This window comes from Pseudomonas sp. SWRI77, from assembly GCF_014269105.1.
GTDB lineage: Bacteria > Pseudomonadota > Gammaproteobacteria > Pseudomonadales > Pseudomonadaceae > Aquipseudomonas > Aquipseudomonas capeferrum.
The window spans coordinates 1-57,671 of the sequence record NZ_JABWRV010000022.1 but is presented as its reverse complement, the minus strand read 5'-3'; the positions used below and the strand labels follow the sequence as shown (position 1 = coordinate 57,671).

Below are 57,671 nucleotides of genomic sequence, written 5' to 3'. Positions count from 1 at the left end.
AAGATGATCACCTTGTTGACGCTGTCCTGAAACATCGGCGCCTGCGCGGATGCCTGCTCCTGCTGCTCCTTGATGTGCGCGGCATCCACCATCACCTTGCGCCCATCGGGCTTTTGCGTGTACGCCTCGATCACATCCAGGGTTTCCAGCGACCGGTTGTAACTCACCGGGCGCTGGGCACTGGCCTTGATCGCGCGCTCCTCGTTGATCAACAGCACACTGTCGACGTCCAGACGATTACTGCCATCCATCTGCACCACGAAGGTCTGCTCGACCTTTTCCAGGGTCGCGGAGTGGTCGGTGCCGTCGGTGAAGGCGTGCGCCAGGGCGCACCAATTCATGGCAACCGGCAGCAGCACAGCCACAAGGTAAGACTTTTTCAGCATGGAGATCCTTCTCGATCCAGGTGTATCAAAGTTGCCATCAATCGACAATGATACTCATTGACGAATGACGATGGCAAAATGATTGCACCGCTAGCGCCTTTTGCCCTCACCCGTGCAGCGAGGCCAGCACTTCAGCAGCGGTCGTCACTTGGCCAAAGTGATGCTTCCACAGGTCGATGCCCAACTGGCCGGACCTGTCCAGCGATGACCCTACCGTCATGTCGGTCACCAGCGTAGGCGCCAGCCCTGCATCGAACAGGGCGAAGCCAGCGGCAAGCACGCAGGTTTCGGTTTGCATGCCACACACCAGTACCCGCTCCACGCCCAGCTGCTTGATGTACTCGAGGGTTTCGACGGTCTGCCCGTAGCCATGCTTGACGAACACCTGGTCCGCCTCGATCAGGCTCTCGTCCTCGGCCGCCGGGTGCCAGCCAAGCTGGCGCTGAAACGGCGTGACCTGCTCATCGTGCAGTTCGACCGAGGCGACGGTCGGGATGTTCGCCGACAACCGCCGCAAACCGTCTACCAACCATTCGGGCGGGCTGAAGGTGGATTGAACATCGACGATAAGCAAAACCTGGCGCATAGGGCTCTCCGGCCACGGGCAAAAGGCGCCAAGTATAACGTGGCGCCCGTGCTGGGGTTTGTTGATAGCACGGGCGCTCTACCCTCATCGAGGCTGCCGACGATGCGCCCTGCATCGTATACGGTGCATTTTTCTGAAAACTGCCTTATATGCATCGTATTTGATTCATAAGAACCTGCAGTTTTTACATCGCGCACGCACGCGTAGAGGTGAACAATAATGGACTTGCGATCAACCATACGACTCGCCCAGCCCGAGGACGTCGAGGCGCTTTTTGCGCTGGACGCGATCGCTCGGGGTGATCGGCAACGGCAAACATTCATTGCAGACGCGGTCGCCTACGGCCAATGCTGGGTGGCCGCAGACGCGCACGATACATCCCAGCTGACAGGGTATGGCGTGCTCAACGATACCTTCTTCGATCAACCGTTCATTGCGCTGGTCGTGGTGAAGGAATCGGCACGCCGCCGCGGTATCGCGGCGGCCATCATGCGCACACTGGAGTCGCAGTGCCGGGGTGGCAAGCTGTTCACGTCGACCAATGCTTCAAATGCGCCGATGCAGGGTGTGCTGGCTCAACTCGGTTTCATCAGGAGTGGGCAGATCGACAACCTGGATGACGGTGATCCAGAGCTCATCTTTGTCAAATTCCTCTCCTGAAATCGCGCCGGTCACCAATCGTAGGTCATCTCCACCGAGGCCACGCGCTCCTGGCCGTAGTAGCAACCGAACGCATAGTTGCAGTCCGACACGTATTCGCGGTCGAAGATGTTCTGCACGTTCACGCTGGCCTGCAGACCGCGAAGGCTTGGGTCGAGTTTGCCCATGTCGTAGCTGACGGTGGCGTCGTATACCGCATACGCCGGTACGTCGAACGAGTTGGACGAGTCACCCGGTTTGCGGCCGGTATAGCGTGCGCCTGCGCCGAATGTCAGGCCATTGAGCATGGCCTGGGTGAAGTGGTAATCCACCCACAGCGAGGCCGAAACCGGCGCTTGCGATTCGCTGCGGTTACCTTGGTCGCCATAGTTGCTCTTGGTATAGAACGAGTCGATGTAGGTTGCAGCGGCCAGCACATCGATATTGTCGAGGGTGGACTTGAGCTCCAGTTCAACGCCGCGCGAACGTACCTCGCCATCCTGCGCCTGGTACTGGGGGTTGTCGTCGTCCTGGGTCAGCACGTTCTTCTGCGTGACCTGAAACACCGAGGCGGTCAGCAATGTGCCCTCGGCCGGCTGGTACTTCACCCCCACTTCGTACTGTTCACCCTCGGTCGGTTCAAACGACTTGCCAGCGGAGTCCGTGCCCAGCGTCGGCAAGAACGACTGCGAATAGCTGACGTAAGGCGCCAGACCGAATTCGGTGACGTAGGTCAGGCCGATACGGCCGGTGAACTTGTTGTCACGCTGCGAGGCGATGCTCTTGGCCAGCAGGTCCTTGTTGTCGATTTCGGCCCAGTCCTGGCGGCCGCCCACGGTCAGGATCCACTGGTCCAGCTTGATCTGATCCTGCACGTACACACCGGTCTGGCGAACCGTGTTGTCCCATTGGGTGTCCAGCACCGGGGTCACGCTGCTGGTGTCGTAGTTGTTCTTGCCATACAGGTCGACCGGCAACACGTTGTAGGCGTTGTAGCCATCGTATTTGCGCGAGAAGTGGCGGTAGTCCACACCTGCGAGCGTGGTGTGCTGCAGCGCGCCGGTGTTGAACCTGTATTCCAGGTTGTTATCGAGGGTGTAGGCGATATTGTGCTGGCGCCAGTCGAGCTTGACCCGGTTGGCCCGGGTGTAATCGACGCTGTCGCCGTCCGAGACGAAGCTACGCAGGTAGAACCCTTTGTAGCGATCCCGCACATCGGTGTAACGCGCCGTCGAACGCACGGCCAGGTCATCGCTGAAGCGGTGAGTGAAGTCATAGCCGAAGATGTACTGGTTGCGCTTGTAATCGTTGTAGTGCGAGTCGCCCGAGAAGAAGTCGCGGTCGATGTGCTGGCCCGTCGGGCCACGCTTGAGCGAGCCGATCATCGGCAGCGACTGGTAATCGGCAGCGCCATCGTCACGCTGCACCTGCGCCAGCACGGTGAAGGAGGTGTCCTCGTTCGGCGACCAGGTCAGGCTGGGTGCCAGCAGCAGGCGTTCGCTATGGGCGTGGGCCACCTGTTCGTTGCCCTTGTTGGCAACACCGACCAGGCGATAGGTAAACTCGCCCTGCTCATCCAAGGGGCCGCTGGTGTCGAAGGCACCGTTGGCGCGGTTGTAGCTGCCGGCGCCCAGCTTGACCTGGCTACGCTGCTCGCGGGTCGGGCGCTTGGAAACCATGTTGATCAGCCCGCCCGGCTGGTTTTGCCCATAGAGCACCGACGAGGGGCCTTTGAGCACCTCGATGCGCTCCAGGGTGTAGGGGTCGATCTGCGGTGCACCGCCCAGGCTGCCGGCATACGGCACGTATGCGCCGTCCAGGTACAGCGGGGTCGGGGCAAAGCCACGGCTGGTGATTTCGTCGGCAATGGTGTTGCGGTCGGTGAAGCCGCCCGTGGCCAACCCCGGCGTGTAGCGCAGTGCCTGGGTCAGGTTGCGCGCGCCCTGGGCCTGCACCTGGTCGGCGGTGATCACGTTGATGGCCTGGGGTATTTCCAGGATCGGTGTATCGGTCTTGGTGCCTGTCGCACTGCGGGTGGCGACATAGCCGTTTACCGGGCCATGGGCCGATTCCACGGCGGTGCCGGTAATGCTGGTGCTGTCCAGTTGCAGCGTCGCGGCATCGCCGACCATGGGCAGCAGCGAGTAGCTGCCATTGGCCTGGCGCAGCACCTGCAATTTGCTGCCCACGAGCAGTTGGCGCAGGCCGGCCTCGGCACTGTAGCGGCCATGCAAGCCGGGTGAGCTCAGCGATTGGACGTAGGACGGCTCGAAGGAGACCGTCACCCCTGCCGCTGCCGCGAACTGGGTAAGCGCCGAGCCCAGCGGGCCGGCCGGGATGTCGAACGCGGCATCGGCGCGGGCCTGGGCGACGGCGGGCTGGGCAATCATCACCGCAGCCAGCGGGGTCGCCAGGGTGATGCTGAACAGTGCGCGATGGACTGAGCGGGCCAGTGCGGTTTTGGCGGAGTTGATGAGGATGACGGGGGTGCGAGTGTCTGTGGGGAGCATGGTATTCCTTTCGCCCTGCGGCAGTTTTTATGGCGTCTGAGGCGCCTCTACTTACAAGTCGAATGAGAATCGGAATCGGTAACCCCCCTGATGTAAAAAAGGGCGCGTTTATGGAATGGGGCTTGGCTGCGATTTTCGGGTTGGGAGATGGGTAAAGGCGACCCTGTGTTTGCCACGGCATTTTCAGCGCCTGTGAGATCGAGCGCCGCAGGTGCCAGGCTCGGCATTTTCGGCGCCTATGAGATCGAGCGCCGCGCGGGCGGCGCATCGCGACGCAAGGCCGCTCCTACATTTATTTCGGGCCAATTATTCCTGGGGGATTGGCGCGCGGCCCCTTGGTGCCCCCTCAATATCGCGTCGTACAAACAAGGCGGTCGCGCGCAAATGCCACTGGCCTCACTGGCCCGAAACAAATGTAGGAGCGGCCTTGCGTCGCGATGCGCCGCGCGGGCGGCGCTCGATCTCATAGGCGCCGAAAATGCCGAGCCTGGCACCTGCGGCGCTCGATCTCATAGGCGCTGAAAATGCCGTGGCAAACACATGGCACCCCCTCAATACCCTCACCCTCAAACCGACTCAACACGCGCCCAATACCGGCTGAACCGACGAACACGCACCGGCAAGGTAGTCGTGAGGTTATCCAGCACAGTGTCGATATTGCCCAAATGAAAAGCCCCAGACAGCCGCAGCTCACTGACCGCCTCATCACACCCCAGGTGCCCAGGCCGATAGCGTTGCAATTCGCTGACAACATCGCCAAGGCGCCAGTCATCCACCAGCAGCATGTCGCGGGTCCAGGCGTCAGGCAGCGCGGTGGCGGGCTGCACCAGCCCTACGCCATCGGCGCGAAAACTCAGTTGCTGGCCGGCCTCGACGCGCGTTGCGGCCAACGCATGCGCGCTGCGCACCTCCACGGCATGCTCCAGCACACAGACCCGAGTGCTGTCGGCATCGCTGCGCACGGTGAACCGTGTGCCCAGGGCACGGATGCTGCCTTGATCGGTATGCACGATGAACGCTCGGGCCTGCTCGTCGCGGGCAGTTTCCACCGCTATCTCACCGCCCAACAGGTGCAATGCTCGCCATTGGGCGCTGTAGCGGATATCCACCGCCGTGGCCGTGTTCAACTGCAAGCGGCTGCCATCCTGCAAGCGCAGCGAACGGCGCTCGCCAACCCCTGTGCGCTGGTCGGCCATCAACCGCGCAACGCCCCCCTCATTCCAGGCTAGCCCCCCTGCCCCGCCCGCCGCCAGCACGATCGACATCACCTTGAGCACCTCGCGGCGCTTGGCCCTGGCAGTGCTCAGGGTCGGGCGGGCGATGCCAGGTGCCACCTGTTCGAACGTGCCCTGCAAGCGCGCCAGGCGTTCCCAGGCCTGCAGGTGCAATGGATGGCTGTGCAACCAGCGCTGGTGCGCCGCGCGCGTGCTGTCATCCGCATCGCAACGCAACTCGACATACCAGCGCGCAGCGGCTTCGAGCACACGCCGGTCCAGGGGCTGAGCCTCTGCCACGGTTCAGTCCTCGGCCAGCATCAGGCAATGGGTCAGCGCACGCACGGCGTGCTTCTTGACGGTGGTGACCGAAACGTCCAGCCGCCGCCCGATCTCGACATAACTCAGGCCATCGAGTTGCGCCATCAGGAAGATTTCACGGGTGCGGGCGCCCAGGCCGTCGAGCAGGCGATCGATCTCCAGCAACGCCTCGATGATCAACGTGCGCGCTTCGGGCGAAACCTCGAACTGCTCGGGGCGGGCGGCCAGCGTTTCCAGGTAGGCCTGTTCAACGGCGCGACGCCGGAACATGTCGATCATCAGGCTGCGCGCGATACTGCTCAGGTAGGCCCGCGGCTCACGCAGCTCGGCCGCCTTGCGCAGGGTCAGCACGCGGATGAAGGTGTCCTGGGCCAGGTCTGCGGCATGCTCGACACAACCGAGCTTGTTGCGCAGCCACCCACACAACCAGGGATGGTGCTCGGCGTAGAGCGTGTGCACGGTTTTTTGCAGGGAGGGGTCAGCGCAGGACATGGAGTGAACCGGCAAGGGCGTCTTTAATAATGACTCTCATTTAACCTGAGTCATCAGGGGTTTCGCAACTCTCATTGAGCCTAAACCTGCGGCCCGGAACACTGTCTCCTCGACGTGCTCGTGCAGGTTCGGCACACCGGCAAGGCCGGAAAGGGGCGCACAGCGCCCCCAGCGGTCACAACGAAAACGGATAACTCACGATCAACCGCGTCTGGTCGAAGTCACCACTGAAGCTGCGCCGGTTGCTGGCGTTGTTCAACCGAATGTTGAGGTTCTTCAAGGTGCCACTCTGGAAGGTGTAGTTCACCTCGGTGTCACGCTCCCACTCCTTGCCATTGCTGCCCGCACCCGTGGTGGCATTCTCGCCGTGCCCATAGCGCACCATCGCCAACAACCCTGGCACGCCCATCGCGGCAAAGTTGTAGTCATAACGCACCTGCCAGGAACGCTCGTCGGCGTTGCTGAAGTTGCCATTGAACATATCGTTGCCCAAGGTCCGGCCACTGCTGCCATATACCGACATCCACTGGCTGTCGCCGCTGACCTTCTGCAACCCCAGGTACACCGTGTGCCCGCTGTGCGAAGCCGACACCAAGCCATACGCCGTGCGGCTCTGGATATCGCCAATGCGCGCCTGGCCGTCTTCCTTGTCGATGAAATAACCCAGGTTGGCCGCCAGCGTCCAGTTACCCAGCGGCTGCGTGTGCAGCAGGTTGAAGTAGCTTTGCTGGTAGATGTCTTCGAGCTGCGAATGCCAGGCACCGACCAGCGTGCGCTGCTGGTTGAAACGGTACTCGGCACCGGCGTAATTGAACCCGTCAGCCATCACCCCCGGCGCCGCCCAGGCCGACAAGTCCTGCATGTTGGACGAGTTGCGCAGGCTCACCTCACGGTACTGGCCAGCCTGCAGGCTCAGGCCTTCTATCTCGCGCGAGTCGAGCATCGCCCCGCGAAAGGTCTGCGGCAGCAAGCGGCCATCGTCGTAGCGCAACAGCGGGATGTCGGGCATCAGCTCGCCCACCTTCAGCTCAGTTGCCGAAATGCGCAGCTTGGCCGCCAGCCCGGCCCGCCCATAGTTGTCTGCCGCACGCCCGTCATCGTGCACCGGCAGCAACTCGGAGCCACTGGCATCGCGGCTGCTGTCCAGCTTCATGCCGAACAGGGCAATGCCATCCAGGCCGACGCCGACCAGGCCAGGGGTATAGCCGGAGGTGAACTTCAGAATGAAGCCCTGGGCCCACTCGTCGACCTTGCTCTTGGCCGCACCCGAATCGCGAAAATCCCGGTTGAAGTAGTAGTTGCGCAGCGTCAGCCCAGCCTTGGTATCTTCCAAGAAGCCGCCCTCCTCGGCCCAGGCAGGCAGGCTCAGGCCTGACACCAGCGAAACAGCAACGGCCGTACGGGCCAGGGTGCAAGACGTGTCGATCATTATTATTGTTCTCCGCTTTTCATGGACGCAGCCGGCCCCAGCGGGCGGCTCGGCGCCCGTCATCGGGTGGCTGCTGGGGTGCCCGGCCGGGCCGGGCAGCACTCAGGGGTTCAGTGCATCAGAAGGGGTACGCGCGCGGCGTGTGCTGCACGCTGACCCAGTGATCGCGGGTGAACTCATCGATCGCCCAGTCACCGTTGAAGCGCCCGAGCCCCGAGTTTTTCTCGCCCCCGAACGGCGCATTGGCCTCATCGTTCACCGGGATATCGTTGATGTGCGTCATGCCCGCACGCACCTGGCGGGCAAAGCGCACGGCACGCTCCAGGTTGCGGCTGAACACCGCGCTGGAAAGCCCGAACTCGCTGGCGTTGGCCAGCGCCAAGGCATGGGCTTCATCGCGCGCACGCAACAGGCCGACCAGGGGGCCGAAGATTTCATTGCGGGCCAGGTCCATGTCGACCGTGACTTCGCCATACACATGCGGCGCCAGCAGGTTGCCGGTCACCCCACCCTCGTACAACGGCTCGGCGCCCTCAGCCCGGGCCAGGCTGATTTTCTCTTGCAGGCCCTGCAGTTGCCGGGCGTTGATCACCGGGCCGATCACCGTTGCCGGCAAATTCGGGTCCCCCACCACCAGCGCTTTGACGCGTGCGACGAAACGCTCGGCAAACGCGTCGTAAAGGCTGTCATCGATAATGATCCGGTTCACCGCCATGCAGATCTGCCCCTGATGCAGGAACTTGCCGAACACGGCAGCGTTCACCGCCTGGTCGAGATCGGCATCGTCCAGCACCACGAACGGGCTATTGCCGCCCAGTTCCAGCGCAACATGCTTGAGGTGCTGGCCACCGCTGGCGATACGGCCGATGCCGCGCCCCACTGGGGTGGAACCGGTAAAGGTGATCAACGAGGGCAGCTCATGCTCGACAAACGCATCGCCGATTTCACTGCCTGCACCGACCACCACGCTGAGTACGCCCGACGGCAGCCCGGCTTCTTCGAAGATGCGCGCCAGCAGCAAACCGCCGCACACCGGCGTATCGCTGGCGGGCTTGACCACCACGGCATTGCCCAGCGCCAGGGCGGGGGCAATCGAGCGTTGGCTCAGGTGCAAAGGGAAGTTCCACGGGCTGATGACCCCGACCACGCCCAAGGCGCTGCGGTACACGCGGCTTTCCTTGCCCGGCACGTTGGAGTCGACGATACGCCCGTGTACCCGCGACGGAAACGACGCAGCCTCCAGCGCAATCGCCCGCGCCGCGCCCCATTCCAGTTGCGCCTTGAGCCGGGTGCTGCCGGACTCGCGAATGATCCACTCGACGATCTCTTCGCGGCGACGGTCAAACACCGCCACCACCTCATGCAGCACGGCCGCCCGCGCCCCAGGCCCCAGGCCCGCCCATTGCGGCTGGGCCTGGGCGGCAGCGCGGTAGGCCGCATCCAGGTCATCACGGTTGGCCTGTGGAATCTGCAGCAACAAGGCGTCGTCGAACGGGTTGTGCACGTTCAGGGTCTTGCCGGCAGCGCCGGCGCGCCATTGGCCGGCAATCGGCTGCAGGTGAAGGTCACGGTAACGCGGGCAGGTATCAGACATGAAAGGCTCCTTGGTCAAAACGTAGGTTTGTTGGCCGCAACCGGCGCGTCGGCCGGTTGCGGTGCACGCACGTGGATGCAGACGATGGCCAGCGCACCGATCACCCCCGGCAAGGCGAAAGCCAGGAAGTTCTGCTGCAACGGCAACTGCATGGACAACAGGCTGCCACCGAGCATCGGCCCTGCAATCGCACCCAGGCGGCCGATGCCGGCGGCCCAGCCGACACCGGTGGAGCGGATGTGCGCGGGGTAGGCAATCGAGGCATAGGCGTGGATGACTGCCAGGGTGCCGATGGTGGTGGCCCCGGCAACCAGCAACAGCAGGTTCAGCAGCACAGGGCCAGGCTGCAGGCCCAATGCCGCCAGCGACAGGGCGGCCAGCACGAAGAACAGCGCCAGGGTGCGCTGCACCCCAAGCCGGTCGGCCAGCCAGCCGCCGAACAGCGCACCCAGCGTGGCGCCGATGTTCAGCGTCACCAGAAACGCAAGGCTCGAGCCCAGCGGATAGCCACCCTGCGCCATCAACTTGGGCAACCAGGTGTTGAGGCCGTAGCTCATCAGCATGCACATGGCGAAGGCCACCCACAGCAGCAAGGTTGCCAATGCCTGGCCCTTGCCGAACAACTGCGCCACGCGCGCCGTGCGCACCGGCTGGCCGGCGCCCTGCAGGCGCAGCTCGGTACCTGGGCGAAACGCCGGGTCGACCTTGACCAGCAGCCGATCAAGCTCGTCACGGCGGCCCTTGAGCTCAAGAAACGCCGCCGACTCAGGCAAGTACCGCAGCATGAACGGCACCGCCAGCACCGGCAGCACGGCCACGTAGAACACCGCCTGCCAGCCCCATTGCGGGATCACCACGATCGCCAGCAAGGCCGACAGCACCGCACCCACCGAGTAGAAGCTGGACATTACGGTGATCATGGTGCTGCGCCGTCCTTGGGGGGCGAATTCGCTGATCAGGTTCACTGCGCTCGGCACCAGTGCCCCCAGTGCCAACCCCGTCACCAGGCGGCATGCACCAAGCTGCAGCGGGGTGCTCGCATGCCCGGTCATGAAGGCGGCGCAACTGGCCAGCAAGGTGGTCACGATAATCAGCTTGCGCCGCCCATAACGGTCAGCCAGCGGCGCCAGCAAGGTGCCGCCGAACAACATGCCGAACAGTGCACAACTGCCCAGTGTGCCGGCTTCGATTGCACTGAGTTGCCACTCTTGCATCAGGCGCGGCACCACCGAGCCGTAGATCACCATGTCATAGCCGTCGAACAGCATGATGAAACAGCCCCACAGCAGTATCAGCAGGTGGGTGCGATTAAAGGGTGCAGCATCGATCACTTCACTGACGGAAGTCGTCTTCATAGCCACCTCGGTTTTTTATTGTTGTTGTGTTTCGCGCCAGGCGCGGCGGTTGCCCGATGCTTCAGGGAGCAATGGTCTGGGTCGGTACCTCGATCAGCACGGGGCGGTTACCCGCCAGGGCCGCGCTGAACGCACGGGCGAACTCGGCGCCGGTTTGCGCCTGCACAGCCTGCACGCCGTACCCCTGGGCGATGGCGCAAAAGTCCAGGCCTGGCACGTCCAGCCCTGGCGCATCGCTCACGTTCAGCACATCGGCAAACCAGCGCAGCGCCCCATAGGTGCCGTTCTTCAGAATGATGAACACTACCGGGATGTTGTACTGCGCAGCCGTCCACAGCGCGGTGATGCCGTAGTTCGCCGAGCCGTCGCCGATGATGCCGATGACGCGCCGCTCGGGGGATGCCAGCTGCACGCCGACCGCCGCTGGCAGGCCGAAACCCAACCCCCCTGCGGCCGGGAAGAAGTAGCTGCCCGGCTCACGCATTGCAACACGCCGCCAGAAGGCACCGACCGTGGAGGTGGACTCCTTGACGTAGATCGCGTTGGCGGGGGCCAGGCGGTCGATCAGCTCGAAGACCGTTTCCGGGTGCAGCAGCCCGCCGTCGTCGGCCACCGGCTCCGGCTGCGGCAAGGCCACCGGCATGGGCCGCTCGCTCGGCGTCACGCCCGCCACCAGGGCTTCAAGTGTCAGCGCGATATCCGCGACCAGGGCATCACCCATCGGAGCGCGCGCGGCCTCGCCAGGGTCGCAGGTCAGGTGCAGCAGCTGGCAGTCGGCAGGCAGGTAGTCGCCCGGTGCATATTGGTGATAGCGAAACACCGGTGCCCCCACCACCAGGATGAGGTCGTGCTCCGCCAGGCAGCGGCTGATGCCCGCGATCGAAGCCGGCAGTACCCCACGGAAACACGCATGCCGCGTCGGGAACGGGCAACGTGAGGCCGACGGCGCCACCCAGGCGGTCATGCGCAGCTTTTCCGCCAGTTGCACCGCCAGGCCGTTGGCCCCGCAGCCATCGACATCCGGCCCCAGTACCAGCACGGGGTTGCGCGCCGCCGACAAGCGCTCGCACAGCCCCTGCACCTGTGCCGGCGAAGCCAGCCCGGCACTGGCTACCTGCCGACGGGCCAGATGCTCGACGCCCTTCGGTGCTTCGCAGGCCCAGTCGTCATAAGGGATCGATACATACACAGGGCCGCGTGGCGGCAGGCTGGCAGCATGGATCGCCTGGCTGAGGGCACGCGGCACATCCTGCGCCGAGGCCGGTTCGTGGCTCCACTTGACCAGCGGCTTGGGCAACTGCGCCGCGTCCACATTGGCCAGCATGGCCTCCACGCCGATCATGCTGCGTACCTGCTGGCCGGCGGTGATCACCAGCGGGCTGTGGGAGTACCAGGCGTTGGTCAGTGCGCCCATGCCATTGCCGGTGCCGGCGGCGGCATGCAGGTTGACGAACGTCGGCTGGCCGCTGGCAAGCGCATAGCCGTCGGCCATGCCCACTACCGCCCCTTCATGCAGGCCCAGGACATAGCGAAAATCTTCTGGGAAGCCCTTGAGAAACGGCAGCTCGTTGGAGCCAGGGTTACCAAACATCGTGGTCAGGCCATGCTGGCGGAGGATGTCGTAGGCGGCGCTGTGAACAGTTTTCATAAAGACCCTTGCAGCTCGTTTTTAGAATTTGGGTTACTTTTGCAGCCGCTACCAAATTGATCAAATCGATACTATCTTTGACAAAAATAAAACTGATCTATATGACCACGCACGACGCGAGTGCCCATGAGCCACATTGACCTGAACCTGATCCGCACCTTCGTCACCCTTTACGAAGCCCGCAGCGTCACCCTCGCCGCCGAGCGTTTGTTCGTCACCCAACCTTCGGTGAGCTATGGCCTGGCGCGCCTGCGCGAGCTGTTCGACGACGCCCTGTTCAGCCGCACCCGTGACGGCATCCAGCCGACGTTCGTTGCCGACCAGCTGTACGCGACGCTGCGCGATGCACTGACGCGCATCGAAAGCGCCGTGCAGAGCACCCGCCAGTTCGACCCTGCCAGCACCGAGCGCAGGTTTCGTATCGCCCTCTCCGACCTTGGCGAAATGGGCTTTTTACCGCTGATTCTGGCGCGCCTGAACCGCGAGGCACCGCAGGCCGAGGTCGAAGTGCTGCCCTTGCAGGTCGACCAGGTGGGCGAGTGGCTGGCCAGTGGCAAGATCGACGCTGCGATTTGCCGCCCACCCGTGCCCGGCACCCGCAGCCAGGTGCTGATGCACGAGCGCTACGTCTGCCTGCTGAGCAGCGCCCACCCGCGCATCGGCGACAGCCTCAGCCTTGAGCAGTTCGTTGCCGAGCGCCACATCACCGTCACCCGCACCACCGGCCACGGGAGCGTCGAGGATGTGCTGAACAGCATGCAGGTGCAGCGCCGCATCAGCCTGCACGTGCCGCACTTCTCGGTGCTGCCCAAGATCATTCCCGGCACCGACCTGCTGGCGGTATTGCCGGCCCAGATCGCCAGGCTGTTCATGCAGGACGGCGGCTTGAAGATGCTCGAATTGCCCTTCCAGGTGGCCGCGTTCGATGTCTCCCTGAACTGGCACCCCAACAGCGACAACTCTGCCGCCCTGCAATGGTTTTGCGCGACGGTCGCCGAGGCGATCATCGATGGCCAGGCCTAGGCGTCGACCAGGGCGGGCTGCGCCGGCCTTGCCGCTGGCCGGAGCAACAGCAGGCAACCTGCGGCCAGTACGAAGACAATGGCGAACACCCCGTACAGGTGCAGCGGTTGCCAGCCCCCATCGAGCAACACGCCGGCCACGGTCGGCGACAGGATGGCGCCGATCCGGCCGATGCCGATGCCCCAGCCCACCCCGGTGGCGCGCACTGAAGCGTCATAAACCACCGGCGACAGGGCATACAGCCCCGCCACGCAGCCGTTGGAGAACAGCCCGATCAGCAGCCCCAGCGCCAGCGCTGCGCTGACCGATGAACCGCTCGCCACGAACAGCACCAGCAGCCCGGCGGTGATCAGCATGAACATCGACAACACGCGGCTCAGTGGCCAGCGCGACGACAAGCCACCAATCAGCGCCGCCCCGAGGATGCCGCCAACGCTCAGCAGCACCCCGCCGGTGATGCCCTGCTGCGCCGACAGGCCTGCGGCAACCAGCAGTTTTGGTGTCCAGCTCATGACGAAATAGAACCCGAACATCACCAGGAAGAACAGCAACCAGATCACCAGGGTGGTGCGGCGCATGTCGGGTGTCAGCAACTGCCTGAACCCGGTGGCAGCGCCTGGCACCTTGAGCTGTGGCGCCGGCAATGCTGACAGTGCCGGCTGCCCCAGTTTGGCCGCCAGGCGGTTGACCCGCGCCAGGGTATTACGCGGGCGACGCGCCAACAAGAAGTCCAGCGATTCCGGCAGCCACAACAGCACCAGGGGGATCACCAGCACGGTGACGATGCCACCGAACAGAAACACCGAGCGCCAGCCCCAATGGCCCAGCAACCATACCGCCAGCAAGCCGCCAAGCGTGGCGCCCAAGGCATAACCGGTGGACTGCAGGCTCACCGCCAGGCCGCGCCAGCGTTTGCTGGCATATTCGCTGGCAATCACATTGCTGCTCGCCAGAATGCCGCCGATGCCAAGCCCGGTCAGGCCGCGCAGCAGCGCCAGTTGCAACGGGCTCTGGCTCAAGGCCGAGAGCAGCATGCCAATACCGGAGAGCGCAAGGCAGAACAGAATCAGCGGGCGGCGGCCGAAACGGTCGGCCCACGGCGCGATGAACAGCGACCCGGCCGCCATGCCGAACAGGCCGGCGCTGAGCAACAGCCCCACCTGCGCCCCGCTCAGGCCCCACTCTGCAGAAACCGAAGCCGCCGTGAAGGCCATCACCAGCACATCGAAGCCATCGATCATGTTCAGCACGATGCAGATACCAATGGCCACGCACTGGAATCGGCCCATCGGGTCATTGTCCAGACGCTGCTTGAGGTCGGTGTTCATGGGGTCACCTGCCGGCCGATGCTGACCACAGACGAGAGAGAAGACGTGCACACGCAAGGCGAGCAGCAGAAACCGTGACGGTTCCACGCCCGTGATAAGCCATTCATGACTGGACCCTTCTTGTAATTGTTGTCGCGCACGGCCGGAGGGCTCTGGCCGTCGTCAGGCGCTAATCAACCAGATAATGGATCCATAGACAATATGGTGAATTTTGGCTAAACCACCACATGGCACAGAAATTGGCATTCACCAAATAATATTTACTATTTTTATCAGCATTTTCAATTAATTATGAATTTAGCAATTTTTAGTTTTTCCGTTCGTTTACCGCACACCTGTTTTTATGGATCCACAAAGTACCTTTCTGCGAGCCATTCATCACGCCAACGAGCGCAGCCATGAACAAATCTTCATGTTGCCCGTAAGCACCCTGATCACGGGGGCCAACGGCCGATCGCCAGCCCCCGCCAACGCCTGCCTGCCTTGAGGGAAAAGGACGCGTTGCGTAGCATCGCCGGCCCTGGGGCCGCTGCCCGGCCACACCGCTACCCCTCAGAGTTCCCCATGCCCCAACCCATCCCCCTCAAGGACCACGAAAAGGAAAAGCACCTGGTCAATCGCCGGCTACTGGCCTGCGCTGCCCTGGTCTTCAGCCTGGTCGCGGTCCTGGTGGGCCGCCTCTATGTGCTTCAGGTCGTGCAGCATGACCAGCAAAGCGCCGTGTCGGAAAACAACCGCGTGCACGTGCTGCCCATCGCCCCCGAGCGCGGGCTGATCTACGATCGCAACGGCGTGGTGCTGGCAGACAACAAACCCAGTTTCGACCTGACCATGACCCGTGAACGGGCAGGCGATTCGGCCAAGGTGCTCGATACCCTGGCGCAGGTCCTGAGCCTGACCGAGGATGACCGTAAACAGTTCGACAAGGACCTGCGCCGCGGCCGCAAACCGTTTGAACCGGTCACCCTGCTGGTCGGCCTGAACGAAGAACAGATCGCCCTGATTGCGGTCAACCAGTTCCGCCTGCCAGGCCTTGATGTAGAGCCGCAGTTCATTCGCGAATACCCCCTGGCCGAGCATTTCGCCCATTCGGTGGGGTATGTCGGGCGCATCAACGAAAGAGAAGCCAAGACCCTCGACAGCACCGAGTACCGGGGCACCCAGTCGATCGGCAAGACCGGCATCGAGCACTTCTACGAAGGCCAGTTGCACGGCCAGGTGGGCTACGAAGAAGTCGAGACCAACGCCCAGGGCCGGGTCATGCGTGTGCTCAACCACAAGGCACCGACCCCCGGCAAGGACATCATCCTGAGCCTGGATGCCCACCTGCAACTGGCCGCCGAAAAGGCCCTGGGCGATCGACGCGGCTCGGTGGTGGTACTGGACCCGGCCAACGGCGACGTGCTGGCGATGGTCAGCAACCCAAGCTTCGACCCCAACCTGTTCGTCAAGGGCATCAGCTTCAAGCAGTACGCCGCCCTGCGCGACTCGATCGACCGCCCGCTGTTCAACCGCGTATTGCGCGGCCTGTATGCGCCGGGTTCGACGGTAAAACCGGAAGTGGCCATCGCCGGCCTCGACAGCGGCGTGATCACACCTGGCAGCCGGGTGTTCGACCCGGGCTACTACGAACTGCCCAACTACGCGCACAAGTACCGCAACTGGAACCGCAGCGGCGACGGCTGGGTGGACATGTACACCGCAATCATGCGGTCCAACGACACCTACTTCTATGACCTGGCGCACAAGCTGGGGATCGAGCGCCTGCACGATTACATGGCCGAGTTCGGCCTGGGGCAGAAGGTGTCGCTGGACATGTTCGAAGAAGCGTCCGGGCTGATGCCGTCCGCCGAGTGGAAGCGTGCCACGCGGCGCCAGGCCTGGTTCCCCGGCGAGACGTTGATTTTGGGTATCGGCCAGGGTTACATGCAGGTCACCCCGCTGCAGTTGGCCCAGGCCACCAGCCTGCTGGCGAGCAAGGGCGTGTGGCACCGCCCGCACCTGGCCATGACCGTGGGCGGCGAGACGCCGGTCGACCCCAACCCCATGCCCGACATCGTGCTGCACGACAAGCACGCCTGGGACCAGGTCAGCCAGGGCATGCAGATGGTCATGCACGACCCACGCGGCATCGCCCGCGCTTCGGCGGCCGGCGCTCAGTACCGCATCGCCGGCAAGAGCGGCACGGCGCAGGTGGTGGCGATCAAGCAGGGCGAGCGCTACAACCGCAACAAGACCCTGGAGCGGCACCGCGACAACGCCCTGTTCGTCGGCTTTGCCCCGGCTGATCACCCGAGTGTGGTGGTGGCAGTGATGATCGAGAATGGTGAAGCGGGCGGGCGCGTGGCGGGGCCCGTGGTGCGTGAGGTGATGGATGCCTACCTGCTGGATGAGCAGGGGCATCTGAAACCGGAGTATGCGGGGAATGTGGCGAGCAAGGCGGTGCCGCATAGCTAGAGGTGGTTGTCGCGCAACATCACACGAACCCGGCTGATTGCGATTGGGGAATTGATGGTGAACAAGCGGCGTGACCAGGTGCAGCAGGCGCTGGATAACCGGGTGGTGCGACTGTCGATCTGAGAGGTGCGTTGAGGGGATTGTTATTGGGGATGGGCTTGGGCGCTGAATTGTGGTTGTTTTGGTGGGGGTTCGCCATGACGGTTTCAGCGCCTATCAGATCGAGCGCCGCCCGCGCGGCGCTTCGCGGGGCAAGTCGGATCGCCGCACCGCCGCTCCCACATTTGTTTCAGGCCAGTGAGGCCTGTGGCATTTGCGCGCCACCGCCGTGTACCCACAAAAAAGCCCGGACCCTCCCCGCACGGAAAGGCCCAGGCACAAACGATAAATCCTGTAGAAACGCGCTTGCGGTCATCTCACAAGCGCACGCAACCCCTGATCTCAGCCGTCTTGCAAGGCACGCGGCCGATGGCTGCGGATTTCCGCCTCAGGCGCCTTGGCAGGCTGCAACTGGAAGTCGAACGCCAGCTCGGCAAAGCGGTCCCCTTGCACGCCTCGGTCACGCGCCGTCGCTGCATCCTCGACAAAGCGCAGGTCACCGATCAGCCCGTCGCGGGTGGCATAGGCAAAGTCATCCCACAGGTACTGATCACCCGCAAAGTTGATCTGCGTGGTCAGGTGGCGATGCCCCGGTGCCGAGATGAAGAAATGCACGTGCGCCGGGCGCTGGCCATGGCGGCCGAGCAGGTTCAGGCATTCCTGGGTCGGCCCTTGTGGGTCGCAGCCATAGCCGGACGGCACGATCGAGCGGGCGCGGTAGCGGCCTTCAGCATCGGTGATGATGCGCCGGCGCAGGTTGTACTCGGACTGGCTCGAATCGAAGTACGAGTAGGTGCCCTGGGTATTGGCGTGCCACAGGTCGACGGTAGCGCCCGCCAACGGCTTGCCCTCGGTGTCGAATACCTGGCCCTGCAGGAACATCACCACGCCCGGGTCGGTGCCGTCGTCCATGCGCGCTTCGCCTTGGCTGACAGGCGCACCGGCAACATACAGCGGGCCTTCGATGGTACGCGGGGTGCCGCCGGTGAGGCCGGCTTCGGCATCCTTGGCATCCTGCAGCAGGTCGATGAAGTGCTCGATACCCAGGCCCGCCGCCAACAGCCCTGCCTCATTGCGACCGCCCAGGCGGTTGAGGTAGTCCACGGCATGCCAGAACTCATCCTCGCTCACTTCCAGGTCTTCGATCAGGCGGGCAGTGTCCTGCAGCACGCGCAGGATGATCTGCTTGAAGCGCGGGTTACCCTCGGCGTGCCCAAGGCCTGCGGCCCTCTCGAAGAACGACTGGATCTCGGCAGTGTGGGAAATCTTCACGGTCATTTTGCTTACCTCGTATTGTTCTTGTCAGGTAGTCAGCGACGACTCAACGGTCGTCGCTGTGGATCGACGAAGGGTGCCGGCACAAGCCGTCCACTTCAATCTCCATGTAGGGGAACAGCGGCAGTTGCATCAGGGTATCGTGCAGGGCCTCGACGCTGGGGACGTCGAACACGCTGTAGTTGGCGTAGTGCCCGGCGATGCGCCACAGGTGGCGCCAGGTGCCATCGCGTTGCAGGCGCTGGGCCAGTTCCTTTTCGTCGGCCTTGAGCTGGGCGGCCTTGGCCGGGTCCATGTCGACCGGCAGTTTCACGGTCATCTTCACGTGGAACAGCATGCGGGTTCTCCTTAGGCGTTCAGTTTCAAGATCAGCGGCGGGCGAAGCGCGCCAGGCGCTGCTCGTCCAGGGTCAGGCCAAGGCCCGGTGTGTGTGGAATGTGCAGCTGGAAGTCGTGGTAGTGCGGTGGCTCGTTGACGATTTCTTCGGTCAGCAGCAGCGGCCCGAACAGCTCGGTGCCCCAGGTCAATTGGCGCAAGGTGAGGAACGCGTGGGCCGAAGCCAGGGTGCCGATCGAGCCTTCGAGCATGGTCCCGCCGTACAGGGCGATACCGGCTGCTTCGGCGATCTGCGCAGTGCGCAGCACCGCACGGGGGCCGCCGTTCTTGGCAATTTTCAGGGCGAAGATGCTGGCCGCGCCGTCGGCGGCCAGGCTGAAGGCGTCCTCGACGCTTTCGATCGATTCGTCAGCCATGATTGGCGCCGGGCTGCGCTGATTCAGGCGCACCTGGCCGCCACGGTTGATCCGCGAGATCGGCTGTTCGATCAGGTCGATGCCGTTGTCGCCCAGCACCTGGCAGGCGCGCAGGGCCTGGGACTCGTCCCAGTACTGATTGACGTCGACCCGCACGCTGGCGCTGTCGCCCAGCTCGCGCTTGATCGCCACCACGTGCTTGAGGTCCTGGTCCACCGGGTTGGCGCCGATCTTCAGCTTGAACACGCGGTGGCGGCGGATTTCCAGCATGTGCTGGGCTTCGGCGATATCGCGGGCGGTGTCGCCACTGGCCAAGGTCCAGGCCACTTCCAGGCTGTCACGCACGCGGCCGCCCAGCAGTTCGCTGACCGGCAGGCCCAGGCGCTTGCCCTGGGCATCGAGCAAGGCACTTTCGATACCCGACTTGGCAAAGGTGTTGCCCTTGGCCAGCTTGTCCAGCTTGAGCATGGCGGCATTGATGTTGTCTGCCGGCAGGCCGATCAGGGCCGGCGCCAGGTGCGCGTCGATGTTGGCCTTGATACCCTCGGGGCTCTCGTAGCCATAGGCCAGGCCACCGATGGTGGTGGCCTCGCCGATACCTTCGACGCCGTCGCTGCAGCGCAGGCGCAAGACCACCAGGGTCTGCTGCTGCATGGTGTGCATTGCCAGCTTGTGTGGGCGGATGGTCGGCAGGTCGACGATAATGGCGTCTACACGTTCGATCAGGGCGTTGGTCATGGTCGGCAGGTCCCGTCTGGTCGGGCCGCACACTGCGGGCCCGACACTGCATTTACTTGATTAATCAAGCATTGCGCGACAACCTGCCGGCCGTCCAATATCAAATGAATCTCCCACCATACCCTGGAGGTCTGATGGAGCTGCGCCACCTTCGCTATTTCAAGGTGCTGGCCGAAACACTGAACTTCACCCGCGCCGCCGAGCTGCTGCATATCGCCCAGCCGCCGCTGAGCCGACAGATCAGCCAGCTCGAAGACCAGCTCGGCACGTTGCTGGTGGTGCGTGAGCGCCCGCTGCGCCTGACCGAGGCTGGGCGGTTTTTCTACGAGCAGACCTGCACCGTGCTGCAGCAGTTGGAGAACATCAGCGACAACACCCGCCGCATCGGCCAGGGGCAACGCCAGTGGCTGGGCATCGGCTTTGCCCCCTCGACCTTGTACACCGTGCTGCCAGAGCTGATCCGCGAGTTGCGCCAGGACAGCGAGCTGGAGCTGGGCTTGAGCGAGATGACCACGCTGCAGCAGGTCGAGGCGCTGAAGAGTGGCCGCATCGATATCGGCTTCGGCCGTATTCGTATCGATGACCCGGCCATCCTCCAGCAGGTGCTGTGCGAAGACCCACTGGTCGCGGTGTTGCCCAAGGGTCACCCGCTGACGGGCAACCCACTGACCCTCGCCCAACTGGCCAAGGAGCCCTTCATCCTCTACCCGGCCAACCCCCGGCCCAGCTACGCCGACCATGTGCTGGCACTGTTCGCCCATCACGGCATGACCCTGAAGATCAGCCAATGGGCCAACGAACTGCAGACCGCCATCGGCCTGGTCGCGGTCGGGCTCGGCGTTACCCTGGTGCCGGCTTCTGTGCAACAGCAGCACCGCACCGACATCGCGTATGTCGGCTTGCTCGACAGCAGTGCCGTCAGCCCGATCATTCTCAGCCGTCGCAAGGGCGATGTGAGCCCGATCGTGCAGCGCTGCCTGGCGTTGATTGCCCAACAGACCCCCTGACCTGCCCCGTATACCCTTCGGTATATGGATGTTCCCGTTGAAGTGTTTCATGCTCCGACACGCGATCGCACAGTGCCGAGGCATCACAAACACTCAATAGAAAACCATTGCTGCGCCGGCTTCCGGCGCAGCGCGGAGTCGAACATGACGGGACGTCTCAATGGCAAGGTCGCGCTGATTACAGGCGGCGCGGGAGGGTGCGGGTTGGCCGCATCGCAACTGTTCGCGGCAGAGGGGGCGCGGGTCGGTATCGTCGACTTGCCGGGCAGCAAAGGCGCCGAGGTGGCTCGGCAATTGCGCGATGCCGGCCATCACGTGCTGTTCGCACCCGCCGATGTGTCCGACGCGCAGCAGGTCAAAGCCGCAGTCGCGGCCGTGGAACAAGCGTTCGGGCCAATCACCGTGTTGCTCAACCACGCCGGCATCCTGGCCGCCGTGCCCTTCCTGGAAACCAGCGAAGAAGAGTGGGACCGGATCATGGCCGTGAACGTGAAAAGCATGTTCCTGGTCACCAAGGCGGTATTGCCGGGCATGCTCTCGGCAGGCGGTGGCAGCATCGTCTGCACGTCGTCGATTTCGGCGGTGGTGGGCACGCCCATGGAGGTGCTGTATTGCACCAGCAAAGGCGCCACGCACATGTTCGCCAGGGCCATCGCCGTGGAGTTCCGCGACCGCGGTATCCGTGCCAACGCGATCTGCCCAGGCTTCATCGCCACCGACCACGGCCTGCGCGAAATCGCCATGCTGCGCAAGCACGGGGTAGATGTCAGCGAACACGCGATCGCCGCCGCCCAGGGGCGCTTGTGCCAACCCTCGGAGGTGGCCACCGCGGCCTTGTTCCTGGCCAGCGACGATGCCAGTTTCGTCAACGGCACCCACCTGTTTGCCGACAACGGCTACACCGCCATCTGATCACAATAATAATGGGCAGGAGAGCAACGTGAGCACCTCATCGAACAACATGCACATCAACGAGTTCGGGCTCGACCAGGCGCACTGGCGCAACTGGGCGGGCAACCAGTCGTGTATCCGCGCGGCACGTGGCGCCCCCTCCAACGAAGACGAGCTGTGCACCCTGGTCAGCCAGGCGAGCGCCAATGGCATGAACGTGCGCGTGGCGGGTTCCGGGCATTCGTTTACCCCGGTGGCGCTGACCAACGGCCTGCACCTGTCGCTGGGCAACATGAGCGGTGTGCGCCACATCGACCTTGAGCAAAAACGCGTCACCGCAGCCGCCGGCACCACCATCAACGCCTTCGGCAAGGCGCTGCGGGCGGCCGGCCTGTCGATGGTCAACCAGGGCGACATCGACAGCCAGTCGATCGCCGGCGCCCTGACCACGGGCACCCACGGCACCGGCCTGACCTTGGGCAACCTGGCTTCTTCGATCGTTGGCCTGAAGCTGGTTCAACCCAACGGCGAGATCATCGTGGTGGATGAAAGTACGCCCGACTTGCTGCAGGCGAGCCGAGTATCGCTGGGCGTGCTGGGGATCGTGTCAGAGCTGACCTTGCAGGTGACCGACAGCTTTAACCTGCACGAACGCATCTGGCGTGAAGACTTCGAAAGCGTGATGGACAAGCACGATGAACTGGCGCGCACGCACCGCCATTTCAGCTTCTTCTGGTGCCCCTACGAGCAGAGCCGGCACTGCTACTGCCTGCCGGACACGGCGGCAACCTCCACCAGTGGGCGCACCTCCGATGTGTGCGAGGTGAAAGTCATGGACATCACCGACCGCCCGGCCTGGGAAAGCGAATTCGAGAAAGTCGCCTACAGCTCGGACGTGTACCCGATCGAGTACCTGCCCAACTTCCATGAACTGGAATATGCCGTGCCCCTCCGGCACAGCAAGGAAGCCTTGCGGGCGGTGCGCAAGCTGATGCTCGAGGACTTCCCCGAGGCGATCTACCCCATCGAGTACCGCTTCACCGCCGGCGACGGCGCCTGGATGAGCCCGTTCTTCGAGCAGGACAGCGTGACCATTTCGGTGTCTGGCCAGCCGGGCACCGACTATTGGGACTACCTGCGTGCGGTCGACCAGATCCTGCGCGCATACGGCGCTCGGCCGCACTGGGGCAAGCTGCACTTCCTGACCGGTGACGACGTCAGTGCCCTCTACCCCCGTGCCCAGGATTTTCGCAACCTGCGCCGCCAGCTCGACCCCCAGGGTATCTACCTGAGCGAGCACCTCAGCCCGCTGTTCAAGTAAGCCGCAACGCTTGGCACAACGCCCGAGGCAGCCCCTCGGGCGTTGTGCGTTTCAGGCGTTCAGGCCTTGGCCAGGTAATCGATGAACAGGCGAAACAGTTCGGCGTTGGTGGAGATCTCCAGCCGCTGGTAGATATTGTGCTTGTGCACTTTCACCGTGCCATCCGAGATGTTCAGTTGCCTGGCAATCGACGCATTGCTGTGCCCCTGCAACAGCAACTTGGCGATGTAGCGCTGGGTCTCGGTCAACTGCCCCTGCAAAATCTCGACAAAGGCATCTTCCAGCACCCCGCCCTCGGCAGGCGCATCGCGCAGGTAATCGGCGTAGCGCAGCCGACAATGCTGGCCCAGCACCGAGGCCAGCACGGGCGCCATGGCAGCCAGCACCTGCATGTCGTCTTCGCTGAAGCTGCCACTGCTGAGGTTGCGCATCAGCGAGTAGACGACGGCCACCTGAGGCCGCAGCGCAATGATGAACCCCACCTCCTCCACCGAGGTGCCGTAGTCGGACGACACGCACGGGTGGATGTCCTTGGAGATGGAAAAGCCTGAAGCATAGAAACTGTCGGGCGCCAGCTCGCTCATGCGCCAGAGCCCGCCCGGGTGCTCGTTGACACAGGCGACATAGAACGGGTCGAGCAGGTAGCCGCCCCGCACGTAGGCGTTCAGCGTGCGCTCGGACACCGAATCGTTGTAGCCGTTATGCACCAGCAGCGCATGCTGGTTGAACTTGAACAGATAACCACAGCTCATCTCGAATGCCAGTTTTGCCCGTAAGAGCGCATCGATGGCCGGCCCCAAAGCGTCCGTGCCGATCGCATCGATCACCGCCGCCAGCCTGTTCGCTTCTTCCAATGTCATCACTCACCCTGCTGTCGTGCACACAAGCCCCTGGGCAACTTACCGCCCTGCACCGCAAAAAGCACAAAATCCGGGGCGCCCAGGGCGCTCCGGATCATGTCGGCGACGTTTTTCGGTCAGGACGGTTCGGCGGCTACCTTGTAGGCACTGGCGGCATCGTCCTCGCGCCCCATCTCCACAGCCTTGGGTACGGCCAGCCAACTGGCGAGCAGCATGGCGAACAGGCCACCGCTGAGCTTGCCGATGATCAGCGGCAGAATCAGCGAGGGCTGGAAGTTGGCGGAGAAGGCCATGTGGTCGCCGAAGGTGAAGGCGGCGCACACCGAGAAGGCGATCACCAGCACCTTGTCCTTGGGCGGCATCTCGCTCACCAGCCTGAACATGGCCAGAATGTTGGCCGAGGCGGCCAGCACTCCGGCGGCGCCGACCCCGGACATGCCGAACCGCGAGGCGACCCGCTCGATGGGCCGTGCCAGAAAGCGCTTGAGCAGGTGCACCATGGGGAACGCCCCACACAGCATCAGGCCAACGTAGCCGGCAATTTCCAGCGCGCGGAACTGGTCGTCAGCATCAGCGATGATCGGGGCGAAGCCCCAGCTACCGAACACAGCGCTGAAAAAGCCGGTGAAGTACTGGACGATGGAGGCCACCAGCACCAGCACCACACCGATATACATGAACTGACCGAGCTTGAGGAACACGTACACCATCAGCGTCGGGAAGTAGCGCAGCGCGGCGGCCAGCACGATACAGAACAGAATCAACGGCATCAGGTTGCGCACCAGCATCGGCCAGGTGAAATGCAGCGCCTGGGTGGCCGCGCCGGTGGTGGCGATGTCCGGCCGCACCTCCAGGCCGAGCAGTTGCATGGTCATGGCGATTACCATGATGCTGACGGGAATGGTCAACAAGCCGGCCATGATCCCCAAGGCCATGTACTTGTGGTCGACCTTGCGCAGCATGGCCAGCCCCACCGGGATCACGAAGATGATCGTCGAACCGGACTGGAAGCCGGTGATCAGGCCGAGGATCCAGCCTTCCGGGCTTTGCGCCAGGGCCTTGGCCAACTGGTAGCCGCCCATGTCAGAGGCGATGAAGATCGGCCCGGCAATCCCTGGGTCGGCGCCCAACGCCAGGAACAGCGGCGCGATGAGCTGGCTGATGCCTGCGGATATGTACGGGATTGCCGCCATGATGCCGGCCACGGGGATGAAGATCGGGCCAATGCTGTGCAGGCCGGCGATGAATTCCTGGCCCAGTTCACCCTCCGGGTTGTAGATGGATGCCACGGCGCCCAGTACCGCGCACACCATGATGACGTAGATGACATAGGTGCCGATGTTTTCCATTTGCCGCCTCATTCTTGTAAGCGTTATAGGGTTGGCAGGACTGAAAGACACGGGGGCGTAATTGTTTTTATCGCGCATGCAAGGTGCGCCCCGTCGACGGTTAAGCTATTCGGCAGGCAGCGGGCTGTCCATATACCGGGAGGTATATGCAGTTCCCCGACAGCAACAGCACAGGAGCAATGGAATGATTCACGGCAAAACGCTAGACGCCTGGTACGCCTCCCACCCCTTGGTCGAGGACCTGGTGGCACTGCGCGAAACCTGCTGGTTCAACCCTGGCATCGCGCCAACCGCTGAGGTCTTGGAAGACGTCGGCCTGACTGCCGCCGACGTGCACGCAGCCAGTGCCCGGCTGCTGCGCTTCGCTCCGTACCTGGCCACGGTGTTCCCAGACACCGCCGCCTCTGGCGGCATCATCGAATCACCGATTCGCCCGCTGCCAACCCTGCAGCACGCCTTGCAGCAAGCAGCCGGCCTTGCGCCCAGCGGCTCACTCTGGCTCAAGGCCGACAGCGAGCTACCCATCTCTGGCTCGATCAAGGCCCGCGGCGGCATCCACGAAGTGCTCAAGCATGCTGAAGACCTGGCGCTGGCGGCCGGCCTGATCACCCTGGACAGCGATTACCGGGTACTGGCCAGCGACCCAGCCCGGCAGTTCTTCAGCCAGTACAAAGTGGCCGTCGGCTCCACCGGCAACCTGGGCCTGTCGATCGGCATCATGAGTGCCCGGCTGGGCTTCCAGGCCACGGTGCACATGTCTTCCGATGCGCGGCAGTGGAAAAAGGACAAGCTGCGCGCCAACGGCGTGAACGTGGTCGAGTACCCGTCCGACTACAGTGTTGCGGTGGAGCAAGGCCGCCAGCAGGCCGCGGCAGACCCTGCGTGCTACTTCGTCGATGACGAAAACTCGCCGCACCTGTTCCTCGGTTATGCCGTGGCAGCCGAACGCTTGCTGGGCCAATTCAACGCCGCCGGTATCAAGGTCGACGCCGAGCACCCGCTGTTCGTCTACCTGCCCTGCGGCGTGGGCGGCGGGCCTGGCGGAGTGGCGTTTGGCTTGAAGCTGGTGTTTGGCGACCATGTGCACTGCCTCTTTGCCGAGCCGATCCATTCGCCCTGCATGTTCCTTGGCGTTTACACTGGCCTGCATGACCAGACCAGCGTGCAGGACTTCGGCATCGACAACGTCACCGCCGCCGACGGCCTGGCGGTGGGCCGCCCTTCCGGTTTCGTCGGCAAGGCCATGCAACGCTTGCTGGATGGCTACTACACGGTAACGGACGAGCGTCTGTACCAACTGTTGGTACTGGCCCATGACCTGGAGCAGGTACGGCTGGAGCCCTCGGCGCTGGCCGGCATGCCCGGCATGTTGCAGGTGCTGCAAGCGCCGCAGTACCTGGCGCGCAGGGGGCTGACGGCGCAACGCATGGCCAACGCTACGCACCTGGTGTGGGGCACCGGTGGCAGCATGGTGCCGGATGAGGAGTATGCCGCCTACTTGGCCAAGGGGCGCTAAGCCGTGCGCCGGCGATAGGCCAGCAGCAGGAAGACGAACCACAACGGCATCACGCACAGCGCCATCCGCGTATCCGGCTCCAGGGCCAGCAACACCAGCACGAAGCAGAGGAAAACCAGCGACGTGACGGCCATGGGCACGCCACCCGGCAGCTTGAACGTCGACGCCTGGTGCGCGGCCGGGTTGCGCTTGCGGTAGGCGAGGTACGCGGCAAGAATCATCGACCAGGTGAAGATCACCAGGATCGCCGAGATGGTCGAGATCAGCGTGAACACCGTCATCACCTCGGGGATGATGAACAGCAAGGCCAACCCGGTCAGCATGCACACCCCGGAGAACAGCAAGCTGTACACCGGCACGCTGAGTGCCGAAAGCCTGGCGAAGATGGCCGGTGCGTTACGCCGCTCGGCGAGGCCGAAGAGCATCCGGCACCCGGAATAGACGCCACTGTTGGCTGAGGACGCCGCCGAGGTCAGCACCACGAAATTGAGCATGCCGGCGGCAGCCGGGAAGCCGGCCAGCAGGAACAGCTCGACGAAGGGGCTGCGGTTGGCCGGTACTTCTGCCCACGAAACCACGCTGATGATGCACACCAGTGCCAGGATGTAGAACAGCAGGATGCGCAGGGGAATGGTGTTGATGGCCTTGGGCAGCGAGCGGTGCGGGTTCTTTGCCTCGGCCGCAGTGGTACCGATCAGCTCGGTGCCGGCGAAGGAAAACACGGCAATCTGGAACCCTGCAAAAAAGCCGCTGATGCCATGGGGCAGCACCGCGCCTGGGGCCACCACATTGGCAAGCGAGGCGACCACCCCATTGGGTGATACATAGGCGGTGGCGATCATCACGGCTGCAGTGATGATCAGCAGGACGATGGCGACGATCTTGATGATCCCGAACCCGAACTCCACTTCGCCGAAGATTCGCACCGCCAGCATGTTCAGGCCCAGCAGCACGAACAGGGTGAGGAACGCCGGTATCCAGGCGGGCACGTCCGCATACCAGTACTGGAAGAACCCGGCCACGACCACCACGTCACCGACCACCGCCACACTCCAGCTCAACCAGTACGACCAGCTCAGCACGAAGCCTGCACGCGGCCCCAGGTAATGGGCGACGATGTCGGCGAAGGATTTGAAACGCAGGTCGGATAACAGCAGTTCGCCCATCGCCCGCATGACGAAGAACACGAAGAACCCCAGGATCGCGTAGACCAGCAGGATGGAGGTGCCGGACAACGCGATGACCTTGCCCGACCCCATGAACAAGCCGGTGCCGATGGCGCCACCGATGGATATCAACTGGATGTGGCGGTTTTCCAGCGTGCGTTTCAGGTGCCCGTCACGGGGCGAATCTGCAGGTTTGCTTTGCTCAAGGCTTGCGGACATGTCTTGCATGAGCGACCTCTTTTTATTGTTGGAATGGGTGCCTGGGGCAAGGCCCGCACAGGCCTTGCCCCGGTGCTATTTGCACGTGCTATCAACAGGCGCTTTCGAAACCTTGCAGGGTGTTGACGGCATTGATGCCGATTTCGTCGACCATGTAGCCGCCCTCCATCACGAACAGCGTCGGGATACCCGCACGGGCGATCTCGGCGCCCAGGCGCAGGAAGTCTTCGCTGGTGAGCTTGAAGTGGCTGATCGGGTCGTCCTCGAAGGTATCGACGCCAAGGGATACGACGAGAAAGTCGGGCTGGTGCGCGACAACGCGCTTGAGCGCCTCCTGCAAGGCCTGCCGATACTGCGCCCAGGCGGTGCCCTTGTTCAGCGGGTAGTTGGCAGTGAAGCCCTCGCCCGCCCCCGAGCCCTGTTCGTGGGCATAGCCGGAGAAGTACGGGTAGCAGAAGTGCGGGTCACCGTGGATCGACGCGAAGAACACATCGGGGCGGTCGTAGAAAATGTTCTGCGTGCCGTTGCCGTGGTGAAAGTCCACGTCCAGCACGGCCACCCGCTGCGCGCCCTGGCTCAGGCAGCGTTCGGCGGCGATGGCGGCATTGTTGAGGTAGCAGTAGCCGCCCATGTACTCACGGGCCGCATGGTGCCCGGGTGGGCGACACAAGGCGAAGGCGCTGTGCGCGCCATCGATGACCCGTTGCATGCCGGTCAGGGCCACGTTGGCGCTGCTGCGCACGGCCTCCCAGGTGCCGCCGGTAATCGGCGCGCCGGCGTCCATGGCGTAGAAGCCCAGCTTGCCGTCGATGAAGCCCGGTTCTCGGTCGATGGCCAGGTCGCGCACTGGCCATACCAGCGGTAGCGCATCATGGGTCTTGCCGGTGGCCGTCCATTCTGCCCAGGCATTTTCCAGAAAGCTCACGTAGCGCTCGCTGTGCGCCGCGACGTAGCAGGCACGGTCGAAGGCCTGCTCGGCGATGACATCGCCCAGGCCCGTGGCCTGGACACGAGCCAGCACCGTGTCGGCACGCTGGGGGTTTTCGAATGAGGGTGTGATCGCCCCGTCCTTGAGCTCGGAGCCATGGTGCAAGCGATGATTGTGGCTAAAGACTGTCAGCACGCGAATGTCCTTTTTCAAGGTGTTATCGGATAACCAATTTTCGCGAGAGAGCAGTGAAAATGCTTTGCTTTATGCTCAGGCAAACCGGATGCTTGAGCAAAATATTCAGCCGGTAGCCACAAGATGAGCAAAGCTTTCGCTTACGAAGAACTGGACGAGGTAGACCGCGAGCTGCTGCGCTTGCTGCAGGAGGACGGCACCTTGTCCAGCGCCGCCCTGGGCGAGCGCTTGTCGATGACCGTCACGCCCTGCTGGCGCCGGCGCAAGCGCCTGGAGGAGTTGGGGCTGATCAAGGACTACCAGGCCAACCTGGACCGCAAGAAACTGGGGTATGACGTCATGGCGTTTGCCCAGGTGCGCTTTGGCAACCATTCGGCCGAAGCGCCTGATGACTTCGAGCAGGTGATCTTGAAGCTGCCGCAGGTGTTGTCGTGCCACAAGGTGACGGGTGAGGCTGACTATGTGCTGACGGTGCTGGCGACCGACCTGGAGAGCTATGGGCGCTTTGTCGAGGAAGTGTTGCGCCGGCAACCGGGCATTGCTTCGATTCAGTCGAGCTTGGCCTTGCGGGAAATCAAGGCGGTTAGCCGGGTGCCTGTCAGGTAAGGGCGATGGGGGGGCGGGTGCATGCCTTGGTTCTTACAGCGCCTGGGAGATCGAGCGCCGCCCGCGCGGCGCTCGATCTCCCAGGCGCTGCAAGAACCAAGGCATGCCCCACCCCCACCCCCTACTCCGGCAAGCTATACCGCTCGGCAAAATACCGCCGGAAGAACTCAACCGCCACCCGCACCTTGGCCGAGCTTGCCAGTGGCGAGGTGTACACGGCCCAGATATCCGCCGGCTGGTGATAGTCCGCCAACACCTGCACCAGCCGCCCGTCCAGCAAGCTGTCGTGCACATCCCACCAGGACCGCAGCAAGATCCCGCGCCCATCCAGGCACCACTGGTGGGCCACCTCGCCGTGGTTGCTCGACAAGCCCCCGGTCACCCGCACGCTCTCTTCGCCATCAGGGCCCTCCAGCTGCCAGATACCAAACGGGTGGTCACGTTCCTTGATCACCAGGCAGTCATGGCTGCCCAGGTCGGCCAGCACTTTCGGCGTGCCGTGGCGCGCCAGGTAGCCAGGCGCGGCACAGAGTACCCGGCGGTTCCTGGCCAGGCGCTTGGCGATCAGGTTGGGCGCAATGGTATTGCCCACGCGGATGTCCAGGTCGACCCCCTCTTCGATCAAGTCCACCAGACGGTCATGCACATCCAGGCGAATATCCAGACGTGGGTAGCGCTCGGCCAGCTCCGACAAGGCCGGCGCCACAAACCGCCGACCCAGGCCCAAACTGCTGGCAATGCGCAGTTGCCCCGCCGGTTCGCGGTGCTGGGCGCTGATGTCATCCCCCATGCGCTGCACCGCGTCGAAAATCTGCAGCGCCCACTGGTACACCCGCTCGCCCTCCTCGCTGACCGTCACCCGCCGGGTGGTGCGGTGCAACAAGCGCACCTCGAGGTTTTGCTCAAGCAGGCGAATGCGTTTGCTGATGTACGCCGCCGACATGCCCAACTCGTCAGCCACCGCAGCAAAGCTGGCACGTTTGGCCACCAGGAGGAAGATGTTGAGGTCGTCGAGGCTAGGCAGATTATTCACACTTCGTGTTCCAAGAATCCATGAATGGCTAGATTATCTCCGATTCAAGGCCTTATAGCATGGCCCGCACCTGTTCCCTAGACAACGAGTGCGCCCCCCATGAGCAAGACATTCAGAATTGCAGCAATCCCTGGCGATGGCATCGGCATCGAAGTACTGCCAGAAGGCATCCGCGTGGTCGAGGCTGCCGCCCGCAAGCATGGCCTGGACATCAGTTTCGAATTCTTCGAGTGGGCCAGCTGCGATTACTACCTGGCCCACGGCAAGATGATGCCGGACGACTGGTTCGAGCAGCTGAAGGGCTTCGACGCCCTCTACTTCGGCGCGGTCGGCTGGCCAGACAAGGTACCGGACCACATTTCCCTGTGGGGTTCGCTGCTCAAGTTCCGCCGTGACTTCGACCAGTACGTGAACATTCGCCCGGTGCGCCTGTTCCCGGGCGTACCCTGCCCGCTGGCAGGCCGCGAGCCCGGTGACATCGACTTCGTGGTGATCCGCGAGAACACCGAGGGCGAATACTCGTCCCTGGGCGGGCGCATGTTCGAAGGCACCGAGAACGAGTTCGTGCTGCAGGAATCGGTGTTCACCCGCCGCGGTGTCGACCGCATTCTCAAGTACGCATTCGATGTCGCGCAAACCCGCGAGCGCAAGCACGTTACCTCGGCGACCAAGTCCAACGGCATGGCCGTGAGCATGCCGTACTGGGACGAGCGCACGGCGGCCATGGCTGCCAATTATCCGGAAATCAGCTGGGACAAGCAGCACATTGATATCCTCTGCGCCCGCTTCGTCCTGCAACCGGACCGCTTCGACGTGGTGGTGGCCTCGAACCTGTTCGGCGACATCCTGTCCGACCTCGGCCCGGCCTGCGCCGGCACCATCGGCATCGCCCCGTCGGCCAACCTCAACCCCGAGCGCAAGTTCCCGTCCCTGTTCGAACCGGTACACGGCTCGGCACCGGACATCTTCGGCAAGAACATTGCCAATCCGATCGCGATGATCTGGTCCGGTGCGCTGATGCTCGAGTTCCTCGGCAACGACGGCGCCGACCCGCGCTACCGTGCGGCCCACGATGACATCCTCACGGCCATCGAACAGGTCATTGCCGCCGGTGACACCACCCGCGACATGGGCGGGCAGAAGTCCACCCAGGACGTCGGCCGGGCCATCACGGCCTTGATCGAAGCCTGACCCGGCCGGGCCGATTAGCACACGTGTCTGACAATCGGCCCTCCCCCTCTTGCGAGCGGCGCGGATTAAATGCAAAATCTGTTAACCATTAGATGTACGTTAACCTTTAGTTAACAGCCAAGGAAGGAGTGGTACTGCAACACCCCGGATGCCTGCCGGGTATAACAAGTACGCCAACGTCCAGGAGACGATGATGTCGCACAAGAATAAAAAGATTGATGTGTTCCTGATTACCATGAGCCTGATCGCCGTGCTGCTCACGGTGCTGGGCCTTGCAATGTTCCCCGCCGAAGCCGAACACGCGGCCAACCAGCTGTTCGAACTGTCCACCCGTACCTTTGGCACCAGTGTCCAGGTGCTGGTGTTCGGTAGCACCCTGGCCGTGCTGTACCTGGCCTTCAGCAAGTACGGCAATATCCGCCTGGGCAGTGGCAAACCCGAGTACGCCACCGCGACCTGGGTGTTCATGTTCATCTGCGCCGGCATGGGTTCCTCGACCCTGTACTGGGGCGTGATGGAATGGGCCTACTACTACCAGACTCCCGGCCTCAACATCGCCGCAGCCACCCCCAAGGCGCTCGAGTACAGCATTGGCTATTCGTTCTTCCACTGGGGCGTCAGCGCCTGGTCGATCTATGCCCTGGCCTCGCTGGCCATGGCTTATCACTTCCACGTGCGCAAGAAGAGCGGCCTGAACCTGGCCTCGATCATCGAAGCGGTGACCGGTTTCAAGGCCACCGGCCCCGTTGGCCGCAGCGTCGACCTGATCTTCCTGCTGACCATGATGGGCGCCCTGACGGTATCGCTGGCACTTACCGCCTCGACCTTGACCCGCGGCCTGCATGACCTCACCGGCACCCCCGACACCTTCACCGTGCAATTGCTGGTGATCGGTGCCGTCGCGGTGATGTTCTCGCTCAGCTCCTACATCGGTATCGATGGCGGCCTGCAGCGCCTGAGCAAGATGGTGTGCATCGGCGCGCTGGTATTTGCCGCCGTCATCCTGCTGGTTGGCCCGACGCAGTTCACCATCAACAATACGGCCAACTCGATTGGCCTGATGATCCAGAACTACGTGCACATGAGCCTGTTCACCGACCCGGCCGGCGACGGTGCCTTCACCCGCAACTGGACGGTGTTCTACTGGCTCTGGTGGGTGTCGTACGCACCGGGCGTGGCGATGTTCGTGACCCGCGTGTCGCGCGGCCGGCAGATCAAGGAAGTGGTCATGGCCCTGCTGATGGGCGGCAGCTTCGGTTGCTGGTTCTTCTTCGGCGCGCTGGAAAGCTACAGCATGCACCAGTTCATCACCGGTGCCATCGACGTGCCGAAAATGCTCAGTGAACAAGGCGGCGAATCGGCCGTGACGCACCTGTTGCTGGCCTTGCCATGGGGCCAGGTGTTCCTGGGTGTGTACCTGTTCATCATGGCGATCTTCTGCGCCTCGCACATGGACGCCGCCGCGTATGCGGTAGCGGCCACCAGCACCCGCAACCTGCGCGAAGGCGATGACCCGACACCGACCCATCGCCTGTTCTGGTGCGTGGTGCTGACCCTGGTGCCACTGGCCATGCTGTTCGCCAAGGCATCGCTGTCGACCATGAAAACCGCGGTGGTACTGACGGCGATCCCGTTCATGGTGATTCTGCTGGTGAAGATATACGGCTTCTTCAAGTGGATGTTCGAAGACTACGGCCAGGTCTCGGCCTACCGCATCGAGGAAGAGGCAGCGCGCCTGGCCGGTGAAACACCTGCCGAGCATGCCCCGCGCAGTGCCGCCGCCGTGCATTGAAACAAGTGAACTGAACTGGCCTGTGTGGGGCGGCCTCGCCCCACGACGGCAAATTTTTTTGCCCGGCTTGTTAACCAATAGATACGTGTTAACCAATAACTATAAACCGAGCTTGTGAGATCCCGTCATGAATGACTTCAAACGCCTGCCCGCCGATTTCTGTGCGAACGCCGAAGAGGCGTTCACTATCCCTGCCAGCTTCTACACCCAGGCCTCGGTTTTCGAGCACGAGAAGGAAGCCATCTTCGCGCGCAGCTGGATCTGTGTCGGCCACCGCAGCGAAGTGGCGCAGAACAATGCCTACATCACCCGCGAAGTGATTGGCGAGAGCATCATCGTGGTGCGCGGTCGTGACAGCGTGCTGCGCGCGTTCTACAACGTCTGCCCGCACCGCGGCCACCAGCTGCTCAGCGGCAGCGGCAAGGCCAAGAACGTCATCACCTGCCCGTACCACGCCTGGACCTTCAAGCTCGACGGCGAGCTCGCCCACGCCCGTAACTGCGACAACGTGGTGAACTTCGACAAAGAGAACTCCACCCTGGTGCAGCTGCGCGTCGAAGAATACGCAGGCTTCATCTTCATCAACATGGACATGGACGCAGGCTCGGTCGAAGACCAGCTGCCGGGCCTGCAAGCGCGCATGCGTGAAGCCTGTGGCGTGATCGACGACCTGCACCTGGCCGCACGTTTCGTCAGCGACACCCCGGCCAACTGGAAGTCGATCGTCGACAACTACCTTGAGTGCTACCACTGCGCCCCTGCCCACCCCGGCTTCTCCGATTCGGTAGACGTCGGCCAGTACAGCCACAGCATGCATGGCAACTGGACCCTGCAGTACGGCCTGGCAAAACCGTCGGAGCAGTCGTTCACCTTCGATGAAAGCGTGAAAGACCCGTCCTTCGCCGGCTTCTGGGCCTGGCCGTGCACCATGTTCAACGTGCCGCCAGGGGCCAACTTCATGACCGTGATCTACGAGTTCCCGGTGGATGCGGAAACGACCCTGCAGCACTACGACATCTACTTCCTCAACACGGACATCACCGAGGAACAGCAGAAGCTGATCGACTGGTACCGCGAAGTGTTCCGCCCAGAAGACCTGCGCCTGGTCGAAAGCGTGCAGAAGGGCCTGAAATCCCGCGGCTACCGTGGCCAGGGCCGGATCATGGCCGACCGCGAGCGCAGCGGCATGAGCGAGCACGGCATTGCCCACTTCCACAACCTGATCGCCGTGGCCCACCTCGACGATTGATCGCTACCGCTTGAGTCATTTGCACGTACTGGTGCGCGGCACGGCCTGCCGCGCACCCTGGCAGTCGAGGTGAACCATGGCCAACAAATATGAAATGTTCAGCGTGTGCGTGACCGAAGTGGAACAGGCCACGCCGCTGATCAAGCGCTTTACCCTGGCCCGCGAAGATGGCGCGGCGATGCCGGCCTTCACCGGTGGCAGCCATGTCATCGTGCAGATGCAGGGTGCCGACGGCAGCCAGTTCAGCAACGCCTACTCGTTGATGAGCGACCCGCGCGATACCCGCAGCTACCAGATTGGCGTGCGCCTGGAAGAACAATCCAAGGGCGGCTCGGCGTTCATGCACCAGCAGGTGCAGGTCGGCACCCGCCTGACCATCTCCTCGCCCAACAACCTGTTCGCCCTGGACCCAGCGGCCGGCCGCCATGTGCTGATTGCCGGCGGCATCGGCATTACCCCCTTCCTGGCACAACTGCACGAGCTCGAAGGCGGCGCCGCCGACTACGAACTGCACTACGCCTTCCGCGCCCCGGAACATGGCGCGTTCCAGGCCCAGCTGGCCAACGGCCCGCATGCCGACAACACCCACTTCTACATCGATAGTCTCGATCGCAAGCTTGACCTGGCGGCCTTGTGCGCGGGCCTGGATGCGTCCGCGCACCTGTACGTGTGCGGCCCCAAACCACTGATCGATGCAGTCATCGCCTGCGCCGCCAAGGCCGGCATTGCCGAGCAACGCGTGCATTGGGAGCAGTTTGCCGCAGCCCCGGTGACCGGTTCGGCATTCACCGTGGTGCTGGCGCAGTCGGGCATCGAGTTGCAGGTGGAAGAAGGCATGACCATTCTTCAGGCCATCGAGAAGTCCAAGGCCGCCAAGGTCGAATGCCTGTGCCGCGAAGGCGTCTGCGGCACCTGCGAAACCGCCATCCTGGAAGGCGAAGCCGAGCACTTCGACCAGTACCTGAGCGATGACGAAAAGGCCGCCCAACAGAGCATCATGCTGTGTGTGTCGCGGGCACGCTCGGCACGCCTGGTGCTGGACCTGTAACGCGCGATCGGGGCCGCAGGGCGGCCCCACGGGTTTCACCGTCAACCAAAAGTTGACAGCTTGAGTATACTGGCAGGCTCTTGGCCCCGATCAGGACACCCTGCCGATGTTGGAAAACAGCTTTGCCTTTCGCCTCAAGGAACTGCTCGAGCATCACAAGCTGACCCTGCAAGCCGTGGGCACGGCCCTGGGTATTTCCCGCACAGCGGTGCACAAATGGACCCGCGGCGGGGAGATCGACTACGACAACCTGCGTAAATTGGCCGACTTTCTCAAGGTCAACTGGATCTGGCTGCGCTATGGCGACGAAGCCTTGCAGAACATCCAGCAGCCACAGGTGGTCGAGTTGCCGATGACCGACCTGCGCAGGCGCTACACCGCCGAAATCATGGAAAGCGAAACGCGCATGAAACTGGCCCAGGAAGGTGCGCGTATCGTGACCTGGGAATGGAACCTGATCAGCGACGAGGTCACCTATTCGCCAAACGTCGAACAGGTGTATGGCTGGCCAGTGCACCGCAACGAAGACTTCTGGCGCCATCTGCCAGATGAAGACGTGGCGCACATGCAGGCGATGTACGCCCAGGCCGTCGCCGAGGGCAGTGGCTGCGAGTGTGATTTCCGTATCACCCGGCCTGAGGGTGAAGTGCGCTGGATTTCCTCCCGCGCCACGGTGGTACGCGACAGCGCCGGGCGCTCGGTGAAGATGGTCGGCATCAGCATGGACAACACCGAGCGCCAGGTTGCCCAGCAGGCGTTGCGCAACAGCGAAGAACGCTTTCGCGCGATCTTCGAGCTGGCCTGGGGCGCCCTCGCCTACATCGACCCGGACGGCACCTGGCAGCGGGTCAACAACAGCCTCTGCGAGATGCTCGGCTACCGCGCCGAAGAGCTGTACGCCATGACCTTCCAGCACATCACCCATGCCGACGACCTGGCGCTGAACCTGCAATTGCTGGCGCGCATGCTGGCGGGTGAAACCGAGCGCTACGAGGTGGAAAAACGCGTGCGCCACAAGAGCGGCGAATACATCTGGGTGCGCGCCCGCACCTCGCTGCAGCGCCGCGACAACGGTGAGCCGGAGCACCTTATCAGCGTGTTTGAAGACATCACCGCCGAGCGGCAGGAGCATGAGCGGTTGCAGGCGCACATTGCGGCGCTGGAGGCGAAGCTGATGGGTTTGTGAGGGCTGCCAGGTGTTTGACGTGAGGTTTGTGGCGCCTATGACATCGAGCGCCGCGCGGGCGGCGCTCGATCTCATAGGCGCCACAAACCTCACGTAATACACTTATCAGCTCGCAACCGCCCCCTGCCGTAACCAGTCGATAAAGCGCGCAAACAACTCCGACTGTGAATTGATCTCAAGCTTCAGATACAGGTTCTTGCGGTGCATCCGCACCGTCTCCGGTGAGATCCCCAGCTGCACCGCCGTGGACTTCACCGAATGCCCCCGCAAGATCATGTGCGCCACCTCTCGCTCCCGATCGGTAAGCACCTGGCAACCAAAACTCTCGAACGCCGCCTGAACGCTGCCGCGTTCGGCCGAAGCCGTGGCGGCTTCAAGGTTGTAACGGGCATAACGCCCCAGCACTTCGCGCACCATCGGCTCGACCGCCCGCAGCAAGTCGATCTGCCCGCTGCTCAAGCGCGTGCCACTGCACCCCTGGAACAGGCTGAAGGACAACTTGCGCCCCTGGCTGAGGTCGACGATGTAGTAGCTGTCTTCGCTGCAGCCGGTGCCCAGGTAATAGGCCTTGTAGTAGTCGCTGTCGAAGAAGTGGTCCGGGGCGATTTCTTCGAGGTGATAGAACCCCTCGGCCAGGCCTCTCTGCACGGCCAGGCAAAAGGGGTCGAGCAGATAGCCGGCGGCGAAATAGCGCTCCAGCACCGCAGCACGGTGCACTTCGGGGATGCCCTGCTGATACAGCAGCCGCGGTGCCTGCCCCTGGCATTCGAGGCTGATCATCATCGACTCCACCTGCACCAGTTCGCCAATCGCGGCAGCGACGTAGTGCAGGGCTTCGGCCGTTTCGCTGTGGCTCAGGGCACGCTGCAGCGCCGCATGCCACTGCTGCAGTGCCCCCAGCGAAAGGGTGAGCGGTGTGTCGGGAGAGGCTTGGGTCATGCCCGGCAGTCTAGCCTGCCAGGTACGCCCACGCACAGCCCTTTGCGCCAGGCTCATCGGCCTTGGTACAGCCCTTGCGCGGTGAGCTCACGCGCCGTTTCGATGATGCACTGGCGCAAGGTTTCGACGATTTCATCCACTTGCGCGTGCGTGATGATCAACGGCGGCGACATCACGTTCAGGTGCATGATCGGCCGAACCAGCAACCCCCTGGCCTGGGCTTTGCTATGGATACGCTCTCCGATGTTGACCGCGTCGGGGAACAACGCCTTGCTGGTTTTATCGGCAACGAACTCGACACAGGCCATCAACTTCATGCAGCGCACATCCCCGACCAAGGGCAGGTCGCGCAGGGTGTGCAGCCGTTGTTCCAGGTAGCTGCCAACATCCTTGACGTGCGCCAGCAACTGCTCGCGCTCGATGATCTCGATGTTCTTCAGGGCCGCTGTGCAGCACACCGGGTGCCCGCTGTAGGTGAAGCCGTGGGTGAAGCAGCGGCCCTTGCCTGGCTCGGCGATCACCTGCCAGATCCGCTCCGAGAAGATGCACGCACCCAGCGGCAGGTAGGCCGAGGTCAGGCCTTTGGCGGTGGTGATGATATCCGGGGTTACCCCGAACAGCTCCTCGCTGGCGAAGAAGGTGCCCAGGCGACCAAACGAGGTCACCACTTCGTCGGCGACGAACAGAATGTCGTAGGTCTGACACACCTGCCACATGCGCTCGAAGTAGCCCTTGGGCGGGATGATCACCCCGCCCGAACCCATGATCGGCTCGGCAAAGAACGCGGCTACGTTGTCGGCGCCCAGGGAAAGGATCTTGTCTTCGAACTCGGCCACCAGGAAGTCGAGGAACTCGGCCTCGTCCATGTCGTCCGGCGCACGGTACACGTTGGGGTTGGAAACGTGGTGGATCAGTTCATGGGCGTAGTCGAACTCGGGCACGCGGTCGGCCGCCTTGTTGCCGATCGCCATGGTCAGCGTGGTGGAGCCGTGATAGGCGTTGTAACGGGCGATCACGTGCTTTTTGTGCGGCTTGCCACGGCAGTTCTGGTAGTACTGGATCAGCCGGTAGGCAGTGTCGACGGCAGTGGAGCCACCGGTGGTGAGGAACACGTGATCGAGGTCGCCCGGCGCCAGTTGCGCAAGCTTCTGGCACAGCGCGATGGCGACGTCGTTGGCCATGTCGGAAAACGGATTGGAGTAGGCCAGCTTGCGTACCTGGTCGGCGATGGCCAGGGCCATCTCTTCGCGGCCCAGGCCGATATTGGTGCACCACATGCCGCCGACCGCATCGAGGAAACGGTTGCCGTGGGTATCGCGAATGTAGGCGCCTTCACCTTCGACGATATTCAGCGCGCCCTGTTCGCGGTGCTCGTCGAACACATGGTAGCCGTGCATGTAGTGGGCCTTGTCGGCGTCCACCAGTGGGTCGTGGGCGATGGCGAATGCTTTGCTTGGGGTGGCCATGGGCAGCTCCTTGGCGGGAATCGGTTGGCAGTGTTCAGAAACCGGTCTTGACCGTGCTCCAGACCCGGGTGATGGCGCGCATGTCCTTGGGGCTCTGGGTCTTCTGCGCGAACAGGCGTTCGCGGGTCTTGGCATCGGGGTAGATCGCCGGGTCCTGGCGGATGTCGGCCTGTACCAACGCCGTGGCAGCGGCATTGCTGTTGGCGTAGTGGATGTAGTCGGTGACCTTGGCCATGGTTTGCGGCTGCAGCAAAAACTCGATGAAGCGGTGCGCGTTGGCCGCGTGCGGCGCGTCCTTGGGGATGTACAGGTTGTCGAACCAGATCAGCGAGCCTTCCTGGGGGATGAAGAACGACAGCTTGATGGCCTTCTTCGCCTCTACCGCACGGGCCTGGGCGGTGGCGTAGTCACCTGACCAGGTCAGTGCCAGGCAGACATCGCCATTGGGCAGGCTGGTGAGGTAGTTGACCGAATCGAACTTGCGGATGTACGGGCGAATGCCCATCAGCAGTTGCTCGGCAGCCTTGAGGTCGGCCGGCGCTGCGCTGCGTGGGTCCTTGCCCAGGTACTGCAGGGCCAGCGGGATCACCTCGGTCGGCGCGTCCATCAAGGTGACGCCGCAGTCGGCGAAGCGCGAGACGATCTTGGGGTCGAACAGCATGGCCAGCGAGCCGATCGGTGCATCGGGCATGCGCGCGGTGATCTTGTCGACGTTGTAGGTGATGCCTGAACTGCCCCAGGTGTAGGGTGCCGAGTATTTCAGCCCCGGGTCGTACCCTTGCAGGTTGCTGACCACCTGCTCATCCAGGTTGTGCCAGCTGGGCAGTTGCTGCTTGTCCAACGCCTGGAACACGCCAGCCTGGATCAAGGGGGGGACCAGGGAAGCGTTGAGCATCACCAGGTCATAGCCGGAGCGGCCGGTCAGCAGTTTGGTCTGGACGGTCTCGTAGCCATCGAAGGTGTCGTAGACGACCTTGATGCCGGTGGCCTTCTCGAAGTCGGCCAGGGTGGTCTCGCCGATGTAGTCGGTCCAGTTGTACAGCCTTAGCGTGTTCGCGCTGCCCTCCTCCACCGCCAGTGCCTGCGTGGCGGCCGACGCCAGCAGCAGACCGCCAATCACCTTCAGTGCCTTGCGCATAGCAACTCCATCGTGTGACTGCTCCGGATCGAGCCGATGGGTTCACTATCGGGGGATTTGCTTGAGGGCAACATACCCCGAATGTGTGGGTGGCCGTTTGTAGGAGCGGCCTTGCGTCGCGAAAGGGCTGCGCAGCGGCCCCCGGATATGTGCGGTGACGCTGAAATCGAGGGGCCGCTACGCAGCCCTTTCGCGACGCAAGGCCGCTCCTACACACACATACACAACCGCGTTACCTCAGCGGATACAACGCCTCATCGAACTGCGCCAAGCGCGGGAATACCAGCGGCTGGTCGTCTGCCAACTGCTCCAGACGCTTCTGGTATTGCTGCAAAAACCCCTGGCGGGCCTCGGCGCTGATGTACGGCACGTGCCAGGCCACGAACGGTGGCAGCACCTCGAACCCGACATAGGCCAGCGTCCCCCGCAGAATCGGCCGCAACATGTCCTCGAGCGGCCCGTGAATCGCCCCTTCGCCAAACATGTGCTCACGCCCGCCCAGGGTCACCGTCACCAGCGCCTTCTTGCCAGCCAGCCCGCCCTGATCGTAGAAGCGCTTGCCGCCATAGCACACGCCCGACACCAGCACCCGGTCGATCCAGCCCTTGAGCATGGCCGGCGCCGAGAACCAGAAGATCGGGAAGTTCAGCACCAGCAGGTCCGCCCATAACAGCTTGTCCAGCTCTAGCTGGATATCCGCAGCGATAGCGCCGCTCTTGACCCCTAGGCGCTGCTCCAGGGCATAGACCAGGTACTCGGGGTTCTCGCGCTCGGCAAAATCATCAGCACTGGCTACTGGGTTCCAGCCCATGGCGTACAGGTCGCTGACCTGCACCGGGTGGCCCTGGTCGCGAAAGGTGGCCACGGCCTGGTCACGCAGGGCTGCGGTGAAGGATTGTGGCTCGGGGTGAGCGTGGACGATCAGTACATTCACAACGTTTCTCCTCACACAAAACGGGGTGCGTCAGCGACGGCGCAACACTCGATACAGCCGCGCCTACTCACGCAGGGGCCTGCTGTTGCATCAGTGCCTGGGCACAACGGGCAATGCGCCGGCAGGCATCGACTAGCGCCTCGGGGCCCACCACCAGCCCCAGGCGAATGTGACCGGCGGCGCTGGGGCCAAAGGCCTCGCCGGCCAGCACCGACACACCTTCGCGGTCCAGCAGGCGGTCGGCAAAGGCCTGCGCGCTGAGGCCGGTTGCGCGAATATCGACCATCACGAACATGCCGCCATCGGGTTTCAGGGCCTTGACGCCCGGGCAACCCGCCAAGTGTTCGCACACCAGGTCGCGCCGCTGGCGATAGGCGTCGCGCATGGCCTCCAGTGCTGGCATCGGCTGGGTCAAGGCCACCACGGCGGCGTCCTGGATAAAGTCCGGCGAGCCATACAGCATGCACAGGGCCAGGTTTTCCAGGTGCGTGGCCAGCTCAGGCGAGCTCACTACCCAGCCCACCCGCCAGCCCGTCATGGCGTGGGATTTCGACAGGCTGTTGAGGGTCGCGGTGCGCTCGGCCATGCCCGGCAGGCTGCCAGGGCTGACATGCTCGCCGTCGTACAGCAGCTCGCTGTACACCTCGTCAGAGATCAGCCACAGGTCGTGGGCGATGCACAGCGCTGCCAGTGCCTCCCAGGTCGCGCGCGGCAAGCTTGCACCCGAGGGGTTGTGCGGGCTGTTCAGGGCCAGGGCGCGGGTACGCGGGGTGATGCGCGCCGCGACGTCCTGCGGGCACACCCGAAAACCGTTCTCCGGCTTGACCGGCACCGGTACCACTTTGGCGCCGCAAGCACCGAACACCGCCTCGTAGGTGACGTACATGGGCTCGGCGACAATCACCTCGTCGCCGGGGTCGAGCACGCACTGGGCCACGCAGAACAACGCACACTGCGCACCCGCCAGCACCGTGACCTGCTCGGCACTGACGGCCTGGCCGCTGCGTTGCCGGTGGCGATCGGCGATGGCCTGGCGCAGGGCGAGCTTGCCGCGCACATCGGCGTAATGGGTATGGCCTGCTCGCAGGCTGTCGATGGCAGCCTCGACGATGGGGGCCGGGGTGTCGAAGTCCGGGTCCCCCACCGACAGCAGCAGGATGTCCTTGCCCTCGGCCTGCAGCGCCAGGGCGCGGTAGTGGATGTCCCAGGCGGCGGCGCCGTCGCCGGCGATACGTTGAGTCAGCTTGGCGTATTGCATGGCAGTCTCCTTTCAGTACGGGGTCAGTCGACGAGAATCTTCGGGTTTGAGCTGCCCCACACGGTGTACAGGTCAGCCAGCAATGCACCGTTGATATCTTCCATTTCGCCCTGGGTGATCTCACCCCCGGCCTGCTTGCCGAACAGCACCACCTCGTTGCCGTTCTTGACGTCGGGGAAGTCGGTGACATCGACCATCAAGGTGTTCATCGACACCTTGCCCACCACCGGCACGCGGTGGCCGTTGATCAGCACATGGCCCTTGTTGGTGAATACCCGGCGGTAGCCGTCAGAGTAGCCGACGGTGATATTGGCCAGGCGCGCGTCACGCGCCAAGGTGAAGGTGCGGTCATAGCCGACAGTGTTGCCGGCCGGGTAGCTGTGCACGGCGGCCACCCGCGACTTGAACTGCATGGCGCGCTGGTACTCGGTGCGCGTCGGCACGGTGTCGCCGAACAGCGCACCGCCGGTGCGGACCATGTCCAGGCGCGCCTCGGGCACCTCCAGGGTGGCGAAGGAGTTGGCCGCGTGCAGGGTCAGCTGGCTGCGGTCGAGCTTGGCATGCTTGATCAGCCAGTCGGCCTGCTGGTTGAACGCTGCCAGGCCCTTGCGTACATCGTCCTTGTCTTCCACAGCGAAGTGGGTCATCAACGCCACCAGCTTCAGGTGCTTCTGGTCGGTGATCTGCAGCGCTTCACCGCGCCCGCTCCAACTGGCCATCTCTACCCCGTTGCGGCTCATGCCGCTGGAATTGAGCGCCAGGTGAATACGCAAGGTCTTGCCATGGCGCTCGGCGATGGCGTCGGCCTGGCGGGCGAATTCGGCGCTGCCGACCAGTTCTTCCATGTCGTATTGCAAGGCATCTTCCAGCTCGCTCAGGCTGGCCAGGCGCACCCGCACCAGTTGCCCGGTAAAGCCGCTGGCCCTCACCACGCGAGCTTCCTCGTTGCTGGCCACCGCCACGCAGGGCACGCCAAGGGCGATGACCGAGGGCATCACCAGGCCGATGCCGTGGCCGTAGGCATCGGCCTTGAGCACGGCGCACAGCTTGGACTTGCCACCCAGCTCCGCTTGCAGGGTGCGGATGTTGTGTTGCAGGGCGCTTGCGCTGACCTCGACCCAGGCATTGCTGCTTTGCACGGTCAGGGCGTTGCTGCCGTTGTCCATCGACAGCGGTGGTGCGGCATACAGCGGGGCCTGGCCGGTGATCAGCAGGGCCAGGGAAGCAGCCAGAAGCGTGCGGCGAAATGGCATGGGGGTTTCTCTTGTCATGGGTAATGCGCCGCTGTCAGCAGACGCAGGTATGTTTGAGTTCGATAAAGGTCACGCCTGGCGTGGCGAAGCCGCAGGCCAGGTCTGCCTGCAAGGCATCCAGGTCGCGCGGCTGGCGCACTGCGCAGCCAAAAGCGCGGGCCAGGCCGATGAAGTCGGGGTTGCGCGGCAGCACGCCAACCGGCTCGATGTCCAGGCCAAGCATGTCGTCACGGATCTGCCCGAGGGCATCGTTGTTCCACAGCACCACCACCAGCGGCCGGTCCAGTTCCTCGACGGCGGTGGCCAGCTCCTGGGCGGTATAGAGGAAACCGCCGTCGCCGACCAGCACCAGGCCGGGGCGGTGGTCAGTGGCGAACATGCCGCCGATACCTGCCGGCAGGCCGTAGCCGAGGGTGCCGTAACCGGTGGGGTGCAGCCAGCTGCGCGGCGCCCGGCTGGCAAAGGCGTAGTTGCCGGTGTAGGCCAGTTGGGTCATGTCGCTACTGATGAAGGCGTCATCCGGCAGCACCGCTTCGATGCGATCGAGGATGGCCTGGTGAATGGCCTGCAACGGTGCATGCCCGTCACGGATGGCCTGGCGCAGGGCGGCCACCGTTGCGATAGCCTGACGAGGGTCGCGATCGCCCTCGGGCAAGGACGCCAGCAAGCCGTCGAGGGTCTGCCGCGCATCACCGTGCAGGGCCACGGCGCAGGGGTAGAAGTCGTTGAACTTGCGCGGGTCGATATCCACCCGCAGCAACTCGCCATTGACCGGCAGGCGCTCACGCCAGAAGTCGGTGTCGGCCATTTCGGTGCCCACCGCCAGCACCACATCGGCTTCGCTGATCAGTTGCCAGCCTGGCGCCACGCACAGGCTCGACCCGGCATTGAGCGGCGCCTCGGGAGGCAGCAGGCCCTTGCCGGCGACGCTGGTGAACAGCGGCGCTGCCAGGCGCGTGCTCAGTTGCTGAAGTTGTTCCGCAGCGTGCAATGCACCGCCGCCGGCGATGATCATTGGCCGTTTGGCTGCGGCCAGCTTCAGCGCCGCCTGGCCCAGCGTGGCCTGGTCGGGCTGGCCCCGCCCTGGCCGACGCACCACCTCGTCGCTCCAGTCGCGGGCAACGGGCGCGGCCAGCACGTCCAGCGGCACCGAGATGTGCACCGGGCGCGGGCGTTCGCTATCGAATACCGCCCAGGCACGGGCAATCAGCTCGGGCAGGTCTTCGGCGCCCAGCGCCACGGCGGAAAACGCCGTGATCGGCGCAGTCATGGCGCGCTGGTCCTGGGTTTCATGCAGGCAGCCCCAGCCTTTGCCCAGGCTGGCCGTGTGGTTGACGCTGGAAATCACCAGCAGCGGGATCGAGTCGGCATAGGCCTGGCCAATGGCGGTGGCGGCATTGGTCACGCCTGGGCCGGTGATGACAAAGCACACCCCCGGCCTGCCACTGACCCGGGCATAACCATCTGCCATGAAGCCGGCGCCCTGCTCATGCCGGGTCAGCACATGGCGGATGCCACTGCCGGGCAAGCCGCGGTACAGCTCCAGGGTATGCACCCCAGGGATACCAAACACGGTATCCACCCCGTAGTTGGCCAGCAGCCGTACCAGCGCCTGGCCGGCAGTTATCGGGCGCTCATGCATGTTGATCTCCTTGCGGCTGGCCGAGGCGGATCAGCGCATCGACCGCGGTGGTGCCGTGGGCACCAACCATCAATGGGTTCACATCCAGTTCCAGCAAGTGCCCGGCGTTTTCACAGGCGTAGTCGGCCACGGCGCGGATCGCCGCCACCAGTGCCTCCAGGTCGGCCGCCGGGCGGCCACGGAAACCTTGCAACAGGCTGGCGCTGCGCAGGCCCAGCAGCGCGGCACGGATGGCGCTGTCGGTGGTCGGCAGCATCAGGCTGACGCTGTCCTTGAGCAACTCCACCAGCACGCCGCCAGCGCCAATTACCAAGGCCAGGGCGAAATCGTTTTCACGCTTGATACCGACGATCAGCTCGGCCAACGGCGGCGGCGCCATGGGTTCGAGCAGTATCTGGTCGAACGGCACGCCTGGCGCATAGGCGCCGATGCGCTCGCGCATCTGCACCAGGGCGGCCTGTAGCGCCGCTGCATCACGCAGGTTCAGCGCCACCGCACCGGCTTCGGTCTTGTGCGGCAACTGCGCACTGACAGCCTTGAGCACCAGTGGGTAGCCCACCCCGGCAGCATCGTCCAGCGCGCGTTCAGGGGTACTCAGCACCCCGGCCGGCACCGGCAGACCAAAGGCGCTCAGGGCTTGTTTGGACTGCCATTCATCCAGCAGTCGGCCAGCGCCTTCGAGGGGCTGTGGGCTCAGCGGTACCTGCGCCGCCTCGCCCTGCTCCAGCAGGCGCTGGCGGCTGCGTTGATACGCCACAATCCGCCCCCACGCCGCCAAGCCATCTTCAACCCCTTGCAGCGCGGCGATGCCGCGCGCATGCAGGCGTTCACGGGCGGTTGCCGGCAACAGCTCGGGAAACGCCGAGGTGACGAAGCCGATCTTGCCGTGGCGCTCCAGCGCATCGCAGTACAGCGCCAGCAACAGGTCGCATTCCTTGCGCTCGCCGGTGAACTGCGCCGGGTAGTCGAGCACCAGCATGGCCGCATCCGCCGCGCCGCACAGGGTGCTGTCGAGCATGCGTTGCAGGGCCGCTTCATCGCCCCAGATCGCGGTGGTGAAATCCAGCGGGTTGACCAGGTTGGCGTAGGCCGGCAGCACGTGGGCCAGCGCGTCGACCTGCCCCGGCTCCAGGCTGGGCAGGCTCAGCTGGTTGCGCTCGGCGTAGTCGGCGATCAAACCGGCGTCACCGCCCGAACAGGCCAGCGCGAGCAGCCGGCCATCGCCAGGCAGGCGGCCACAAGCGGCGGCCTTGAGCGTCTCGACGAAGCTCACCGGGCCACTCACGCGAATCACGCCCAGGCGCTGGAACAGGCTGTCATACAGGGCATCGGAGCCAGACAGCGAGCTGGTGTGGCTGAGCGCCAGTTCCGCACCGATCTGCGACACGCCGGTCTTCAGGGCAATGATCGGCGTGCCCTGCTGCAGCGCCTTGTACGCGGCGCGGGCAAAGCCGGGCACGTTTTTCAGGCCCTCGAGGTGCAAGCCGATGGCGGTCACCCGTGGGTCGTCGAGCAGCACGTCCATCAGCTCGGCCACGCCCAACTGCGCCTGGTTGCCGACCGACGCCATGTAAGCCACCGGCAACGAACGGTCGCTCATGGACAGGTTGTAGGCGAAGTTGCCGCTTTGGGTGAGGATCGCCACGCCCTTCTCTACCTGCTTGCCACCATGGGCCACCGGCCACAGGGCGGCACCGTGCAGGTAGTCGAGCAGGCCATAGCAGTTGGGGCCGAGCAAGGCCATGTTGCCGGCCGCCGCCAGCAAGCGCTGCTGCAGCAGGCGACCTTGCTCGCCGCTCTCGGCAAAGCCCGAGGCATAGCAGATGGCACCCCCGGCACCGAGGGCGGCCAGCGCCTCGACGCAGTGCAGGGTCAGCTCACGGTTGGTGGCGATGAACACCGCGTCAGGCGCGCAGGGCAAGTCCGCCACCTGCGCCAAACAGGGGATGCCCTCGAGGCTGGCGTGCTGCGGGTTGACCAGCCACAGCGGGCCGGCAAAGCCACCTTCGGCACAGCGCTTGAGGGCCCGGGCCATGCTGCGCCCGCCCACGAAGGCCAGGTGCCGTGGCGCCAGCAGGCGCTTGAGGTTGTCACGAATCGAATGCGACATGCTAATTCTCCAGGGCGATCAACGCAGCAACGGGCGCAGCAGTTCGCGGGCAATGATGTGCCGCTGGATTTCCGAGGTACCCTCCCAGATCCGCTCGATGCGGGCGTTGCGCCAGATGCGTTCGACCGGCCCTTCGTCCATCAGGCCCATGCCGCCAAAAATCTGCACGGCTTCGTCGGCGACCTTGCCCAGCACTTCGCTGGCGAACAGTTTGGCCATGCCCGCTTCGCCATCGGTCATGCTGCCTTGGTCCATCTTCCAGGCGGTGTGCAGGGTGAGCAGTTCGGCGGCGCGGATCTGCGTGGCCATGTCGGCCAGCTTGAACGACACGCCCTGATAGCTGCCGATGGGTTGGCCAAACTGCTTGCGGTCGGCAGCCCACTGCAGGGAGGCGTCGAGTGCGCGCTGGGCTTGGCCGACGCAGTTGGCAGCGACCATCACGCGGCCGGCGGTAAGCCACGCGTTGGCCACTTCCCAGCCCTTGCCGACTTCGCCCAGCACCTTGCTGGCCGGTACCCGGCAGTCGTCGAAAAACAGCTCGTACGTGTGATAACCCCGGTTGCTTACGCACTTGGGCCCGCGGCGGATGGTCATGCCGGGGGTATCCCGGTCGACCAGCAAGGCGGTGACCGCATTGCGTTTGCGCCCGTTGTGCTCGTAGGTGTCGGTGACCGCGAAGACGATGGCGAAGTCGGCATGGCCGGCGTGGCTGATGAAGTGCTTGCTGCCGTTGATCACGTAGTCGTCGCCCTGGCGTACGGCGCGGGTCTTGATGGCGTTGGCGTCAGAGCCGGCGCCGGGTTCGGTCAGGGCGAAGCAATCGGTCTTTTCACCCTGCACGCACGGCAGCAGGTAATCGGTGATCTGTTGGTCCTTGCAGGCCATGAGAATTTTCGAGGGGCGCGCAACGAACACGTGCAGTGCCCAGGAAACCTTGGACAACTCGCGCTCGATCAGTGCCTGTGACAGGTAGTCGAGGCCACCGCCGCCGACTTCCTCGGGCATGTTGAAGGCGTAGAACCCGGCGGCGATGGCCTTGCCGCGGATCTGCGCGGCAAGCTCCGGCGACACGGCGTCGGCGCGGTCCACCGCCTCTTCATGGGGCAGCAGTTCCTTGGCCACGAAGCTGCGTACCGCTTCCACCAACATTTCTTGTTCTTGGGTCAGTTGGAAATTCATCTGCGAAGGTCCTGGAAGGGGAACGGGTTATTGGCCAACGAAGTGTGGCGGGCGGCGTTGCACCGAGGCCTTGAGCGCCTCGGCGCCGTCCTGGCTACGCCCGCACAGCAAGCCGGCCTGGCGCTCGGCCTCGAGCTGCTCGGCCAGGGTGCGTTGCGCGCCCTCGCGGATCAGCCGCTTGGTCTGCGCGTAGGCGAAGGTCGGGCCGTTGGCCAGGCGGCCGGCCAGTTCGGCAGCCACTGCAGGCAACTGCTCGTCGGCGCAGACCTCGCTCACCAGCCCCGCCGCCAACGCGCGGTCGGCGCCCCACAGTTCATCGAGGAACAACAGCCGTTTGGCTTGCTCACTGCCGATCAGCCGCGGCAGGTGCCAGCTGGCGCCGGCGTCGGGGCTGTAGGCCATGCTGGTGTAACCGGCCTTGAAACGGGCCGAGGCGGCGGCGATGCGCAGGTCGCAGCACAGGCTCAGGTCCATGCCGCCGCCGACGGCGGTGCCATTGATGGCGGCGAGGGTGGGTTTGTCGAGGGTGTGCAGGCGCAGCATCAGGGCATGGGCGGTCTCGGTCCAGCCGTAGCTTTCCAGCGCGCCCCGGGCTTCGGCTTCGGCCCACTCGGCAAGGTCGGCACCAGCGCAGAAGCTGCGCCCGCTGCCGGTCAGCACCACCACGCGTACAGCCGGGTCGCTGTTGCAGGTGTCCAGCAGGGCATGCAGTTGCTTGAGGGTGGGGATGTCCAGCGCGTTGCGCTGTTCGGGGCGGTTGAGGGTGATCCAGGCAACGCCGGCTTCGACCTTGCTCAACAGTGACGATGACGGGGTAGTCATGGGGGGCCTCTCGGTATTGTTGTTAGGGGTGGAGGGCTTGACGAGCCGATACTAAACGAGTGTTCAACAAGGTGGAGTGGGTTGTTACAACTTTGCACAACTCGGGTTTTTGCGGTGAGCTGTGAGATAGCGGGGGGCTGCTTTGCAGCCCTTTCGCGACGCGAGGCCGCTCCTACAGACGACCGTGTTCTGTTGGAGGAGCGGCCCGGGCAGACCCAAGCCCTACCCCACACTCGGCGCCAAGGCCCCCTGGCGCCGACGGTTCACCACGAAATACGCCGCATAGCACAGGGCAATGAAGCCAAAGCCCCAATACAACGACGGCCGCTGGGTCTCATCCATGGCCAGGAACACGAACAGCGAGCAGCACAGGGTGATGCACAGCAGCGGCACCAGCGGATACAGCGGCGCCTTGTACTTGAGGTCCTGCAGCTGCCCACCATCACGCAGAAACGCCTTGCGGAACCGGTACTGCGCCAGGGCGATGACGATCCAGGTCACCGTGCCAGACATGCCACTCACCGCCATCAGCACCATGAACAAGGTGTCGGCGGCGATGAAGCTGGTCATCAGCGACACCAGGGCAAAGCACAGGGTGATGCTCAGGGCACGCAGCGGCACACCGCGTTTGCTCAACGGCGACAGGCTTCTGGGCGCCATGCCCGTCTTCGACATCGCCCAGAGAATGCGTGTGGAGGCATACAGCCCGGAGTTGCCCACCGACAGGATGGCGGTGAGGATGACGAAGTTCATCAGGTCGGCCGCATAAGGAATGCCGACCATGTCGAACACCTGCACGAACGGGCTTTCCATCAAGCCGGCCTGCTCGTAGGGCACGATGGCTGACAGCACGGCAATCGCCAGCACGTAGAAGATCAGCACGCGGAACACCACGTTGCGCACGGCGCGGGGGATGCTCTTTTCCGGGTGCTCGGTCTCGCCGGCCGCCACGCCCATGATTTCGCAGCCCTGGAAGGCATACACCACGGTCATCATCACCGCGAACACCGCCGACAGCCCGTGGGGGAACACCGACTCACCCATCAGGTTGTTCAGCATCGGCGCCGGCGCCCCGCTGTTCAGCGGGATGGCGCCAAAGATCACCAGCAGGCCGATCACGATGAAGCCGAGGATGGTCGCCACCTTGATCCCCGAGAACCAGTACTCCGCCTCGCCAAAGGCCCGCGTGGCCAAGGCATTGAGGCCGAACAGCACGACCACGAACAACGCCGACCAGTACCAGATCGGCACCTCGGGGAACCAGCGGGTCATCAACATGCCTGCAGCGGTGAACTCCAGGCCCACGGTGGTGGCCCAGCTCATCCAGTACACCCAGCCGATCATGAAGCCGGTGGCCGGGCCGATGAACTTGGTGGCGTGAGCCTGGAACGAACCGGAGACCGGCATCTGCACCGACAGCTCGCCCAGGCAGACCATCACCAGGTACATCAACAGCCCCGCCACCAGGTAGGCCAGGATCGCGCCCATCGGCCCGCCCTGGTTGATGGTCACGCCCGAGCCCATGAACAGACCGGTGCCGATCACACCGCCCAGCGACAGCATGAAGATGTGCCGGCTTTTCAGCGCGCGGGTGAGCTGGATCTTGCCTTCGTGGGTGTCAGTCATGGCGCACCCCACCGTTGCAGGGGGTGCGTGGCAACGCGGGCGCGCCGCGTACAAGCGTTGGTTCGAGGAGGGGCTGAGCGCTACGGCATGTCATTATTGTTATCTCCAATAAGCCTCATGGACCGCGTGCAACACGGTTGCCATCGATTATTGGAAACGGATGTAAGGTGCCGTTGTACGAACCGCTCGAAGATGTAAAAAGTCGTAAGTTTTTTGTATGTCAGCGCTGGGTCAGCTGTTGCAGGGTCGTGCGGGCGTGTTCCAGCTGGGCTGTCAGCGGCTCGCCGAGCGCCAGCAGCGCCTGCACGTCGTGACGCTGCGCTGCCGCCTCAAAGCGGCGCAACAGCGCCGCCAGGCCGGCAAAACCCAGGGAATCGCAACTGCCCGCCAGGCGGTGCGCAAGGTGCGACACCTCTGTGCAGTCCATGGCCTGCAGGGCATCGGCCAACGCGGTCGCGTGTTGTTCGAGCGAATGTTGCAACACCGCCAGCAGGTCCTGAAGCTTCTGCTCACCGAGCAAGCTGCGGTGGGTTTGCAGCAGCGACCAGTCCATGCCCAAGCCATCGGCAGGCGCAGCCACCTCGGCAGGCGCCGCCTCGGCCAGGGCCTGGCGCAGCTGGCCCAGCCGCAGCGGCTTGGCCAGTACCCCCTGCATGCCGGCGGCCAGGTAACCGGGCACCTGCGCTGGCTGCACCCCGGCGGTCAGCGCCAGGATGCGGCTGTCACGGTTTGGCCCTGGGGTAGCGCGGATACGCCGGCACAACGCCACACCGTTCATGCCGGGCAAGTGCACGTCCAGCAGGATCAGGCCGAACCGCTGCTGGGCACAGGCTTGCAGGGCTTGCTCGGCGTCCTCGGCAAAGCACACCCGGTGGCCATCGCGGGCCAGCAAGCCGCCCACCACCTCGCGGTTCAGCGCCACGTCCTCGACCACCAGGATATCCAGGCTGGCCGAGGCCACGTGAGCGTGCTCACGGGCGACGGCAGGCTGCCCACGCGCCATGTCGAGCTCGAACCAGAAGCAACTGCCCTGCCCTGGCACGCTGTCCAGGCCTATGCACCCGCCCAGCTTTTCCACCAGGTGCTTGCAGATCGCCAGGCCCAGGCCGGTGCCCCCGTAACGCCGGGCCACGGCTTCGCTGGCCTGGATAAAGCGGTCGAAGATCTTCGCCTGCATGGCCGGTTCGATGCCGATGCCATTGTCACTGACCGACACCCGCAGCCGCTGCCCGCGTTCATCGCTGGCCAGCACCTGCACCCTCAGCGTGACCTGACCGTGCTCGGTGAACTTGATGGCGTTGGCCAGCAGGTTGCTCAGCACCTGGCGCAGGTACTGCTCGGCGCCGTGCTGGTGCTCGGCCAGCTGCCCGTCGATCGCCACGTGCAGCGTATCGCCACGCTCCAGGGCCATGGGTTCGAGCAATGCCAGCACCTCCCCGCACAGCTGGCGCAGCGAGAAAACCAGCGTTTCGGCGTGGCTTTCACCCTCTTCCAGGCGGGCAAAGCAAAGCACCTCGTCAAGAATGGCCAGCAGCCCTTCGCCGGCCTTGTACAAGGCTTCCAGGCGTTGCCGGTGGGTAGCGTCGAGCCTGGCGCCACGCAGCAGTTCGGCCATGCCCAGAATGCCGTTGAGCGGCGTGCGCAACTCATGGCTCATGGTCGCCAGAAAGCGCGACTTGGCCAGGTTGGCGGCTTCAGCCTCGTCCTTGGCCCGGGCCAGGCTCGCCGTGCGCCGCTCGACCATGGCCTGCAGCTCATCGCGCTTGCCCTGCAGCGCCAGGCGGTCGAGCTCGCGGCGCTCGATGTCGCTGAGGATGGCTCGGCGCATATCGTCCAGCGCATGGGCCACGGTGTCGATTTCGTCCGGGCGCGCCGAGCGGCGCCGGTCCAGGCGCAGCGGCTGCTGCCAATGCCCGGCACCGATGCGCCGGGCAAATTCGGCCATCACTTGCAAATGGCGCGTCACTAGGCGGTAGAACAACCCCGACAGCGCGACGGCCAGGCCACACAGGAAAACGCCCATCCACAGCAGGCTGGCCAGGCCTGTGGCATACAGCCGCCGGTGCACCGCGCCCAGGTCGATGCTGACCTCCAGTTCGCCAAGGTGCCGCGCCGGCCCCGAGGGCGGCTGGTAATCCAGGGGGAAGCGCTCGATGCGCAGGGGCCCCTTGGGCTCGGCATCACCGCGCAACAGGGTGAAGTCATCGCTGACCAGGCGTACCCGGGCCACATCGGAAAAGTCCACCAGGCCACGCAACTGCACATCCAGTTGCGCTTCGTCGAGGTCCCACAGGCTGCGCTCGAGGCTTGCCAGGTAACCGGCACGGATCAACGCCATGCGCGCTTCAATATCACGCATCTCACGGCGGTATTCGAAGTACAACTGCACGGAGCTGGCCAGCACGGTGAAGCACAGGCTGAACAGCAGGATGAACAACAGCAGGCGCCGCAGCAGGCCATCGGTGCGCAGGCGGATCATCGCGCGTCCGCCGGCAGGTCGATCATGTCGCGGTAGGTCACTTCGCTCTGCTCCAGCCAACGGTCGATCTCGCCGGCCTCGCGCATGCGCTGCAGTTGACGGTCGATCTCGTCCATGTGCTGGCTCAACGGTGATTGCCGCGACACCGCAACGCGCAGGTAGTCCACGCTCAGGGCGGCGGGCAAGGCGCGGATGTCTTCGGCGCCGGGCAGGTGCTCGATGAATAGCTCCCCGGTCCGCCGCTCCTGAATCACGAAGTCGATGCGCCCACGGATCAGCTTGCCGAAGTTCTGCTGGCTGGACGAGACCCGCTCGATGTTCTGGTGACGGGCGACGAAACGGTCGAATTCGGCGCCATAGCTTTCACCGTAGAGCAATCCGCCACGGTACCGGGCCAGGTCTTCCAGGTGCTCGAACTGCACGGGTCGATGGCGGTTGTAAAACACCGCCACTTCCTCACGGATCACCGGCACCGAAGAAAACCGCATGCCCTGGTCACGTTGGTCGCTGTCGTAGGCCAGCACCACATCCACCCGCCCGGCGGCAACGTCCATCAGGCAACGCTTCCAGTTGCCCAGCACCACGGTCTGCACGTCTCGGCCCATCCGCGCGAACAGCTCACGGACCACCGTTGGCGCCAGGCCGCGCACCTGGTGGCCATCGCTCCAGGAAATCGGCGGGTATACCGGGTAGTCGCAGTAGCGCACCGGCTCGGCCGCTGCGGCCTGCACGCCTGGCAGCAGCAAGGCCAGGGCGAGCAGGCTGCCAAGGGTGTTCACGCCGCCACGCTGGCAGTGAACAGGTAACCGGTGCCATGGATGGTGATGATCAACTGCGGCTCGGCCGGGTCGTCGTGCAGCTTGCGGCGCAGCCGGCCGACCAGCACGTCGATGGAACGGTCGTTGGGCATCCACTCACGGTTGCGAATCTGGTCCATCAGCTGGTCGCGGCTCAAGGTATGGCCACTGTTGCGCAGAAACACGCTGAGCAACTGGAACTCGCCGTGGGTCAGCAAGGTTTGCCCGCCACGGGGGTCGATCAGGCGCCGGCGGTCAGTGTCCAGCGCCCAGTCGGCAAACTGCTTCAGCGATTGTGCGCAGGCGGGGGTTGGGTGCACCTCGCGGGCATGGCGCACGCGGCGAATCAGGTTTTTGGCGCGCGACACCAGCTCACGGGGGTTGAGCGGTTTCATGATGTAGTCGTCGGCGCCGCACTCCAGGCCGACGATGCGGTCGATGTCGTCGTTGCGCCCGGTGATGAGGATGATGCCGACCTCCGAGCGCACCCGCAGCTCGCGGGTCAGGGTCAGGCCGTCCTTGCCGGGCAAGCGGATGTCCAGCAGCACCAGGTCGACGTCGTGGCTGCCAAGCAGCGCCTCGGCCTTTTCGGCGGTGTCGGCACAGTGCACGTCGTAGCCTTCCTGGGACAGATAGGCCTGCAGCAAGTCACGAATAAGCGGATCGTCATCGACGATCAATACCCGAGGCGTCATTGCGTGTCGTCTCTTTTTTTATTGGTTTGGTCTACACACTCGCGACAGCAGCGTACTCGTTACTGAACGGGCGATCAACAGCCCTCGGGCAGGCGGAAGCGTTGCCGCCCACCGGCCTGCAAGCCATCGACCCAGGCCTCGCAGATCTGCACACCCTGGGCCGGGGTGAAGGTGCCGGGGTTCAGGCCCGATTCGAGCCACAGGCCATCGAGCAAGGCGCTCAGGCTGATCGCTGCCAGGTCGGCGTCAAAGCCCTGCCAGCCCTCTTCCACGGCCAGCGTGGCAAGCAGCCGGCTCAGCTCGTTGCGGTATTCGCCATACGAGTGTTCATGCACCTGGTTGATCGCCTCGGCGGTCTTGACGGCGCCCCAGAACGCTAGCCAGGCATCGAGCAGCTGCGGGTCGAGCAGTTCGGCGCAGAACGAGGCGCGGAAGAACGCCGACAGCCGCTCGCGGGCCGTGGGCGCGGCCTGGGCCATGGCTTCGCGCAACAGGCCCATGACCCGCCCGGTGACCGCCATGTAGGCTTCGGCCACCAGTTCGTCCTTGCCGGCGTAATGGTGGCTGATCAGCCCCACCGACACCCCGGCCTCGGCGGAAATCTTGCGGATCGAGGCCCCCTGGAAACCATGGCGTTTGAGGCAGACCAAGGTCGCTTCGACCAGGTTGGCCTTGCGCAATTGCGGCAGCATGCGGTGGTAGCGGGCTTCCTGGCTCATCGGCGGTTCTCGGGCGGTTGACGGGGCTGAACGACTGTACAACAAGCCGAACGCCATGATAAACCCTGATGGCCACTGCCCGGCGGTTACCCTGTTGCCGGGCTCACCCACAACAACAAAAGCGGCTGCCATGAACGACCTGATCACACGCGAACTGGACCAGGGCCTGCTGACCCTGACCTTCAACCGCCCCGACAAGCTCAATGCCCTGAACATCGCCATGTACCGCCAGTTTGGCGACCTGCTGCTGGCGGCGGGTGAAGCCCCCCAGGTGGAGGCGATCCTCATCACCGGCGGCGCGCACTGCTTCAGCGCCGGCAACGACCTGCGCGATTTCCTCGACAACCCGCCCTGCGACAGGGACAGCCCGGTGTTCCGCCTGATGCGCATTGTCATGGGCCTGGAAAAGCCGCTGATCGCTGCGGTCAGTGGCGCGGCGATCGGCATCGGTGCCACCCTGCTGCTGCATTGCGACCAGGTACTGGTCAGCCGTTCGGTGAAACTGCGCATGCCGTTTGCGCCGCTGGGAGTATGCCCGGAGTTTGGTTCCAGCCTGTTGCTGCCGCGTATGCTCGGGCATGCCCGCGCCGCCCGCTTGCTGATGGCCAACGAGCTGCTCGATGGCGAGCAGGCGGTGGCCTGGGGGTTGGCCAATGAGCTGCATGACGATGGCGAGCAGTGCCTGGCGGCTGCACGGCAACTGGCGCGGCGCCTGCAGGGTTATCCGCAGGAAGCGTTGCGGGTCAGCAAGCGCCTGCTCAAGGATGGGCTGCGCGAGGCGCTGGAGGCGACTGTGGAGCGGGAGAGCCAGTTGTTTATCGAGTGCTTGCGCACGCCGGCGGCCAGGGCGGCGTTGCGGGAGTTGCTCAGGGATTGAGGATCGGGCGCTGGTCTTGAAGTGCATGGCCTGATTTTTCTGGCGCCTGTGAGATCGAGCGCCGCCCGCGCGGCGCTTCGCGGCGCAAGGCCGCTCCCACATCTGTTTCGGGCCAGTTATGCCTGAAGCATTGGCGCGCGGCCCCTTTGGTGCTCGCCTCGATATAGCGTCGTACAGACAAGGGGGCGCGCGCCTATATAACAGGACTCACTGGCCCGAAACAAATGTGGGAGCGGCCTTGCGCCGCGAAGCGCCGCGCGGGCGGCGCTCGATCTCAAAGGCGCCAAAACCCTCAAGCCCCACACCCCGAAGACCACACCCAATCCCCCCTAAT

47 protein-coding genes and 1 pseudogene (1 of these 48 running past the window's edge) are annotated in these 57,671 nt (G+C 64.0%); 15 read left to right on the top strand and 33 right to left on the bottom strand.

Annotation, left to right across the window (positions count from 1 at the left end):
- Positions 1–386, bottom strand: the 5' portion of a protein-coding gene (locus tag HU766_RS19875; RefSeq protein WP_186659978.1) for a DUF3857 and transglutaminase domain-containing protein. 1,465 nt of this gene lie to the left of the window's left edge; only the first 386 of its 1,851 coding nucleotides appear in the window; it begins with the start codon at positions 384–386; its stop codon lies beyond the left edge, outside the window.
- 106 nt (positions 387–492) lie between these two features.
- A complete protein-coding gene (locus HU766_RS19870; RefSeq protein WP_186659976.1) occupies positions 493–972 on the bottom strand; it encodes an isochorismatase family protein in 480 nt (159 codons plus the stop codon).
- Between the two features lie 219 nt (positions 973–1,191).
- Here HU766_RS19870 and HU766_RS19865 point away from each other — a divergent pair, with 219 nt between their 5' ends.
- Positions 1,192–1,632 carry a GNAT family N-acetyltransferase gene (locus HU766_RS19865; protein WP_186659974.1) on the top strand — a complete coding sequence of 147 codons (441 nt, stop codon included), beginning with the start codon at positions 1,192–1,194 and terminating at the stop codon, positions 1,630–1,632.
- Positions 1,633–1,643: 11 nt separating this feature from the next.
- Here the strand turns inward: HU766_RS19865 and HU766_RS19860 are convergent, their stop codons facing one another.
- The 7 genes from HU766_RS19860 to mdlC form a co-directional block, all read right to left on the bottom strand.
- Positions 1,644–4,121, bottom strand: coding sequence for a TonB-dependent siderophore receptor (locus HU766_RS19860; protein WP_186659972.1), 2,478 nt, complete (start codon positions 4,119–4,121; stop codon positions 1,644–1,646).
- Between the two features lie 566 nt (positions 4,122–4,687).
- Complete coding sequence (locus HU766_RS19855; RefSeq protein ID WP_186659970.1) at positions 4,688–5,635, bottom strand: FecR domain-containing protein; 948 nt, start codon at positions 5,633–5,635, stop codon at positions 4,688–4,690.
- Between the two features lie 3 nt (positions 5,636–5,638).
- Positions 5,639–6,148 (bottom strand): sigma-70 family RNA polymerase sigma factor, encoded by a 510-nt coding sequence (locus tag HU766_RS19850; RefSeq protein WP_033697249.1) that lies wholly within the window; start codon positions 6,146–6,148, stop codon positions 5,639–5,641.
- Between the two features lie 175 nt (positions 6,149–6,323).
- Positions 6,324–7,577: an OprD family porin gene (locus tag HU766_RS19845; protein ID WP_186659968.1), complete on the bottom strand. Its 1,254-nt coding sequence runs from the start codon at positions 7,575–7,577 to the stop codon at positions 6,324–6,326.
- 118 nt (positions 7,578–7,695) lie between these two features.
- Entirely contained in the window at positions 7,696–9,171 is a 1,476-nt protein-coding gene (locus HU766_RS19840; RefSeq protein WP_186659965.1) for an aldehyde dehydrogenase family protein, read from the bottom strand.
- 14 nt (positions 9,172–9,185) lie between these two features.
- Positions 9,186–10,526 carry an aromatic acid/H+ symport family MFS transporter gene (locus HU766_RS19835; protein ID WP_186659963.1) on the bottom strand — a complete coding sequence of 447 codons (1,341 nt, stop codon included), beginning with the start codon at positions 10,524–10,526 and terminating at the stop codon, positions 9,186–9,188.
- A gap of 61 nt (positions 10,527–10,587) precedes the next feature.
- Entirely contained in the window at positions 10,588–12,174 is a 1,587-nt protein-coding gene (gene mdlC / locus HU766_RS19830; protein ID WP_186659961.1) for a benzoylformate decarboxylase, read from the bottom strand.
- 126 nt (positions 12,175–12,300) lie between these two features.
- On the opposite strand from mdlC, the gene HU766_RS19825 reads away from it, so the two are divergent.
- The gene (locus HU766_RS19825; RefSeq protein WP_186659959.1) at positions 12,301–13,197 is read left to right on the top strand and encodes a LysR family transcriptional regulator; all 897 of its coding nucleotides are present in this window, start codon (positions 12,301–12,303) and stop codon (positions 13,195–13,197) included.
- Here the strand turns inward: HU766_RS19825 and HU766_RS19820 are convergent.
- Positions 13,194–14,525: an MFS transporter gene (locus tag HU766_RS19820; RefSeq protein WP_186659956.1), complete on the bottom strand. Its 1,332-nt coding sequence runs from the start codon at positions 14,523–14,525 to the stop codon at positions 13,194–13,196. The genes HU766_RS19825 and HU766_RS19820 overlap by 4 nt on opposite strands.
- Positions 14,526–15,089: 564 nt before the next feature.
- On the opposite strand from HU766_RS19820, the gene mrdA reads away from it, so the two are divergent.
- On the top strand, positions 15,090–16,982 hold the full coding sequence (gene mrdA / locus HU766_RS19815) for a penicillin-binding protein 2 (protein WP_186659954.1): 1,893 nt from the start codon (positions 15,090–15,092) through the stop codon (positions 16,980–16,982).
- Positions 16,983–16,988: 6 nt separating this feature from the next.
- A pseudogene (locus HU766_RS26255) lies at positions 16,989–17,105 on the top strand (sigma-54-dependent Fis family transcriptional regulator); the annotation flags it as partial.
- Positions 17,106–17,423: 318 nt separating this feature from the next.
- Here the strand turns inward: HU766_RS26255 and catA are convergent.
- Genes catA through HU766_RS19800 form a run of 3 tightly spaced genes read right to left on the bottom strand, consistent with a single transcriptional unit; the run spans position 17,424 to position 19,846 of the window.
- Entirely contained in the window at positions 17,424–18,359 is a 936-nt protein-coding gene (catA, locus tag HU766_RS19810; RefSeq protein ID WP_033698744.1) for a catechol 1,2-dioxygenase, read from the bottom strand.
- Positions 18,360–18,402: 43 nt separating this feature from the next.
- A complete protein-coding gene (gene catC / locus HU766_RS19805) occupies positions 18,403–18,693 on the bottom strand; it encodes a muconolactone Delta-isomerase (protein ID WP_033698745.1) in 291 nt (96 codons plus the stop codon).
- Between the two features lie 31 nt (positions 18,694–18,724).
- A complete protein-coding gene (locus tag HU766_RS19800) occupies positions 18,725–19,846 on the bottom strand; it encodes a muconate cycloisomerase family protein (RefSeq protein ID WP_186659952.1) in 1,122 nt (373 codons plus the stop codon).
- Positions 19,847–19,980: 134 nt separating this feature from the next.
- Between HU766_RS19800 and HU766_RS19795 the strand changes: the two genes are divergently transcribed.
- From HU766_RS19795 to HU766_RS19785, 3 genes are all read left to right on the top strand, one after another.
- Complete coding sequence (locus HU766_RS19795) at positions 19,981–20,853, top strand: LysR family transcriptional regulator (protein WP_186659950.1); 873 nt, start codon at positions 19,981–19,983, stop codon at positions 20,851–20,853.
- Positions 20,854–20,997: 144 nt separating this feature from the next.
- Complete coding sequence (locus tag HU766_RS19790) at positions 20,998–21,765, top strand: SDR family NAD(P)-dependent oxidoreductase (protein WP_186659949.1); 768 nt, start codon at positions 20,998–21,000, stop codon at positions 21,763–21,765.
- Between the two features lie 28 nt (positions 21,766–21,793).
- Positions 21,794–23,065 carry a D-arabinono-1,4-lactone oxidase gene (locus HU766_RS19785; RefSeq protein WP_186659947.1) on the top strand — a complete coding sequence of 424 codons (1,272 nt, stop codon included), beginning with the start codon at positions 21,794–21,796 and terminating at the stop codon, positions 23,063–23,065.
- A gap of 59 nt (positions 23,066–23,124) precedes the next feature.
- On the opposite strand, the gene HU766_RS19780 is transcribed toward HU766_RS19785, so the two are convergent.
- Entirely contained in the window at positions 23,125–23,925 is an 801-nt protein-coding gene (locus tag HU766_RS19780) for a helix-turn-helix transcriptional regulator (protein WP_095063582.1), read from the bottom strand.
- Positions 23,926–24,041: 116 nt separating this feature from the next.
- Entirely contained in the window at positions 24,042–25,274 is a 1,233-nt protein-coding gene (eutH, locus tag HU766_RS19775) for an ethanolamine utilization protein EutH (RefSeq protein WP_186659945.1), read from the bottom strand.
- A 184-nt stretch (positions 25,275–25,458) separates the two neighbouring features.
- Here eutH and HU766_RS19770 point away from each other — a divergent pair, with 184 nt between their 5' ends.
- Positions 25,459–26,790 carry a D-serine ammonia-lyase gene (locus tag HU766_RS19770; protein WP_186659943.1) on the top strand — a complete coding sequence of 444 codons (1,332 nt, stop codon included), beginning with the start codon at positions 25,459–25,461 and terminating at the stop codon, positions 26,788–26,790.
- On the opposite strand, the gene HU766_RS19765 is transcribed toward HU766_RS19770, so the two are convergent.
- Entirely contained in the window at positions 26,787–28,184 is a 1,398-nt protein-coding gene (locus tag HU766_RS19765; protein WP_186659941.1) for an amino acid permease, read from the bottom strand. The genes HU766_RS19770 and HU766_RS19765 overlap by 4 nt on opposite strands.
- 82 nt (positions 28,185–28,266) lie before the next feature.
- Positions 28,267–29,298 carry a histone deacetylase family protein gene (locus HU766_RS19760; RefSeq protein ID WP_033698756.1) on the bottom strand — a complete coding sequence of 344 codons (1,032 nt, stop codon included), beginning with the start codon at positions 29,296–29,298 and terminating at the stop codon, positions 28,267–28,269.
- Between the two features lie 123 nt (positions 29,299–29,421).
- Here HU766_RS19760 and HU766_RS19755 point away from each other — a divergent pair, with 123 nt between their 5' ends.
- Positions 29,422–29,904: an Lrp/AsnC family transcriptional regulator gene (locus HU766_RS19755; RefSeq protein ID WP_033698757.1), complete on the top strand. Its 483-nt coding sequence runs from the start codon at positions 29,422–29,424 to the stop codon at positions 29,902–29,904.
- A gap of 121 nt (positions 29,905–30,025) precedes the next feature.
- Here the strand turns inward: HU766_RS19755 and HU766_RS19750 are convergent, their stop codons facing one another.
- Positions 30,026–30,937 carry a LysR substrate-binding domain-containing protein gene (locus tag HU766_RS19750; protein ID WP_186659939.1) on the bottom strand — a complete coding sequence of 304 codons (912 nt, stop codon included), beginning with the start codon at positions 30,935–30,937 and terminating at the stop codon, positions 30,026–30,028.
- Between the two features lie 99 nt (positions 30,938–31,036).
- On the opposite strand from HU766_RS19750, the gene HU766_RS19745 reads away from it, so the two are divergent.
- From HU766_RS19745 to HU766_RS19725, 5 genes are all read left to right on the top strand, one after another.
- Positions 31,037–32,128, top strand: a complete 1,092-nt coding sequence (locus HU766_RS19745) for a tartrate dehydrogenase (protein ID WP_186659937.1) — start codon at positions 31,037–31,039, stop codon at positions 32,126–32,128.
- A gap of 193 nt (positions 32,129–32,321) precedes the next feature.
- The gene (locus HU766_RS19740; protein WP_050506109.1) at positions 32,322–33,920 is read left to right on the top strand and encodes a BCCT family transporter; all 1,599 of its coding nucleotides are present in this window, start codon (positions 32,322–32,324) and stop codon (positions 33,918–33,920) included.
- 127 nt (positions 33,921–34,047) lie between these two features.
- A complete protein-coding gene (locus HU766_RS19735; RefSeq protein ID WP_186659935.1) occupies positions 34,048–35,169 on the top strand; it encodes a ring-hydroxylating oxygenase subunit alpha in 1,122 nt (373 codons plus the stop codon).
- A gap of 76 nt (positions 35,170–35,245) precedes the next feature.
- Complete coding sequence (locus HU766_RS19730) at positions 35,246–36,217, top strand: PDR/VanB family oxidoreductase (RefSeq protein WP_186659926.1); 972 nt, start codon at positions 35,246–35,248, stop codon at positions 36,215–36,217.
- Between the two features lie 106 nt (positions 36,218–36,323).
- A complete protein-coding gene (locus HU766_RS19725; protein ID WP_186659924.1) occupies positions 36,324–37,403 on the top strand; it encodes a helix-turn-helix transcriptional regulator in 1,080 nt (359 codons plus the stop codon).
- A gap of 105 nt (positions 37,404–37,508) precedes the next feature.
- On the opposite strand, the gene HU766_RS19720 is transcribed toward HU766_RS19725, so the two are convergent.
- The 15 genes from HU766_RS19720 to HU766_RS19650 all read right to left on the bottom strand — a co-directional run bounded on the left by HU766_RS19720 (position 37,509) and on the right by HU766_RS19650 (position 56,460).
- Positions 37,509–38,342, bottom strand: a complete 834-nt coding sequence (locus tag HU766_RS19720) for a helix-turn-helix transcriptional regulator (protein WP_186659922.1) — start codon at positions 38,340–38,342, stop codon at positions 37,509–37,511.
- 53 nt (positions 38,343–38,395) lie between these two features.
- Positions 38,396–39,808 (bottom strand): aminotransferase, encoded by a 1,413-nt coding sequence (locus HU766_RS19715; protein WP_186659920.1) that lies wholly within the window; start codon positions 39,806–39,808, stop codon positions 38,396–38,398.
- Between the two features lie 34 nt (positions 39,809–39,842).
- The gene (locus HU766_RS19710; protein ID WP_033698767.1) at positions 39,843–40,946 is read right to left on the bottom strand and encodes a polyamine ABC transporter substrate-binding protein; all 1,104 of its coding nucleotides are present in this window, start codon (positions 40,944–40,946) and stop codon (positions 39,843–39,845) included.
- Positions 40,947–41,178: 232 nt separating this feature from the next.
- On the bottom strand, positions 41,179–41,880 hold the full coding sequence (locus HU766_RS19705) for an NAD(P)H-dependent oxidoreductase (RefSeq protein WP_186659918.1): 702 nt from the start codon (positions 41,878–41,880) through the stop codon (positions 41,179–41,181).
- Between the two features lie 67 nt (positions 41,881–41,947).
- Positions 41,948–43,138, bottom strand: a complete 1,191-nt coding sequence (locus HU766_RS19700) for a pyridoxal phosphate-dependent aminotransferase (protein ID WP_186659916.1) — start codon at positions 43,136–43,138, stop codon at positions 41,948–41,950.
- A 23-nt stretch (positions 43,139–43,161) separates the two neighbouring features.
- Positions 43,162–44,391: an alanine racemase gene (gene alr / locus HU766_RS19695; RefSeq protein WP_186659914.1), complete on the bottom strand. Its 1,230-nt coding sequence runs from the start codon at positions 44,389–44,391 to the stop codon at positions 43,162–43,164.
- A 34-nt stretch (positions 44,392–44,425) separates the two neighbouring features.
- Positions 44,426–46,033 (bottom strand): 5-guanidino-2-oxopentanoate decarboxylase, encoded by a 1,608-nt coding sequence (locus tag HU766_RS19690; protein ID WP_186659912.1) that lies wholly within the window; start codon positions 46,031–46,033, stop codon positions 44,426–44,428.
- Positions 46,026–48,143, bottom strand: coding sequence for an acetate--CoA ligase family protein (locus HU766_RS19685; protein WP_186659910.1), 2,118 nt, complete (start codon positions 48,141–48,143; stop codon positions 46,026–46,028). Before HU766_RS19685 ends, HU766_RS19690 begins: the two co-directional genes overlap by 8 nt.
- Before the next feature lie 18 nt (positions 48,144–48,161).
- Positions 48,162–49,322: an acyl-CoA dehydrogenase family protein gene (locus tag HU766_RS19680; protein ID WP_186659908.1), complete on the bottom strand. Its 1,161-nt coding sequence runs from the start codon at positions 49,320–49,322 to the stop codon at positions 48,162–48,164.
- Positions 49,323–49,349: 27 nt separating this feature from the next.
- Complete coding sequence (locus tag HU766_RS19675) at positions 49,350–50,144, bottom strand: enoyl-CoA hydratase/isomerase family protein (protein WP_033698775.1); 795 nt, start codon at positions 50,142–50,144, stop codon at positions 49,350–49,352.
- 222 nt (positions 50,145–50,366) lie between these two features.
- Complete coding sequence (locus HU766_RS19670; RefSeq protein ID WP_047580965.1) at positions 50,367–51,770, bottom strand: amino acid permease; 1,404 nt, start codon at positions 51,768–51,770, stop codon at positions 50,367–50,369.
- Between the two features lie 220 nt (positions 51,771–51,990).
- On the bottom strand, positions 51,991–54,249 hold the full coding sequence (locus HU766_RS19665) for an ATP-binding protein (protein ID WP_186659905.1): 2,259 nt from the start codon (positions 54,247–54,249) through the stop codon (positions 51,991–51,993).
- The gene (locus tag HU766_RS19660) at positions 54,246–55,028 is read right to left on the bottom strand and encodes a transporter substrate-binding domain-containing protein (protein WP_186659903.1); all 783 of its coding nucleotides are present in this window, start codon (positions 55,026–55,028) and stop codon (positions 54,246–54,248) included. Before HU766_RS19660 ends, HU766_RS19665 begins: the two co-directional genes overlap by 4 nt.
- Positions 55,025–55,741, bottom strand: coding sequence for a response regulator (locus HU766_RS19655; RefSeq protein WP_047580969.1), 717 nt, complete (start codon positions 55,739–55,741; stop codon positions 55,025–55,027). The genes HU766_RS19660 and HU766_RS19655 overlap by 4 nt, the downstream gene beginning before the upstream one ends.
- A 74-nt stretch (positions 55,742–55,815) precedes the next feature.
- Entirely contained in the window at positions 55,816–56,460 is a 645-nt protein-coding gene (locus HU766_RS19650; protein WP_033698782.1) for a TetR family transcriptional regulator C-terminal domain-containing protein, read from the bottom strand.
- A gap of 130 nt (positions 56,461–56,590) precedes the next feature.
- On the opposite strand from HU766_RS19650, the gene HU766_RS19645 reads away from it, so the two are divergent.
- Entirely contained in the window at positions 56,591–57,337 is a 747-nt protein-coding gene (locus tag HU766_RS19645; protein WP_186659901.1) for an enoyl-CoA hydratase, read from the top strand.
- The last annotated feature ends 334 nt before the right edge of the window (positions 57,338–57,671 follow it).

Coding starts and splice junctions, on each gene's coding strand:
- HU766_RS19825 (WP_186659959.1), top strand. CDS start 12,301: ATGAGCCACATTGACCTGAACCTGATCCGCACCTTCGTCACCCTTTAC.
- HU766_RS19845 (WP_186659968.1), bottom strand. CDS start 7,577: ATGATCGACACGTCTTGCACCCTGGCCCGTACGGCCGTTGCTGTTTCG.
- HU766_RS19735 (WP_186659935.1), top strand. CDS start 34,048: ATGAATGACTTCAAACGCCTGCCCGCCGATTTCTGTGCGAACGCCGAA.
- catA (WP_033698744.1), bottom strand. CDS start 18,359: ATGACCGTGAAGATTTCCCACACTGCCGAGATCCAGTCGTTCTTCGAG.
- HU766_RS19770 (WP_186659943.1), top strand. CDS start 25,459: ATGATTCACGGCAAAACGCTAGACGCCTGGTACGCCTCCCACCCCTTG.
- HU766_RS19645 (WP_186659901.1), top strand. CDS start 56,591: ATGAACGACCTGATCACACGCGAACTGGACCAGGGCCTGCTGACCCTG.
- HU766_RS19745 (WP_186659937.1), top strand. CDS start 31,037: ATGAGCAAGACATTCAGAATTGCAGCAATCCCTGGCGATGGCATCGGC.
- HU766_RS19710 (WP_033698767.1), bottom strand. CDS start 40,946: ATGCGCAAGGCACTGAAGGTGATTGGCGGTCTGCTGCTGGCGTCGGCC.
- HU766_RS19690 (WP_186659912.1), bottom strand. CDS start 46,033: ATGCATGAGCGCCCGATAACTGCCGGCCAGGCGCTGGTACGGCTGCTG.
- HU766_RS19730 (WP_186659926.1), top strand. CDS start 35,246: ATGGCCAACAAATATGAAATGTTCAGCGTGTGCGTGACCGAAGTGGAA.
- HU766_RS19675 (WP_033698775.1), bottom strand. CDS start 50,144: ATGACTACCCCGTCATCGTCACTGTTGAGCAAGGTCGAAGCCGGCGTT.
- HU766_RS19840 (WP_186659965.1), bottom strand. CDS start 9,171: ATGTCTGATACCTGCCCGCGTTACCGTGACCTTCACCTGCAGCCGATT.
- HU766_RS19680 (WP_186659908.1), bottom strand. CDS start 49,322: ATGAATTTCCAACTGACCCAAGAACAAGAAATGTTGGTGGAAGCGGTA.
- HU766_RS19725 (WP_186659924.1), top strand. CDS start 36,324: ATGTTGGAAAACAGCTTTGCCTTTCGCCTCAAGGAACTGCTCGAGCAT.
- HU766_RS19740 (WP_050506109.1), top strand. CDS start 32,322: ATGTCGCACAAGAATAAAAAGATTGATGTGTTCCTGATTACCATGAGC.
- HU766_RS19755 (WP_033698757.1), top strand. CDS start 29,422: ATGAGCAAAGCTTTCGCTTACGAAGAACTGGACGAGGTAGACCGCGAG.
- HU766_RS19795 (WP_186659950.1), top strand. CDS start 19,981: ATGGAGCTGCGCCACCTTCGCTATTTCAAGGTGCTGGCCGAAACACTG.
- eutH (WP_186659945.1), bottom strand. CDS start 25,274: ATGGAAAACATCGGCACCTATGTCATCTACGTCATCATGGTGTGCGCG.
- HU766_RS19665 (WP_186659905.1), bottom strand. CDS start 54,249: ATGATCCGCCTGCGCACCGATGGCCTGCTGCGGCGCCTGCTGTTGTTC.
- HU766_RS19860 (WP_186659972.1), bottom strand. CDS start 4,121: ATGCTCCCCACAGACACTCGCACCCCCGTCATCCTCATCAACTCCGCC.
- HU766_RS19765 (WP_186659941.1), bottom strand. CDS start 28,184: ATGCAAGACATGTCCGCAAGCCTTGAGCAAAGCAAACCTGCAGATTCG.
- alr (WP_186659914.1), bottom strand. CDS start 44,391: ATGCCATTTCGCCGCACGCTTCTGGCTGCTTCCCTGGCCCTGCTGATC.
- mdlC (WP_186659961.1), bottom strand. CDS start 12,174: ATGAAAACTGTTCACAGCGCCGCCTACGACATCCTCCGCCAGCATGGC.
- mrdA (WP_186659954.1), top strand. CDS start 15,090: ATGCCCCAACCCATCCCCCTCAAGGACCACGAAAAGGAAAAGCACCTG.
- HU766_RS19700 (WP_186659916.1), bottom strand. CDS start 43,138: ATGCAATACGCCAAGCTGACTCAACGTATCGCCGGCGACGGCGCCGCC.
- HU766_RS19720 (WP_186659922.1), bottom strand. CDS start 38,342: ATGACCCAAGCCTCTCCCGACACACCGCTCACCCTTTCGCTGGGGGCA.
- HU766_RS19865 (WP_186659974.1), top strand. CDS start 1,192: ATGGACTTGCGATCAACCATACGACTCGCCCAGCCCGAGGACGTCGAG.
- HU766_RS19655 (WP_047580969.1), bottom strand. CDS start 55,741: ATGACGCCTCGGGTATTGATCGTCGATGACGATCCGCTTATTCGTGAC.
- HU766_RS19715 (WP_186659920.1), bottom strand. CDS start 39,808: ATGGCCACCCCAAGCAAAGCATTCGCCATCGCCCACGACCCACTGGTG.
- HU766_RS19780 (WP_095063582.1), bottom strand. CDS start 23,925: ATGACATTGGAAGAAGCGAACAGGCTGGCGGCGGTGATCGATGCGATC.
- HU766_RS19685 (WP_186659910.1), bottom strand. CDS start 48,143: ATGTCGCATTCGATTCGTGACAACCTCAAGCGCCTGCTGGCGCCACGG.
- HU766_RS19870 (WP_186659976.1), bottom strand. CDS start 972: ATGCGCCAGGTTTTGCTTATCGTCGATGTTCAATCCACCTTCAGCCCG.
- HU766_RS19790 (WP_186659949.1), top strand. CDS start 20,998: ATGACGGGACGTCTCAATGGCAAGGTCGCGCTGATTACAGGCGGCGCG.
- HU766_RS19800 (WP_186659952.1), bottom strand. CDS start 19,846: ATGACCAACGCCCTGATCGAACGTGTAGACGCCATTATCGTCGACCTG.
- HU766_RS19650 (WP_033698782.1), bottom strand. CDS start 56,460: ATGAGCCAGGAAGCCCGCTACCACCGCATGCTGCCGCAATTGCGCAAG.
- HU766_RS19835 (WP_186659963.1), bottom strand. CDS start 10,526: ATGAAGACGACTTCCGTCAGTGAAGTGATCGATGCTGCACCCTTTAAT.
- HU766_RS19820 (WP_186659956.1), bottom strand. CDS start 14,525: ATGAACACCGACCTCAAGCAGCGTCTGGACAATGACCCGATGGGCCGA.
- catC (WP_033698745.1), bottom strand. CDS start 18,693: ATGCTGTTCCACGTGAAGATGACCGTGAAACTGCCGGTCGACATGGAC.
- HU766_RS19850 (WP_033697249.1), bottom strand. CDS start 6,148: ATGTCCTGCGCTGACCCCTCCCTGCAAAAAACCGTGCACACGCTCTAC.
- HU766_RS19670 (WP_047580965.1), bottom strand. CDS start 51,770: ATGACTGACACCCACGAAGGCAAGATCCAGCTCACCCGCGCGCTGAAA.